This is a genomic window from Pseudomonas sp. ASL3 (genome assembly GCF_056680425.1).
Genome location: NZ_CM155281.1, coordinates 1,587,672 through 1,645,342, shown reverse-complemented (window position 1 = coordinate 1,645,342; position 57,671 = coordinate 1,587,672). Strand labels below are relative to the sequence as shown.

The following is a 57,671-nucleotide window of genomic DNA, read 5'->3' as shown; positions in this document are numbered from 1 at the left end:
GGCGCGAAAAATACTCAACGGGAAGGCGCTTTCAACCCGCAGCCTTGGCGCTCGTAGCCAGCCGCGCGTGACGGCGGGCAGACCGATCTCCAGTTCTACCAGCCCGGCACCCGGCACATCGAACTCCTGCAACTGATTGACATCCCAGCCCAATGCAATCGCCTGATGCGGACGGTCGGCGCTTTCCAGACGCAGACGCAGTAGCAGCGGCTCGCCCACGAACACCGACCGGGCCGAGCCTGAACTGAGGATCAGACCGCTGAGGTTACGATAGGTGTGCAAGATGGCCAGTACTGCCACCGACAGCAGCAGGAAGGTCAAACCGTAGGCCAGGCTGTTCTGGTAATTGATCGCGACCAACAACATCAGGATCAGCACCAGCGCAAAGATCGCCCCGGTGCGGGTGGGCATGATGAAGATTCGACGGTGATTCAATTCAACGCGCGACGCCGGGGGAATCCGCCGCGCCAGCCAGCGCTGCCAAAACGGTTTGAGCTGTTCGATCAAAGCACCGGCACCTCGCGCAATAGCCATTGCACCAACACCCCGCCACCATGCCCGGTGGGATCGGATCGTTCGCGTAAACGATGACCGACCACCGAAGGCAATACCGCTTGAACATCTTCAGGGATCACATAATCCCGCCCCATCAACAAGGCCCAGGCCCGCGCGGCCGCCAAAATCGCCAGGCTCGCCCTGGGCGACAATCCCCAGGCGAACTGTGACTGGCTGCGGGTGGCGTCCACCAGTCGCAACACATAGTCGACCAACGCATCACTGGCACGTACCTGCCGCGCTTCGGCTTGCAACGCTGCCAGTTCAGTATGGTTGAGGATTGCTTGCACGCGCGGCAGTAAATTCCGCCGCGGTTCGCCCTGGAGCAAGGCTTTCTCCGCCGCCTTGGCCGGATAGCCCAACGACAGGCGCATGAGAAAGCGGTCCAGTTGCGATTCGGGCAAGGCGAACGTACCGCCCTGGCTGAAAGGGTTTTGTGTGGCAATGACAAAAAACGGATCGGGTAAGGGCCGCGTCGCGCCTTCGATGGTGACCTGGCCCTCCTCCATGGCTTCGAGCAATGCGCTCTGGCTTTTTGGCGTGGCCCGGTTGATCTCGTCGGCCAGCACCAGTTCGGCGAAGATCGGCCCAGGATGGAAGGTGAACTGCCCTGTTTCCCGATCAAACACCGACGTCCCGAGAATGTCGCCGGGCAACAGGTCGGAGGTGAATTGAATTCGCTGGAAGCTCAGCCCCAGGACCTTGGCCAGGGTGTGACTGAGGGTTGTCTTGCCCATCCCGGGCAAATCCTCGATCAACAAATGGCCGCCGCCCAATAGACAGGTCATGGCCAAACGCACCTGAACTTCCTTGCCCAACACCACTTCATTCACGGCGTTGAGACACGCATCGAGTTTTCTGCCCATTAAAACGCCTCCCCAAACGACTGCCATCAATGCTAGCTGTGCATTCACTGTACGGTCAGCGCAGCGTTTTTAACCAGACCCTAAAACACAAAAGCCACCGAGCGCTGGTTGCGCTCGATGGCCTTGATTAACGGGTCGGCTGCTTGAGAGGCTGTCGCCGGGGTTAGCGACCCGCGCGGGACTCCTTGATGTAGAAGCGCGCCTTCTCGGCTTTGCTGGAGCAGCCTTCGTACGCTTCGAATTGCTGCTGGGTTTTCGCCCCGGTCAACAACGACAGCGCTTTGGAATAGCTGACGGTCCCGGCAAAGCCTTCAGCCTTGGCTAGATCCAGCTCGCGCCAGGCGGCGTCGAGTTGAGTAGCACAGGTGTCGCGATACGCGGTTGTACCGGCACAACCTGTGAGAACCAAAGCAATCAATGGCAGGCAGATCCAGGCTTTCATCGGTGTTCCCTCAAAAAATAAAATTCGACTGTGCGGGCTTTGACGGTGCGGGCGTTGAAAAGTGCCACAGGCCAAGGATTAACAAGGTTAACCCAGTTCCAGCCAGATCGCTTCGCGCGTATGGTGAAGCAACAGCGAGGAAGAAATCACATGAACAAGCGAATAGCGCTGGTGCTGGGTTCTGGGGGCGCGCGCGGCTATGCGCACATCGGGGTGATCGAAGAGCTGGAGCGGCGCGGTTACGACATCGCCTGCATCGCCGGCTGCTCCATGGGCGCGGTGGTCGGCGGCATCTACGCGGCCGGCAAGCTCAAGGAGTATCGTGAGTGGATCGAGAGCCTGGATTACCTCGACGTATTGCGCCTGGTGGACGTCAGTTTCCGCCTTGGGGCGATTCGCGGGGAGAAAGTGTTCGGTAAGATTCGCGAAATCGTCGGTGAAATCAATATCGAAGATCTGCGTATTCCTTACACCGCCGTGGCCACCGACCTGACCAATCAGCAGGAAATCTGGTTTCAGGAAGGCTGTTTGCATCAGGCCATGCGCGCCTCGGGGGCGATCCCGACCCTATTCACCCCCGTGATGCAAGGCAATCGCATGCTGGTCGATGGCGGCCTGCTCAATCCCTTGCCCATTGTGCCGGTGGTGTCCAGTCACTGCGATCTGATCATTGCGGTCAACCTCAACTCGACCAACCAGAAGCACTATCAGTTGCCTGCGATCGAACGGCCACCCGCGGTGAAAAAGCGTTTCGACAACTTGATCAACTCGCTGGGTTCGCACCTGCCGTTCCGGCGCAAGCTCGAACCCACGACTGAACTGGATGTGTTGCGACTCGAGCAGGACAGCCTCAAATCCAGTATCGCGACAATTCCCAATCCCTGGTTGAACGAGCCCGCAAACCCGCAGGCCCAGCAACCGTCTGCCGCCCCGGACCGCGCCGAAGCTACGCCTAAGTCTGCCAGCGGCTCGGTGATCATCGATAACGTCGGCCCTGCGTCTTTACTGGATCTGATCAACCAGAGTTTCGAAGTCATGCAGACCTCGCTGGCGCAGTACAAAATCGCCGGTTATCCACCCGATATCCTGATCAACGTGCCCAAACGCGTGTGTCGCTTCTTCGAGTTCTACAAAGCCCCTGAATTGATCGCCCTGGGCCGCGAGATCGCCCGGGACACGCTGGATCGGTATGAGCAGGAGCAAGAGCGGAATCGCTGAATCAGATGGACCGTGTCGTACCCTCTGTCCTTGTAGGAGCGCGCTTGCCCGCGATCGCTTCGGAGTCGCGCTCGACCGCAGCAGTCGCAAAATCAGCGAACTCGGTTCTGGCAGTAGAATGGTGCTCAGCATTTTCGGGACCGCTTCGCGGTCCATCGCGGGCAAGCGCGCTCCTACAGGGGACCGAGTTTGCTGCGCGACAGCGCGGCGTCGAAAATAGCTCTAACTTTCCAACAACCGATACCCCACCCCCGCCTCAGTCACGATAAACCGCGGATCGGTCGGGTCGTCGGTCAGTTTCTGGCGCAAGTGGCCGACCACGATCCGCAGGTAGTGGCTGTCTTCGGTATGGGTCGGGCCCCAGATGTCCTTGAGCAACTGCTGCTGGGTGATAACCCGCCCCGGATGCCGTGCCAGTTGCGCCAGCACCGCGTATTCCTTGCGTGTCAGCCCCACCTCAACGCCGTCGAGCAACACCCGCCGATAAGCCAGGTCCACCGTCAGCGGGCCGAATACCAGCGCGGCTTCCTGCTGCTCGCCGTTGGGCGCCTGGCGCAATAACGCGCGGACCCGGGCCAGAAACTCCTGAATCCCGAACGGCTTGGTCACGTAATCGTTGGCGCCGTTGTCCAGCGCCAGGACTTTCTGCCCTTCGCTGGCGCGCACCGACAGCACCAGCACCGGCACTTTCGACCATTCACGAAACTCACGCAGCACGTCCTGGCCATCCATGTCCGGAAGGCCCAGGTCAAGCACCAGCAGATCAGGTTTGTTCAACGCCGCCTGGCTCAAGCCTTCGGTACCGGTGCCGGCCTCAAGCACTTTGTAGCCTTGCGAGGCCAGGCTGATGCGCAGGAATTTGCGAATCTGCGGCTCGTCATCGATCACCAGGATGGTCGAGGTCTGACTCATGGTTGCCTTGCCATTTCGAAAGAAGACGTGAGCGTAACGCAATGAGACATCAGAGCGTGTGCTCCATTTCGGCTTCAGGCTGAGTCTGCAGAGGCAAATGCAGGGTGATACAGGTACCTCGTCCGTCGATGCCATCCGCCACGGTGATTCGTCCGCCATGGGCGCCGACCATCCCCTGACAGATCGCCAGCCCCAGCCCCGTGCCCTGCCCGCCACGATCGCCGCGGGCGGCGGTGTAGAACATGTCGAAAATCTTCGCCCGCTCGGCTTCGGGAATCCCCGGCCCTTCATCACTCACGGAGAAAAACAGCTCACTGTCACTGGCGCCAGCCTCCAGTTGCAGACGGCCATGCGGCGGTGAAAAGCGCGCGGCATTTTCCAGCACATTGACCAGCGCCTGCTCGATCAGCGCGGCGTGCACGTAAAGCAGCGGCAATTCCAGCGGCACCTGAGTACTGACCTGCAACGGCGCCAGCACTGCGCGCAAGCGGTTGAGCGCGCTGCCGACGATATCGCCGGGAGACACCCAGTCCCGGGCCAGCTTCAGCGCGCCGTGGCCCAGGCGCGTCATGTCCAGCAAGTTCTGAATATAACGATCCAGACGCTCCGCCTCGTCGCGGGTGCCTTCGAGCAATTCGCGGCGGTCCTCCAGCGGGATCGCCTCGCCCAACGCCAGCAAGCTGTCGATACTGCCGCGCATGGAGGTCAAGGGGGTGCGCAAGTCATGGGACACCGACGCCAGCAAGGCGCTGCGCAGTTGTTCGGTTTCACCGTGCAGACGTGCGGCTTCCAGCTCTTCAGCCAATTGCGCCCGGGCCAGCGCCTGCGCCAGCGGTTGGCTGAGGGCGGTCAGCAGACGCCGACGCTGGTCGGTAAACGGCTGCCCTTCACGGGGGCTGACACCGAGCAACGCCATCGGCCCTTCTTCCGTCGACAACGGCCACCACCACCAGTGCCCGAACGGCAAGGTGCCGGTGCCCATTCCGGCGGCCTGATCGTGTTGCCAGGCCCAGTCCGCCGCTGCGCGTTCGGCTTCGGAGAGCTGCAAGGGACCACCGGCTTCGACTTTCCAGCCGTCCTGCCGGTCACGGTCGAGCAGGCAGATCTGCAGCTCTTTCCAACCACTCAGGTGCTGCTCGGCGGCGCTCAACACCGCCTGACGATCGGTGGCGGCCGTGAGTTTGCGCGACAGGTCGAGCAATTCGCTGGTTTCCTCCTGAGTGTCGCGTAATGCCTGCAACTGCCGGCGCTGACGAGCGGCGAGGTTGCCAGTCAAGGCCGCCATCAACAGAAAGAACAACAGCGTCAACACGTCTTCTTCGCGCTGGATCCTGAAGGAGAACGTCGGCGGAATGAACAGAAAGTCATAGGTCAGAAACGACAGCGCCGCACAGGCCAGCGCCGGGCCGAGACTGCTGCGCACCGCCACCAGCAACACGGCCGCGAGGAACACCAGGGAGATGTTCGGCAGCGCCAATACGCTCGACACCGCCCAGGCCAAGGCGGTGGCCAAAATAGTGGCAACCAGAGCCAGACCATAATCGAACCAGACCACGGCGCGTGCCGAACGCGAGCGCGGCTGATCGTGCTGCGTTTCGCTGTCGAGTACGTTGATTTCCAGGCCATGGGCGTCGCGCAGCAAGCGCGCTGCCAGCCCACCGCCAAACAGCCGTCTGCGTAAACGCGGGCGCGACTGCCCCACCAGCACCAGACTGGCACGTCGCTCGGCCGCATGTTGAATCAGGGTTTTTGCCACTTCGCCCGCGCGCAGCAGCACCACTTCGCCGCCCAGCCGCTCGGCCAGTTGTTGCGCGCTTTGCAGGCGCATCCGCGCATGTTCGTCGGTGACCCGGCCATTGTCGACATGCACCAGGCTCCACGGCAGATGCCGACGCTGCGCCACCCGGCTGGCATGCCGCACCAGGCGTTCAGCCTGGGCATCGCCGTCGATCCCCACCAGCAAGCGGCCGCGCACCGCTGGCGCGGATTGACCCAACTGGCGATAACCTAGCGCCAGATCATCATCGACCTGGGCCGCTGCGGTTTGCATCGCCAGTTCGCGCAACGCTGTCAGGTTGGTCTGGCTAAAGTACGCATCAATGGCTGCTCGGGCTTGCTCCGGCACATAGACCTTGCCGTCACGCAGACGCTCCAACAGTTCCCGTGGTGGCAGGTCGATCAATACCAGTTCATAGGCTTCCTGCAACACCCAGTCGGGCAAGGTTTCGCGGACCTGCACCCCGGTGATGCCGCGCACCTTATCGTTGAGGCTTTCCAGGTGCTGGACGTTGACGGTGGTGTAAACATTGATGCCCGCCGCCAGCAATTCCTGAATGTCTTGCCAGCGCTTGGTGTGTCGGCTGCCGGGCGCGTTGCTGTGGGCCAGTTCGTCGACCAGCACCAGTTTCGGAGCGGACTTGAGCAGGCCATCCAGGTCCATTTCTTCCAGCGTGACGCCGCGATATTCCGAACGCAGCAACGGCTGCTGTGGCAAACCGCTGAGCAAGGCTTCGGTTTCGGCGCGACCATGGGTTTCCACCACCCCGGCCACCACCTGCGACCCTTGGCGCAACTGCGCGTGAGCGGCCTGGAGCATGGCGTAGGTCTTGCCCACCCCCGGTGCGGCGCCGAGAAACACCTTGAGCCGCCCACGACCATCCTTGGGTAGATCAGCTAACAGGGCATCGGCACGGCGGGTGTCACTCATGGTTTTCTCTCATGGTTTGCGATAGCCCCTGTAGGAGCTGACTTGTCTGCGAAGGGCGCAACGCGGTGTATCTGACAGACCGCGCCGCTTGGTTCGCAGACAAGTCAGCTCCTACGCCCTTTGGGCAGAATCAAGATCAAAGTTGCGCTGACGGTAACTCATTCAGGGTTTGATTCAAGATCAAAACGTTGACCACTGGCGGCCCGATCAGCGGCCGGTAGGTATTTTCGTTCACCAACCGTTGCACCGCTTCCACCGGCAAGTTGCGTGCAGCGGCTACCCGCGCCACTTGATAAGTCACCGCTTCCGGTGGCAAGTGTGGATCAAGACCACTGCCCGAGGTGGTCAGCAAGGCCAATGGCACCACGCCTTGGCCGGGGACCACTTCCTTGGCCACGTCCGCCGTGACCCGCGCGGCCAGCGCCGGGTTGCTCGGGGCCAGGTTGCTGGCGCTGCTGGATACCGTGGCAAACGCACCGGCCGACGGACGCGAATGGAACCAGCCGTCACCGGTGAAGTTCTGGGAAATCAGGGACGAGCCGCGCACCTTGCCGCTGGCGTCATACACCAGGCTGCCATTGGCTTGCGAGGGGAACGCCACCTGGGCGATTCCGGTGACTACCAGTGGATAGGCCACGCCGGTAATCACGGTCATTAACACAAGAAGGCTCAGGGCCGGACGCAATACAGTCGACATCATCTAATCCTCAATCAGGGTGAACACCGCGCCCTTTCGAGCGCGACGAAAGTAGCGTGTTTAGACCAGATGCAGACCGGTCAGCAGCATATCGATCAGCTTGATCCCCACGAACGGCACCACAATCCCGCCCAGGCCATAGATCAACAGATTGCGACGCAGCAGGTGGGCCGCACTGGCCGCCTGTACGCGCACGCCTCGCAATGCCAGCGGGATCAGCACCACGATGATCAAGGCGTTGAACACAATGGCGGAGAGAATCGCGCTCTGCGGACTGGCCAGGTGCATGACGTTGAGCACCCCCAACTGCGGGTAGATCGACGCGAACAACGCCGGCAGAATCGCAAAGTACTTGGCCACGTCGTTGGCGATGGAGAACGTGGTCAAGGCGCCGCGAGTGACCAGTAATTCTTTGCCGATCTGCACCACATCCAACAGCTTGGTCGGGTCGCTGTCGAGGTCGACCATGTTCGCCGCTTCACGCGCCGCCTGGGTGCCATCATTCATCGCCATGCCGACGTCAGCCTGGGCCAGTGCCGGGGCGTCATTGGCACCGTCGCCACACATCGCTACCAGGCGACCGTCGTTCTGCTCCAGACGAATCCGTTCCAGTTTCTTCTCTGGGGTGGCTTCAGCCAGCACGTCATCGACCCCGGCTTCAGCAGCAATCGCAGCGGCGGTCAGCGGGTTGTCGCCGGTCACCATGACCGTGCGAATCCCCAGTTTGCGCAGCTCGGCGAAACGCTCGCGGATACCTGGTTTGACCACGTCCTTGAGGTGAATCGCACCCAGCAGCTTGCCGTTCACACAAACCAGCAGCGGTGTGCCGCCGGTCTTGGCAATCTTGTCGACTTCGCGGGCCAGCGCTGGCATCAAGTCGGCGCGCGTCATGTCGACAAAGGCCAACACCGAATCCACCGCACCTTTACGGTACACCCGGCCTTGATAATCAACGCCAGACAAGCGGGTCTCAGCGCTGAACGCGACCGGGGTCAGCGCCGCGGCATTGGGCTCGGTGATCGGGTGCAGCGCACGCAGGTACTCGACAATCGACTTGCCTTCAGCAGTGTCATCGGCCAGTGAGGCCAGCAACGCGCCCTCACCCAGCTCCTTGGGGCTGACACCCGGTGCGGTATAGGTTGCAGTGCAACGACGGTTGCCGAAGGTGATGGTGCCGGTCTTGTCCAGCAGCAACACATGCACGTCACCGGCGGCTTCTACCGCGCGGCCGGACTTGGCGATCACGTTCAGTCGCACCAGACGGTCCATGCCGGCGATACCGATGGCCGACAACAGACCGCCGATGGTAGTTGGAATCAAGGTCACCAGCAGCGCCACCAGGAACACCAGCGGCAGACTGCCGCCGGAGAAGTGGGCGAAGGGTTGCAGGGTCACCACCACCAGCAAGAAGATCAGGGTCAGGCCGATCAGCAGAATATCCAGCGCGATTTCGTTGGGGGTTTTCTGCCGTTTGGCGCCTTCCACCAGGGCGATCATGCGGTCCAGGGTCGATTCACCCGGGTTGGCAGTGATGCGCACCAACAGCCAGTCGGACACCAGTCGGGTATTGCCGGTGACCGCCGAACGGTCGCCACCTGACTCACGGATCACCGGCGCGGACTCACCGGTAATCGCCGCTTCGTTGACCGCCGCGATGCCTTCGATGACCTCGCCGTCACCGGGGATCATCTCCCCCACTTCGACACGCACCACATCGCCTTTGCGCAAGCGGCTGGCATCAACCATGCGAAAGGTCCCGGTTTCATCCTTGCGCCGTGCCTTGAGGCCTTCGCTGCCAGCCTTGAGGCTGTCGGCACGGGCCTTGCCGCGCCCCTCGGCCAAGGCTTCGGCAAAGTTGGCGAACAGCACGGTGAACCACAACCAGATGGCGATCTGCACGGCCACCGAGGTCGGCACTGCCGGGTCAGGGACCAGGCACAGAATGCTGGTCAGGATGGCGGTCAGCTCGACCACCAGCATCACTGGCGCACGTTGCAACTGACGTGGATCAAGCTTGACGAAGGCTTGCACCACCGCCGGACGCCACAGCGCCGAGATAGCCACGCTGCTGGAAGGAAGAGCAGCGCGCTCAGCCGTTGGCTGTGTATCCGCACGCTTTGCGACAGGAATTGGCATATTCATGATTCGTTCCTCAGAAACCCATGCTCAAGTGTTCGGCAATCGGCCCCAGCGCCAATGTCGGCAAGAAGTTCAAACCGCCCACCAGCAAGATGGTCACCGCCAGCAGCGTGACAAACAGCCGGCCATGGGTCGGGAAGCTATTCAGGCCTTGGGGGGCGGTCTTTTTCATCGCCAGGCTGCCTGCCAGTGCCAGCACCGGAAGGATGTAACCGAAGCGACCGAGGAACATCGACAGACTGAGCATCAGGTTATGGAACATCGTGTTCGCGCTGAACCCACCGAACGCCGAACCGTTGTTGGCGGTGGCCGAGGTGTAGGTGTAGAGCAGCTGACTGAAACCATGGGCGCCAGGGTTGCTGATTGCGCCCGCCGGACCCGGCAAGCTCGCCGCCAGGGCACCGAACACCAGCACGCCAATCGGCATCACCAGCAAGGTCGCGACCAACAACTTGACCTCTTTGGCTTGCAGCTTCTTGCCCAGGTATTCCGGGGTGCGGCCGATCATCAGCCCGGCGAGGAACACCGCAATCAACACGTTGAGCAGCATGCCGTACATCCCGGCACCGACCCCGCCGAAGATCACTTCGCCGACCATCATGTTGGCCATCCCGACCATGCCGGTCAGCGGATTGAGGCTGTCGTGCATGGCGTTCACCGAACCGTTGGACGCCGCAGTGGTGGCCGTCGCCCAGAGCACGGTGCCGGTGGTGCCGAAACGGGCTTCCTTGCCTTCCAGCGGCGCGGTCTGCTCGACCGAGGCGATGTTCAGGGTCGGGTTGGGCTGGTACTCGGCCCACATCGCCGTGACACCGCCGATCAGGAACAGGCTCAGCATGCAGGCCAGGATCGCCTTGCTTTGACGCATGTCCTTGACGTAATGGCCGAAGGTGAAGACCAGCGCGACCGGGATCAGGATGATCGACACCAGCTCGAACAGGTTGCTCCAGGCTGTCGGGTTCTCGAAGGGATGCGCCGAGTTGGCACCGAAGAAACCACCGCCGTTGGTGCCCAGTTGCTTGATTGCGATCTGGCTGGCCGCTGGCCCCAGTGGCACGCTTTGATCGGCGCCTTGCAGGGTCACGGCATCAATGTAGTGGGCGAAGGTTTGCGGAACGCCCTGCCAGACCAGGAACAAAGCCAGCACCAGACACAATGGCAGCAACCCATAAAGGGTGGCGCGGGTCATGTCGGCCCAGAAGTTGCCCAGGTTCTGTGTCGAGCGACGGCTGATACCACGACAAAACGCGATCAACACCGCGATACCGGTGGCGGCACTGACGAAGTTTTGTACGGTCAGGCCGACCATCTGGCTCAAGTAGCTGAGCGACGCTTCACCGCTGTAACTCTGCCAGTTGGTGTTGGTGACGAAACTCATCGCCGTGTTAAACGCCAGCGACCACTCCATCCCCGGCATATTCTGCGGGTTGAGTGGTAGCGAACCCTGAAACAGCAGAATCGCGAACAACAGGAGAAAACCCGCCAGGTTGAAGGCGAGCAAGGCCAGCGCGTAGGTTTTCCAGCTCTGTTCGACCTGGGGATCGACCCCGGAGAGGCGATAACAGACGCGCTCGACCGGCCCTAATACCGGGGTCAAAAAGGTTCGCTCGCCTTCCATGATCCGATAATAAAAACGTCCCAGCCACGGCGCGGGCAGCAGCACCAGCGCGAAGAACGCCACGATCAATAAATAGTCATAACTGTGCATGGCTGCTCCTAGTTCTGGTCGGCGCGTAACAACGCAACCAGTAAGTAAATGAACAGCCCTGCTGCCAACAGCAGTGACACCCCGTCCAGAACGCTCATGGAAATTCTCCGTCGTACGGCAACTGCCGCGTGTCAGCCATTGTCCGCACGCAAGCCGTAAAGGAACGAGATCGACAGACCTTGCTGGGCATAAAGAAAGCGTAAAGAGTGGTGTAAAGCGGGGGGTTACAGGTCGGAGGCGCTTTTGTATCAACACCGACACACTCCCGACAACCGCCCGACACTCAGACAGAACAACCTTTCGCCCCGACTGTCAGCGAAGTAGCATGGCGGCACTTTCAGGCGGTAATCGCACCATGCAAGCAGTCCCCACTCTCAGTATCGATAACGCCCCGACAGAGGAGCGTCGCTGGAACACCCGCGCCCTGATCGTCGACGACGATGTGCCGATTCGCGAACTTCTCTGCGATTACCTGGCCCGCTTCAACATCCAGTGCCGAGGCGTTACCGATGGCAGTGCCATGCGTCAGGCGCTGGCGGAAGAAACCTTCGACGTGGTGGTGCTGGACCTGATGCTGCCCGGCGAGGACGGCCTGTCATTGTGCCGCTGGCTGCGCGGTACCTCGGACATCCCGATCCTGATGCTCACCGCCCGCTGCGAACCCACCGACCGCATCATTGGCCTGGAACTGGGCGCCGATGACTACATGGCCAAGCCGTTCGAGCCCCGTGAATTGGTGGCACGGATCCAGACCGTGTTGCGCCGGGTACGGGATGACCGCAGCGAGCAGCGCACCAACATCCGTTTCGACGCCTGGCGCCTGAACAGCGTCATGCGCCAATTGACCGCGCCCAATGGCCTGGTGGTGCCGTTGTCCAATGCAGAATTCCGTCTGCTGCGCGTGTTCCTGGAACGCCCGCGGCGCGTACTCAATCGTGAGCAATTGCTGGACGCAGCACGTGGCCGCACGATCGAAGCCTTCGACCGCAGCATCGATTTACTGGTGTCACGTCTGCGACAGAAACTCGGCGACGACCCGAGAGCCCCCCAACTGATTAAAACGGTGCGCGGCGAGGGTTATCTGTTCGACGCCAAGGACATCGGTTGATCCGTTCGGCCGACACACTGTTCGCCCGACTGTTCGGCGGGGCGTTGCTCGCCATCCTGTTGGCGCATTTGCTGGCCTTCATGTGGTTCATGCATTACGGACCGCCCCCACCCCCTCCACCACCGCCCCTGTCCGAAAGTTTCATCCCGCCGCCACACGGCTTCGATCCTTCAAGACCGCCGCCGCACCCGCCGGGAAGGCCGCCGCTGTTCGGTGGACCTGTCGTGCCGCTGGTATTTCAACTGATCACGTTGGTGATCGCCGCCTGGTATGGCGCCAAGGCACTTAGTCGACCGATCCGGCGTATGAGCGAGGCCGCCGAACGCTTGAGCGAAAACCTCGACAGCCCGCCACTGGAAGTCAGCGGTCCACACGAGGCGCGTCAGGCGGCGCAGACGTTCAACTTGATGCAACAGCGCATCCGCGAGCAGGTCCAGCAACGCGGGCGGATGCTCGCGGCCATGTCTCATGATCTACGGACACCGCTTTCACGCCTGAAACTGCGGGTCGAACAGATCGACGAACCGAAGCTGCATGGGCAGATGACCCAAGATCTGGATGACATGATCGGCATGCTCGATGCCACGCTGACCTACCTGCACGAGCAACGTACCAGCGAGGCGTTGCAACTGTTCGATTTGCAGGCGCTGATCGAGTCTCTCACCGAAAACGCCCAGGACCACGACGATGACGTACAGAGCAGTGGTCAGTGCAAACCGCTCAAGGCGCAGCCGATGGCGTTGCGTTCATGCGTGAGCAACCTGATCGATAACGCCTTGCGCTATGCCGGGCACGCACATATCGAGATTCAGGATCACCCGCAACGGGTGCAACTGCTGATCATCGATCACGGGCCGGGGATTGCGCCGGATCAGCACGAGGCGGTGTTCGAGCCCTTCTATCGCGTCGAAGGCTCACGCAATCGCAATTCCGGTGGTGTCGGCATGGGCATGACCATCGCCCGCGAAGCCGCCCGGCGCATGGGTGGCGACCTACAGCTGGAAGAAACGCCGGGCGGCGGCCTGACTGTCGTCTTCGACCTCCCACGCCCGTGAAATTCGACGCGCTGACTGAGCGTACCAGCCTCGATACAAAGCCCACATATCCAGGACACCTGACGCCCTGAGGCTGCATAAGCCGGTGCACCCTCTCACCGGACCAATCAACCTGATGGGAGTCAAACCCGATGATCAGTGGCGTCAGTAATAGCAGTTATTCGAGCTATACCAGCTCAAGCTCAAGCACCAGTACAACCGCCAGCGCGGCCAGCAAAAAATTCCTCGAGGAATTGCTGGCCAAACTTGAATCTAATAACAGCAGCACTTCGTCGAACAGCAGCCCCAGCGTTGTGGTCAGTCTGAGCAACGCGTCCAGTAGCACCGACAGCAGCGCCAACAGTAGCACCGACAGCTCAAAAATATTTTCGGCACTGGACACCAACAAGGACGGCACGATCAGCCTTGACGAGCTGACCAGCGCCATGCAGGCCGCAACCGGTTCCAGCAGCGGCACCACGGGCGCAGCCAGCAGCACAGGAAGCACTGACACCGCTTGCGCCGCTGGCGCGGCGAACACTGGTACCACGAGCACTAGCTCCAGCACCACTGGCTCCAGCGCAAGTGACGCCAGCACCCTGCTCAGCTATCTCGATACCGACAGCAGTGGCGGTGTCAGCCTCGGCGAACTAACCTCGGCACTGAGCAGTGGTACCAGCAGTTCGGACCAGAGCACCACCAGCACTAGCGCCAAAGCTGCTGCCGAAGCCCTGAGCAAGATGGTCGCAGCGTTGAGCCAACGCTACGACACCAGCGGCACCCAGTCGGTCGGCAGCAATCTGAACGTCGCCGCCTGATAAACGAAGCCGCCGCGAAACACAGGCTTCGCGGCGGCTTCGCACAGCACGGGATCAAGGGCTGTCTAGAGTGTCCGGGCGTTTGATTTTTGAAGCGGTCCAGTCGATCAACAAACTGTAGGCCACTGCCAACAGCGTCGGACCGATGAACAGGCCGATAAAGCCAAACGCCAGTAAACCGCCGAACACCCCAAGCAGGACGATCACCAACGGCAGGTTGCCGCCGCGACTGATCAGGTAGGGTTTGAGTACGTTGTCGACGCCACTGATGATAAACGTCCCCCAGATGCCGAGAAAAACCGCCATGCCGTATTCACCCTTCCACGCCAGCCAGGCGGTGGCGGGAATCCACACCAGCGGCGGCCCCATGGGCAGCAGGCTGAGCAGAAAGGTGACGACCCCCAGCACCAGCGCGCCCGGAATCCCCGCGATCCAGAAGCCGATCAAGGCCAATACGGCCTGCGCCGCTGCCGTACCGATCACCCCGTTGACCACCCGTTGTACGGTACCCGCCACCAGTTCCAGGTAATAGCCAGCGCGGTCGCCGATCAGGCGTTCCAGCAGGCTCAGGACGAATGCCGCCAGCCTCGGACCATCGCGGTAAAAGAAAAATACGAAGACGATACTCAAGGTCAATTCGAGAATCCCGCCACCAATCTGTGCGCTGCGCGCCAGCAGCCAGTTGCCGACCTGACCCAGGTACGGCTTGATGCTGGCCAGCGCCACTGCACCCTGCTGATCGATGGTGTGCCAGAACGCTACCAGTCGCGCGCCCACGATCGGCACTCCCGCCAACCATACGGGCGGCTCGGGCAGGCCATCGACCTGCGCGTCCTTGATGAAGATCGCCGCGTCACGAATATGGTCCGCCAGATTGACGCCCAGCCACACCAGGGGCGCCGCCACCAGCAACATCCAGATTAACGTCAGCAGCCCCGCCGCCAACGATTCGCGACCCTTGAGCCAACGAGTCAACAGGCGCATCAGCGGCCAACTGGCAAAGGCCAGCACCGCCCCCCAGAACAGCGCTGACCAGAACGGTGCCATCACCCAGAGACAGGCACCGAGTAGCGCCAGGAGCAGGATCTGCACCAACAGGCGATCATTATTGAGCATGGGTTATCTCGTAAAAAGAAGAGCGAATGGTGTGAGCATAACGGCGAACACTGACAACGCCAGTGCTCGCGGGATCAGAGCAAGGTGTCAGCGGATAAGTTCGACGGCCAACCCCGGCTTGTCGCTGCGGCCCGCCTCCAGCCGTGCCGCGCGCACACCCTTGGCAATCAACGCCTGGCGCCAGGCCTCGGCATCCACCCCGGACACGCTGACGCGCAAGGTACTGTCCAGGTTGAGCCCGCGCGAGAGCAAGGTGGTCCAGACGTCTTGCGGCTCGCCAGTCAGCATCGGCAAATCCAGAACGCCCGTGCTTTTGAGTTGACGCAACAAGGTGGCCGAGGTCGGCAGCAAATCGCCTAAAGGGGCAGCCGCATCGAACTGCTCGACATGCAGGTACGCTCGACGATTGCCACGCGTGATGCTGTACAACGCCACCAGTGTGTCGTTTTTCGGCGCAGCCAGACGCAACAGCAAATAGGCCTGCTGCTCATCGGCGCCATACAGTTTGGAGTTGCCGAACACTTCGTTGGCCCACAGGCTGCTTTCGCCACAATCACGCGCCTGGCACCAGAACAACAGTTCCGCGCCCTGTTTCTGCAAGGCTTCGCGAGCCGCGGTAAAGGCCTCGTCAGAGGTGTGTTCGGGGGGTAATTGGTAGGTCACGGAGGTCACATTGCCTCGCGCACTGACCTGACCGTCGAAACGCAGCTGGCCGCTGATTTTGCGAATCGAACCCAGCGGGTAGATTCGCTCCAGTTCCACCAGCGGACGAAAGTCGACGATTGCAGCATCGAGCACACGCGGTACCACGTCCAGATCATGACTGTCGGGTACATCGGCGGCGTAGAGCATGGCGCTGAGCAGCGAACTGCAGACCGACACGCCAAGAACACTGAATAAACGCATGCGTGTTCTCATCGGGTCGCCTGGATGGGGGCAGCGTTAGTCGTCTTGCAGGTTCCGGCAATACAGTGGTCCATCAAAGTTGTCTCCCATTTCAATCCGCCCAGCCTCGACAGTTGCCCGCTGCAAGTCAAGGAACGGCATAAAAGCGATTGAAACAGTCTGCAACAGCGCGCGCGCCTGCCTCGTCATTCAAGTGCAAATGATGGCCGCCGGGCAAGGTCGTGATGTGAAAAGGCAGCTGTGAAAGCAGCTCGGGATGCTGGGCCAGCATGCCCTGTCCCGCCACCACCAATTGGGTCGGACAACTGACGCGGTTGACGAACGCCATGGCCTGATCGCGGGTCAGGCGCATCGGTGACGCCAGCGTCAGTCGACTGTCGCTGCGCCAGGTATAACCGCCGGGTACCGGCATCAGTCCACGCTGGGCCAGCAATTCGGCTGCTTCCCGGCTGACCGCGACCACGCCTTTCATGCGCGCCTCGACAGCCCGGTCCAAATCGCTATAGACCGGCTTGCGTTTGTTCGACAGGTTCAGTTGCGCTTGCAACGCCATACCCAGCCGCTCAGCGGCGCTGCTCGCCTCGCCGGTCGGCGGAATGACCCCGTCAATCAGCGCCAGACGCGTGACGCGCTCGGGCAGCGCGCCGGCCAACGCCACCGAAATAATCGCGCCCAAGGAATGCCCAAGCAGGGAAAAACGCTGCCAGCCCAGTTGCTCGGCCACTTGCAGCACGTCATGCACGTAATCCCACAGGGTATAACCGGCCCCCAGCGGGCGGTGGTCGGAGTGGCCGTGCCCGGCCAGGTCCAGGGCGACGATGCGCAAGCCTTTGAGCTGCGGCGCCAGGCGCGCGAAGCTGTTGGCGTTATCCAGCCAGCCATGCAGGGCAATCACCGGCTGGCCGTCTTCAGGCCCGAACAGGTGCGCGGCCAACTCGATATGCGGCAGGCTCAGGCGGACTTCTTCAACAGGTATGCTCATGCGCAGGCCCTCTCGACGCGACGCGCTTCCCAACGGGCGAACAGGGTTTTGAGCAGCGCGGCGGTCTCCTGCGGGCGCTCGAGCGGGAACATATGACCGCCCGGCATGGACAGGTATTCGCCTTGTGGTATGCGTTTCACGGAACTGGCGTGGTGACGCATGACCACTCGGCTGTGCTGCCCGCGCACCATGGCCAGCGGCACTTTCAATTGCTGCACCCGACCGGGGCTGGTATGCGGCACGCTGCGGTAAATACTGATTTCAGTGGCCGGGTCGAAGCGCAGGCGCAACTGCTCGCCGTCCTGCTGCAAGCCATGTAGCAGGTAAGCGTCGAAGCACTCGGGATCGAAGCGGCGAAACAGGGTCTTGCCAGCGAAATACTGGCGGGCGGCATCCATATCCGCGAAGGCTTCCCGGCGTCCCAGGGTGCGCCCGGCCGGGGTGATCCGATCGATGAAACCGAAGCGTTTGGCTGCGCGGATCATCCACTGATCGACACGCGTCAACACAGGTGAGTCGAGCATCACCACGCCGCGATACAGTTCAGGACAACGCAGTGCTGCGTGGAAATGCAACAGCCCTCCCAGCGAATGCCCCACGCCCCAGACGGGTTCCGGCTGCTGGCGCAGGTGATGAATCAGCTCATCGACCAGATTCAGCCAGTTGTCATCCACCGGAAAGCGCGGATCGTGCGCATGCTGCTGCAGATGCGCCACGGTATAGTCCGGCGCCAGTGCGGCGAACAATTTGCCGTAGGTGGCCGACGGAAAGCCGTTGGCGTGAGCGAAAAACACCTGTTGCGACATGCGCGCGCGTCCATAACAAAAACCAGTGGCGATTGTGCGTATACGCCGACCACGCGGCAATGACTGTAACTGACATGAATGATGACACTTGGGAAATCAGGCTATTCGTGGCGGCCTATTCGCAGGCAAGCCTGCTCCCACATTAGAGTTGGGGCCAGCCGCAGATCCTGAGCAAAGCCAAACTCTCTCAGCGCAGCGGCGGTTGTTCACCCAGTGGCACCACGGCCATGGTCAAGCGGGAGATACAGCTGGCCTTGCCCTCATCGCTGCTCAGGCGGATGTCCCAGACGTGGGTGGTACGGCCGATATGTACCGGGCGCGCGACGGCGGTGACTCGACCGCTGCGCAAGCCGCGCAGATGGTTGGCGTTGACTTCAAGACCCACGCAGAAGAATTTGCTCGCATCGATACACAGGTAACTGGCGGTGGAACCGACGGTTTCGGCCAATACCACCGACGCGCCACCATGCAACAGACCGTAGGGCTGATGGGTACGATGGTCGACGACCATGCTGGCGGTGATGGAGTTGTCATCGAAGGTTTCGAAACGAATGTCCAGCAGCTCACCGATGGTGTTTTTCTGGGCCGCATTGAGTTGTTCGATATCGGGAGTTCTCAGCCACAAGCTCATGTTCAATCCTTCTCTGAAAAATAAAATATAAATTTTAAGTCCGGCACCGATCCAATGCAGGAGATCGCGCAGCAAACACGGTCCCTGTAGGAGCTGCCGAAGGCTGCGATAAGGTCGGTACGACCTTCAGCGGTATCAAGAACGCGACCGGTTCCCGGTCGATCGCAGCCTTCGGCAGCTCCTACATTGGATAGGTGCCTGTCAAGTGATCATCTACAGGGGTTATGGATGCCGAACGCTGCGCAATTCCATCAGCCCCGCCAGCGGAAAGTCGCCTTCCAGCTCAGCCAGGCTGGCCGTGTTCATGGGCTGTGCCTCGCGGTGATGACCGTGAACCAGCACGCCTACCAGCGAACCAACCAGCGGTTGGTGGCTGACTAGCAACACATCCTCTGTCGAGTACAGGTCCAGCTGACTCAGTGCCACCCGCGGGTCGCTGTCTGGAGTCAACCAGGGGACCGTTATGATCGGCTCGTTGAATCCCAGGACTTGATGGACCAGTTCAGCCGTCTGCTGCGCACGCACATAAGGACTGGCGATGATCCGGTGCAGGGGTTTGCCGAGCAAATGCGCAGCGCTATTGAGCACTTCTTTGCGCCCATGGTCAGTCAGTTCTCTCTCGGCATCACTGCGTGCCTGAGAGTGGGCTTCGCCATGGCGCAAAATCCACACCTTCATAACTTCGGTTCCTCATCGCGAACCGGATGCGGCGCAGGGGGGACGCTGTGCGCGGCTTCGCCTTCGGGCGCCCGAGGCGCGGGCCAATCGGCGAAAGGCCAGGGTTTCTGCTCGCTGTGGAAGGTCCCGAAGCGACCGATCTGCGCCAGGTACTGACTCACGCTATCGCCGAAGTTCATCAGGCTGCCACTCGGCGCGCCGTAGATCATTCGGTAAGCCAGCTGCACCAGGACCACACAGCCCAGGACAACTTCCGCGAGTTGCCAGATCAACACGAATACCAGCATCCACAGAATGCGCAGCAGGATCGATTCATGCTGCTTGAGTTTTGATTCGTTCATGACTTTCACCTGCTCGAGTAATTCAGTTAAAAACCGCTGGGGAAATAAAATCGACGTCGGTTTTCGGTTCTGCTCGCATCAGCAATTCGATGACTTGATTGAGCGTACGACCTTCGAAAAGAATCGCATGCAGGCCTGCGACCAGCGGCATATACACCTGAAGCTCATCCGCCTTGACCTTGAGTACCTTAAGAGTGTTCACCCCTTCCGCCACTTCGCCCAGACGGGTGACCGCCTCTTCCAGGCTCAAACCCTGACCGAGGGCAAAACCCACCTGATAGTTACGACTTTTGGGTGACGAGCAGGTGACGATCAAATCCCCGACCCCGGCCAGCCCCAAAAAGGTCATCGGATTGGCGCCCTGGCTCACCGCAAAGCGGGTCATCTCGGCCAAGGCGCGGGTGATCAGCATGCTCTTGGTGTTTTCGCCCATACCCAGCGCGACGGCCATGCCCGAAATGATCGCATACACGTTCTTGAGCGCGCCCCCCAGCTCGACACCAAACCGATCCGAGCTGGCGTACACGCGAAACGTGCGGCCATGCAACGCCTCCTGCACCTGTAGACAGAGGTCTTCATCTTCACTGGCCACCACTGTGGCCGTCAGCGCGTGCTCAGCGATTTCACGGGCCAGGTTGGGTCCGGACAACACGCCGATGCGCGCGTCCGGGGCGATTTCCTCGAGGATTTCGCTCATCAGCTTGAAGGTGTGTGCTTCGATGCCTTTGGTCAGGCTCACCAACATTTTGCCGGTCAAGCGCCCGGCATGAGGCGCCAGCACCGAACGCAAGGCACTGGACGGCAAGGCGACGAAAATCAATTCGCTACCCTCCAGCGTGGTCAGCAAGTCGGTCAGGGGCTCCACCGTCGGGTGGACCTTGATGCCTTTGAGATAACGGGGGTTCTCGCGGTTCACACGGATCGCCTCGGCCTGAGCCGGGTCGCGCATCCATTGCCTGACCGGATAGCCGTTCTCTGCCAGCAGGTTCGCCACAGCAGTACCGAAGCTGCCGCCTCCAAGAACCGCGATAGGTCGCTGTTGAGTCATAACCAATCCATCTAGAGCCATCTATCTGGCGATGGGGCATTATACGGGGCCACGCCTGCGCGACCAGTCTTGACGACAGCTCAATTCAGGCCCGATCAGTACCCTGTAAGTTCCATGGAAATTGCCCCCGCGTCGGTTACCATGCCCAGCTGACACTTTCGATCAAGGCTAAGTTGTGCATTGTGGCCCTCCTACCGCCCGCTCTTCCCTGTCAGATCGCTGGATCAGCAGGCTGTGCGCGTTATTCGCTTGCCTGATGCTATCGCCGAGTGTCTGGGCCGCCCAAGTGCTGCTCAGCGGTGCCGAGGACAGCCCGACAGTGCAAGCTTTCACCGCAGCGCTGGCGCAACGCCGGCCCGAGGATGTGGTGCGCTTTGTCACCCTAGACCAATTGCCGACCCCCAGCGAGCTGCCAGCCGACACTCGCCTGATCCTGCTCGACCTCGGCAGCCTGAACTGGCGCCTCAAGGACAATCAAGGCCCACCGACCCTAGTGCTGCGCATCAGCAGGGTTCAGGCCCACCAGCGACTCGGCGAAACCCGCCCGCCTCACCTCAGCCTGCTATGGAGTGACCCTCCGCTGCTGCGACAACTGCGTCTGGCCCAGCGTCTTTTACCTCAGGCCAAGCGGATCGGGGTGCTGTATGACCACCACAGCCAGTTCCTCTTCGACGAACTGTTCGACACCGCCAAAACGCTGGGGCTGCAGGTCATCGGTCAACCGTGGCCCCACACCGACGACAGTCGCCCCCTGCAAACACTGCTCAAACACAGCGACATGCTGCTGGGACTGGATGATCCAGACCTGTACAACCCCAAAACCGTGAAAAACCTGCTGCTCAGCAGTTATGCCCAACAACAGCCGTTGCTCGGCCCTACGGCCGGCTTCGTCAAGGTCGGGAGCCTGGCCAGCACCTACAGCGACCAGAACGATTGGCTGGCGATTCTCGACGATTTGCTCGATCAGCCCCCTGCCCGCTGGCCAAGGGCTGTTTATCCGAAGCGCTTCAAAGTCCTGAGCAACCGGCAAGTCGCACACTCACTGGGGATCGAGCAGATCGATGACGCCGCTATCGCGGCACAACTGGCCGAAGGAGAGAGTACCCAATGACTTTCCGTCGAAGCTGGGGCATCAACACCCGCACACAAATCATCAGCCTGGGCCCGGCACTGCTGCTGACCTTGTTGCTGATCGGTTTTTTCACCTTCGTGCGGCTTCAGGATTTGCGTCAGGAACTGAATCACACCGGCCAGTTGATCGCTAATCAGTTGGCCCCGGCTTCGGAATATGGCGTTATCGTTGGTAACAATGACGTCCTCGAAGGCCTGATGCGCGCCACATTGGCCACGCCCAACGTGCGTTTTCTCGAGGTTCAGGACAACGCCAACAATGTGCTGGTGTACGTCGAGCAGCCGAACGAAAGTGACGTGCGACCGACGCAGACGGAGATCTTCCAGGCGCCGATCCGCTTACAGCGCATCAAGTTGGGCACCGACTTTCTGCAGGACTCGACACCATCGACTGCCGTACAACCCGAGGATTATCTAGGCCGGGTACGGGTGGGCATGTCCAGCGATGCGTTCAGTCAGCGCCAGCAGGAGATTCTGTTCAAAGCCGGAATTCTGGCGCTTTTCGCCCTGCTCTTTACCTACATCCTGGCCCGGCGTCTGGCGCTGAGCCTGTCGCAACCGATCAGCGACATGGTTGAAGCCGTCAAGGCGATCCAGCAAGGTGACTACAACACCCCGCTGCCGGTGGCCGACGACGGTGAGCTGGGCGATCTGGCGCGGCACATCAACAAACTCGCCTACGGGTTGGAGCAAGCCAGCCGCGAACAGCAACAGACCATCGACCAGTTGATCCAGACCCGCGAAGAAGCGGAGCGCGCGAACAGCGCCAAATCCGACTTTCTGGCAATGATGAGCCATGAGCTGCGCACCCCCATGAATGGTGTACTCGGGATGTTGCAGTTGATGGAAACCACCCGAATGACCGAAGAACAGGCCGAATACTCAACGTTGGCGACCGAATCCACCGAGCATTTGCTGCGGGTGATCAACGATATTCTCGACTTCTCGCGCATTGAGCGCGATGCCCTGGAGCTGGAGCATATACCGTTCAACCTGGCGGAGCTGATCAACACCTCGGCCCAGGCTTTCCAGCATAACGCCCAGCAACGCGGTCTTTCACTGGAGCTGAAAATCCCTCCGGGGCTGGACGTACTGGAGGTTCAGGGCGATCCGACCCGTATTCGGCAAATCCTGGTCAATCTGATTGGCAATGCGCTGAAGTTCACTGAATTGGGCTGCGTCCAGGTCGAAACTTCCTGGCAATCCATGGACCATGAGTTGCTTTGGTTCACCTGCACCGTACGTGACAGCGGCATTGGTATTTCCGCCGAGCGTCTTGAGCTGATGTTCAATGCCTTTCAGCAGGCAGACAGCTCGATCTCCCGACGTTATGGCGGTACCGGGTTGGGCTTGCCGATCGCCCGGACCCTGGCCGAGCGCATGGGCGGTACGCTGCGGGCCCAGAGCGAAGAAGGCAGGGGATCGGTCTTCACGCTGGAGATTCCGCTGGCGCTGTATCAGCAAAAAGGCCCTGAAAAGGTCCAGATCGTCCACGCGGGCAACAACGATGGCAAGAACCAGCACGTGCTGTTGGTCGAGGACAACCCGGTCAATCAGACCGTGATCGAGGCGATGCTACGCAGCCTCGGCTTCCAGGTCAGCGTGGTCGGCGATGGCGCTCAGGCAGTGAGCGCGGCCCGGGCTGGCGATTTCGCCGCGATTCTTATGGACTGCCGTCTGCCGGTGATCGATGGCTACGAAGCAACGCGACAGATTCGTCATCTACCGAACGGTGTAGAGGTACCCATCATTGCCTTGACCGCCAATGCGCTGCATGGCGATCGGGAAGCGTGTTTGCAGGCCGGAATGAACGATTACCTGGCCAAACCCTTTAAACGTGCTGAATTACAGCGAATTCTTCAGCGCTGGCTACCCTTTCAAGCATCTGCGACTGGCGATAAATGCTAAATTACGGCAGTCTTGGTTGACCAAACGGCTAGTAAAAGCCGATTGAATAATAATTTCAGTGCACAAGTGTGCTTTCATTTATCTTGTGCTGTGACTTTCACTACAACGCAATAGTCTATGAGTAGGCTGACGGCTGATACTTGGCGCGTCATCCGGCCAGGACTGGTTATTCGGGCCAAGTATGGCCCCACCCTGCCGCACAAGATTATTGAGGAGCTCGCATGACCCAACAAAACGCCTATACCCGGGAAGATCTGCTGCGCTGCAGTCGTGGCGAGCTGTTCGGCCCAGGTAACGCGCAACTGCCCGCCCCGAACATGCTGATGGTGGATCGCATCACCCAAATCAGTGCCGAGGGTGGCAAGTACGGCAAAGGTGAATTGGTCGCCGAGCTGGATATCAATCCGGACCTGTGGTTCTTCGCCTGTCACTTCGAAGGTGACCCGGTGATGCCAGGTTGCCTGGGTCTCGATGCCATGTGGCAGCTCGTCGGTTTCTATCTCGGCTGGCAGGGTAACCCCGGCCGTGGCCGTGCGCTGGGATCAGGCGAAGTGAAATTTTACGGCCAGGTTCTGCCGACCGCGAAGAAGATCACTTACAAGATCAATATCAAACGCACCATGAAAGGCAAACTGGTCCTGGCAATTGCCGACGGCACCGTGAGCGTTGATGGTCGCGAAATTTACAGCGCCGAAGGCCTTCGGGTCGGCCTGTTCACTTCCACTGAAAATTTCTAAGGGTATCCGCATGCGCCGCGTCGTTATCACTGGTCTGGGCATTGTTTCCTGCTTGGGCAATGACAAAGACACCGTTTCCGCCAACCTGCGTGCAAGCCGCCCTGGCATCCGTTTCAATCCGGAATATGCCGAAATGGGTCTGCGTAGCCAGGTTTCCGGCTCCATTGACCTCAACCTCGAAGAGCTGATCGATCGCAAGGTCTATCGCTTCGTCGGCCACGCAGCGGCTTACGCCTACCTGGCCATGAAGGACGCCATCGTCGACTCGGGCCTGAGCGAAGATCAGGTATCCAACCCCCGCACCGGCCTGATTGCCGGCAGTGGCGGCGCGTCGACGCTGAACCAGATGGAAGCGCTGGATATCCTGCGCGAAAAAGGCGTCAAGCGCGTTGGCCCATACCGCGTCACGCGGACCATGAGCAGCACCGTCTCTGCCTGTCTGGCCACCCCGTTCAAGATCAAAGGCCTGAACTACTCCATCGCTTCTGCCTGTGCGACCAGTGCTCACTGCATCGGTACTGCCATGGAACAGATCCAGATGGGCAAGCAGGACATCGTGTTCGCCGGTGGCGGTGAAGAAGAGCATTGGAGCCAGTCGTTCCTGTTCGACGCCATGGGCGCGCTGTCCAGCCAGTACAACGAAACCCCGGAAAAAGCCTCCCGCGCCTACGATGCCAAGCGTGACGGTTTCGTCATTGCCGGCGGCGGCGGCATGGTCGTGGTCGAAGAGCTGGAGCACGCTTTGGCTCGCGGCGCCAGGATCTACGCGGAAATCGTCGGTTACGGTGCAACCTCCGACGGCTACGACATGGTCGCACCGAGCGGCGAAGGCGCTATCCGCTGCATGCAGATGGCACTGTCCACCGTCGAAGGCCCGATCGATTACATCAACACCCACGGCACCTCGACGCCGGTCGGCGATGCGAAAGAGATGGAAGGCGTGCGTGAAGTCTTCGGTACCAACGCGCCTGCCATCAGCTCGACCAAAAGCCTGTCCGGTCACTCCCTGGGCGCCGCCGGCGTTCACGAAGCGATCTACTGCATGCTGATGATGGAAGGCAACTTCATTGCAGGTTCCGCCAACATCGAAGAGCTGGACCCGGTTGTGGCTGATATGCCGATCCTGCTCAAGACCCGTGAGAACGCCAAAATCGATCAGGTCATGAGCAACAGCTTCGGCTTCGGTGGCACCAACGCTACCCTCGTGCTGAAACGCTGGCAGGGTAAGTAAGCAATTAAGTAAATAGCCGCTGTATAAGAACGGCACCTGCGGGTGCCGTTTTTTTTTGCTTCGCTTTTGTGCACACGCACAGCCTTGTAAAAGCGCTCAATGTAGTCAAGGATGTGATTTGGCCATCGTCCCTTGTTTTGCGCCCTGGACCCTGCCCCTTTCCTGAACGTTCAGGACTAAAGTTCGCGCACTTCACCCCTACAGGGCCTGATGACAGCACACACCCAAGCGTGTTCTGCCGGAGTATCAAAGGTGCCGCACGCTCATGGAAAAGGGACGTAATGGAAGAATATGATCGCGATGCCAGCCCAACGTCCGTCATCACATGCGGTAACAGCCCCGAACGATTGAGGAGGCCGTATTTGCTCGGGATCTGTTCAATTACCGCCTTTTATCTTTTCGCTGCGGCCCCCGGATACGGCCAGGTTTTGCCCGATCTTCCAGTCAGAACGGGTATCGAAAGCTCCACGATTTCCGTGATCCAGGCCCAGCAGATCGTTGCCAAAGCGACCGAAGCCGTTCGCTGGAGCGGCCCCGAATCAGGTCCACCTGCCCTGCGGGACAAGAACATCGCCTTTGTGGCAGAGGATTTGCGCAACGGCGGGATTATCGGTGTCGCACAGGGCACGCGCGAGGCTGCTACGGTGATGGGCTGGACGCTGAAGATATTCGATGGCGGTGGATCGTCAGCCGGACGTGCGAAAGCCTTTGCCGATGCGCTGGCAGCAAAACCCGACGGCCTCATCCTGTGCGGCTCCGATGCACTTGAAAACAATGCGGCGCTGGCCCCCTTCGTCCACCGGGGTGTGCCTGTGATTGGCTGGCACGCGGGTGCACAGCCAGGGCCCATTGCGGGCACGCCTGTCGCCATGAACGTCACGACTGACCCACTGGAGGTCGCTCACCTCACTGCCATGGCCGCAGTGGCACAATCAAAGGGCCACGCTGGCGTGGTCATCCTGACCGACTCCAAATACAGCATCGCCACGGCCAAAGCCAAGGCCATGGAGGACGTCATCCGGGCCTGTAAGGAATGCACGCTACTGGAAGTGCGCGATGTCGCCATCTCGGACAGTGGCGAGCAGATGCCCGTGATTGCCAAGGAACTCCTCCTGCGATATGGCAAGCGCTGGACCTATACCCTGGCGATCAACGATATTTACTTTGACTACGCCATTGCAGCGTTGACCAGTGCAGGGATACCGAGCGACGGACTCAATTTATTGTCTGCCGGTGATGGCAGTGCTTCCGCATTTCTACGCATCCAGGCAAAGACTTATCAGACCGCCACGGTGGCCGAACCGCTCAACCTGCAAGGTTGGCAAGTGATGGACGAACTGAACCGGCTCTTTGCCGGGCAGCCAGTGAGCGGCTTCGTAGCACCGATTCACCTGGTGAATGCGAACAACATCGCCCTCGACGGCGGGAAGAAATTTCAGTACGACCCTGACAATGGTTACCGAGACCAGTACCGCCGCATATGGAACCCCTGACATTGGACGTGACTTCCAGGCTCTCAGCCCTGTATCACCGGCTATTGCCGCAATCATTGCGCGCACAGTTCACACTCGCTTTTTTGGCGCTGGCCCTATTGAATCTGGCGGGCGGCGCCACGGCGGTCTATGCCTTGCGCACCTCAAACACCGCCACCCGCCAACTGGAGGAAGAGCGGCTGGTCCGCATGCAGGCTGGACAGGACATGATTCAGGATACGTTGCTGATCGAACGACAGACCGATCAACTGCTCACGACCACCTCTTTCGACACCCTGCGCTCAAGCTATGCCGCAATGATCAAACAGCTCGAGGCGCTTGATCACCTGGTGATTGAGCTGACCACCGCCAACAACGGTGTCGCGATACTTGACCTGCATCAGTCGAGTCAATTGTTCCGCAATACCGCCAACATCGTGGCGCAACTGCGAGAGGGCATGCTGCAAACCGAAGTCACGTTCGAACAGACCCTGAAGGATCGTACCGCCGGATTAAAACGGGACCAAACAGAGGGCAGCCTGGAACTGGCGGTTTTACTGTACGACCTGCCCACTGCGAGTGACAGCAACGCGGTCCAACTGTTGCGTACCCGGTTCGAGCTCAAGGCCAATGCGGCAGGCGGGCTACCAGACTCAGTGCGAAGCGATCTCGCGGCCCTGCGATCACAGCAATCGGACGCCATTGACCCCGATGCGCAAGATCTGTTCTCCCTGCGCCAGAAACTCATCAATCAGCACGAGGTCCTTCAGCGCTTCCATGAAGAACTGAAGCATCAGGCCAAGGCACTCGTGGCGACGGCACGAGCGCAATCCAGCGTTTACACACAAGACTATCAGGAAGCCGTGCAGCACTTGGTCGAGGCCTCCAATCGCAGCCAGCAATGGGTCCTGCTCATGCTGGGCGGCAGCCTGGTGTTTGCATGGTTTGTGACGCGCGTATTCATGGGGCACCATGTGCTTGTGCGCTTGAATGAGATAAGCCGCCAACTACGTCAGGAGCACATCGACGATACGCAATTGCTGATGGAGATGGATGAGAAGGACGAGATCGGCGATATGGCTCGCGCCGTGAATCAGTTTCTGAAAGATCGCCATCAGCTTGAAAAAAGAACGGCCGAATTGAGCGCCGTCAAAGAGCGGCTCGCGGTGCAAAACTCGAGATTGCAGCAGGAAGCTGTGATACGCGCCGGGCAAGGTCACGTCCTTGAGCTGATAGCGAGGAGCACGGAGCTGGAGGAAGTCCTTGAAAGTCTGGCGTACCTGGTTGAATCCCAGCTAGAAGGGATGATGGTATCCATCCTGCTGCTGGACGAGGAAGGAACGCATCTTCTGCATGGAGCAGCGCCCAGCGTGCCGAAGGCCTATACCCAAGCCATCGACGGGGTTGCGATCGGCCCAAACGTCGGCTCGTGCGGCACCGCCGTGTATCGACGGGAACCGGTCATCGTCACTGATATCGAGCAAGACCCGCTGTGGGCCGATTACCGTGCGGTCGCCGCACCCTTTGGCTTTCGGTCATGCTGGTCGACCCCGATCCTGTCCCATGAGCGAAAGGTTTTGGGAACCTTTGCCTTGTATTCCCGCACGGTGCGCAGTCCCCTTGCGAGCGAGACGCAACTGATTGACATGGCGACGCCACTTGCCGGCATCGCGATTGAACGCAAACACACGGAAAATCGCATCCGCTACATGGGAGACCATGACGCGTTGACCGGACTGCCGAATCGCACACTGCTGGAGGACCGTCTCAAGCAAGCCATCCTTTACGCCCAGCGCTACGGGCGTCTGGTGACGGTGGTGTTCATCGACCTGGATAAATTCAAACTGGTCAATGACAGCCTGGGCCACAGTGCCGGAGACGAACTGCTGAAAACAGTCGCCAAACGCATGGTGGAGTGCGTGCGACGCACCGACACGGTCGTTCGGCTGGGCGGCGACGAGTTCGTGATCATCCTGTTTGACCAGCCCTCCGACCTTGACGGCGTTGCTCCGGTTCTGCAGAAGATCCAGGAAGCCATCCTGCAGCCGATCCAGCTCGGCGGGCACAAACTCCATGTCACCTGCAGCATGGGATTGGCCTCCTACCCCGCCGACGGCGCCGACACCGACACCTTGCTCAGAAACGCGGACGCCGCCATGTACCGCTCCAAGGAACTGGGCCGCAACAGTTACCAGTTCTATACCAGCGAGATGAACAGCAAGAATCAGGGCAAGCTCGCCATGCAGGACGGGCTTCGCAATGCAATCGACCACAATGAGTTCCTGCTGCTGTACCAGCCGCAGGTGGATCTGCATTCGGGTCGGATTATCGGCGTGGAAGCACTGATTCGCTGGCAGCACCCCGAACTCGGCATCGTTTCCCCGATCAAGTTCATTCCACAGGCCGAAGAGACCGGATTGATCGTCCCCATCGGTGACTGGGTAACCCACACCGCCTGCAAACAGAACAAGGCCTGGCAGGATGCGGGCATGCCCCCGATCACCATGTCGGTCAATATTTCAGCGCGCCAATTCACCGAAAGGGATCTGGTCAGTCGGGTCAAGCATGCATTGCAAGAAAGCGGACTGGCCCCCATGTACCTTGAGCTGGAACTGACCGAAAGCCTGATCATGCAAGACCTTCAGCAAGCCATTATCAAGATGAAGGAACTGCAAGCGATGGGGATACGACTCTCGATCGATGACTTCGGCACCGGCTACTCCAGCCTTGCCGCACTGAAAAGCTTTCCAATCGCTCGATTGAAGATCGATCAGTCTTTCGTGCGTGACCTTCCTGATAACGAGAATGACAAGGCCATCGCCACGGCGGTGATCTCATTGGGGCACAAACTGAATCTCAAGGTTATCGCCGAAGGTGTCGAAACCGAAGAACAGCGAGCGTTTCTACGTGATAACGGCTGTGATGAAATGCAAGGCTATCTGTTCAGTCAGCCTGTCTCCGCGCAGGAAATAGAACAACTGCTCCCACGCGCTATATCGTTAAACGCCCACTCAACCGCCCATGAGGTTTTCCATGACCGTAACCGTCAACACCCTGTCCAGGACCGGCTACCGCCACGCCATTGAGATCGATGAAAAACATGAGCTGTTCGCTGACCTGCCTGTAGACCTTGGCGGCGAAGGATCCGCGCCCGACCCTCATGATTATTTCGATACGGCACTGGGCGCGTGCAAAGCGCTGACGGTCAGGCTATACGCCAAACAACACGACATCCCGCTGACCGGCGTCACCGTCGAGGTCAAACACGACGACAGCCAGGAACGAGAAGGCAAGTATCGCTTGAGCGTCAAACTGACCCTCCTGGGCGTGCTGAGCGATGACCAGCGCACTCTGCTGCATCGCGTCGCCGATCGTTGCCCGGTACACAAACTGATGACCACCACTGAAATCACCATCGAAACGCATCTGGTCGAAGGCGCCTTTAGCCAATAACACCACGTACGCCAAGGCGGGTTATGCTCTGCGCATCGACCCACCCAGCCTGCCGAGATGACGCTCATGATCGTAATCAAGCCCCGCGCCGAAGATGTCGAAGGTCAGCCGATTCTGCGCCCACTGCCTTCGGCCAAATGCCGCAGCGTTGGCCCTTTCGTGTTTTTTGACCACATGCTGGAAACGGACTACCCGGCCGGCAGCGGCCTGAATATCCGCCAACATCCGCATATCGGTTTATCGACCCTCACCTACCTGTTCGACGGCCAGATCCAGCACAAGGACAGCCTGGGCAGCGACCAGTTGGTCCTGCCCGGCGACGTCAGCTGGATGACTGCCGGCAGTGCCGTTGCGCACCTCGAGCGTACACCGGAGGACTTGCGCAGCAGCGGCTCACGCCTGCATGGCCTGCAGATCTGGCTGGCCACGCCCAAAGAGCACGAGCAAGGCCCGGGGCACTATAGCCATCACCCGGCCCATACGCTGCCCATAAGCGACAACCTCGGGATACGCATTCGCATGATCGCAGGCAGCGGTTTTTGCCTGACGTCGCCGGTACCGGTGCTGTCACCGACCTTGTATGCCGAAGTGAACCTGCAAACCGCCACCACACTGCTGATTCCCGCTGAACACGAGGAGCGCGCGCTGTATGTGCTCACAGGAGAGGCGCAGCTGGATGGCGAGCCCGTAGAGCTACGGAGCCTGGTTGTGTTGCCGATTGGCGAAGAGATGACGCTGAGCGCCGACAGCGAGTGCCATGCCGTACTGATCGGCGGCACCGCACTGGACGGCCCACGACGGATGAACTGGAACTTCGTGGCCAGCGACCCGGCCTTGATAGAACAGGCACGCGCCCGCTGGGCTGCGGGTGATTGGCCGACGGTGCCGGGTGAGACGGAACGGATTGAGTTGCCTTAATAGGTGCCTGACATTCCGCCATCGCGGCGGGACGCGTAGTTGCAAGCCCGCTCCTACATGGGGCCAACGTCAACCTGTAGGAGCGGGCTTGCCCGCGATGGGCCCGACAGGGCCCCAGCTATCAGCCCGTGAACACTTCATCCAGCAAGTCATGCATCGACGCAAACGCGCGTTTTGCGGTTTTCGCGTCGTACATCATCATGCCCGGCTTGTCCGCGTGCGGATCGGTGAACGAGTGCACCGCGCCGCCGTAGCTCAGCAATTGCCAATCCACGCCCGCTGCATTCATCTCCGCTTCGAACACCGGCAGTTGTTCTTTAGGCACCAGGGGATCGGACGCACCGTGCAGGACCAACACCGAACCCTTGATATTTTTCGCGTCCGCCGGATGAGGCGTGTCCAACGAGCCATGGAACGACACCGTGGCTTTCAAGTCGGCGCCGCTACGGGCCAACTCCAAAGCGCAGCAACCACCGAAACAGAAACCGAAAGTCGCCAGTTTGCTGGTATCTACAGGCGCGTCGGTCTGAGATTTCAAGGCGTCGAGTGCCGCCTGCATGCGCTTGCGTACCAATGCCCGATCATTCTTCAGCGGCATCATCGCAGCGCCCGCCTCGTCGGCATTCTGCGGACGCGTGGCCTGGCCATATAAGTCAGCCAGTAGCACCACATAACCCTGCTCGGCCACCGACTGGGCGATTTTTTCTGCGCTGGCACTGACGCCCATCCAGTTCGGTGCCATCAACAGGCCCGGACGCGACGAGGCGTCGCCAGCGTCGAACACCAGACGGCTCTCGTAAGATTGGCCATCGATCTGATAAATCACGGAACGAACAGAAACGTTGCTCATTACTGACCTCCAAAGAAAATGACGCTAAAAAAAATCCCGCCGAGGCGGGATTTTCATACCAAGTGTTTAAACCGACAGCTCTACCAACAGCTTGTTCAGCCGGCGCACATAGGCGGCCGGGTCTTTCAGGCTATCGCCCGCAGCCAGGGCAGCCTGGTCGAACAAGATATGCGACAGATCAGCGAAACGCTCTTCGCTCTGCTCGGCATCAAGCTTGGCGACCAGCGGGTGGACCGGGTTGAATTCAAAGATCGGCTTGGAGTCCGGAACCTTCTGGCCGCTGGCCTCGAGGATCTGACGCATTTGCAGACCGAGGTCTTGCTCGCCGATGGCCAGAATCGCTGGGGAGTCGGTCAGGCGGTGGGAAACCCGCACTTCACTGACAGCGTCGCCGAGGGCGATTTTCAGGCGCTCGATCAAGCCTTCCTTATCCTTGGCGAATTCTTCCTGAGCCTTCTTGTCCTCATCGGAATCAAGCTTGCCCAGATCCAGATCGCCACGGGCCACGTCGACAAAACCTTTGCCGTCGAAGTCGCTGAGGTAGCTCATCAGCCACTCATCGATGCGGTCGGTCAACAGCAGCACTTCGATGCCTTTCTTGCGGAAGACTTCCAGGTGCGGGCTATTCTTGACCTGAGCGTAGGTTTCGCCGGTCAGGTAATAGATCTTGTCCTGACCTTCCTTGGCGCGTGCCAGGTATTCCGCCAGAGCGACAACCTGCTCGCCGCCGTCTTCGTGAGTCGATGCAAAACGCAGCAAGCCGGCGATTTTTTCCTTGTTGGCGAAATCTTCTGCCGGGCCTTCTTTCATGACCTGACCGAAGTTCTTCCAGAAGCCTTTGTATTGCTCAGGCTCGTTCTTCGACAGTTTTTCCAGCATCTCCAGCACGCGCTTGGTCAGCGCCGACTTCATCGAATCGATGATCGGGTCTTTCTGCAGGATTTCACGGGAAACGTTCAGCGACAGGTCATTGGAATCGACCACGCCCTTGATGAAACGCAGATACAGCGGCAGGAACGACTCGGCTTGATCCATCACGAACACGCGCTGCACGTAGAGCTTCAGACCGCGCGGTGCTTCACGCTGATACAGGTCGAAAGGCGCACGGCCCGGAACGAACAGCAGCGAGCTGTATTCCAGCTTGCCTTCGACTTTGTTGTGGCTCCAGCTCAGCGGGTCTTCAAAGTCATGAGCGACGTGCTTGTAGAACTCCTGGTATTCCTCGTCCTTCACCTCAGTGCGTGGACGGGTCCAGAGCGCGCTGGCGCGGTTGACGGTTTCCCATTCCTGCTCAGGCGCGGCTTCACCTTCGGCAGCGGCCTGTTCTTTAGGCAGCTCGATCGGCAAAGCGATGTGATCGGAGTATTTCTTGACGATGTTGCGCAGACGATAACCGTCAGCGAACTCGTTTTCAGCGCTTTTCAGGTGCAGAACGATACGGGTACCGCGATCGGCTTTCTCAAGGGTCGCGACTTCGAACTCGCCTTCGCCTTTGGAGGACCAATGCACACCTTCGCTGGCTGGCAAGCCGGCACGACGGCTGAACACTTGAACCTGATCGGCAACGATGAACGCCGAATAGAAGCCCACACCGAACTGGCCGATCAGGTGCGAATCTTTTTTCTGATCCCCCGACAGGTGCTTCATGAAGTCGGCAGTGCCCGACTTGGCGATGGTGCCCAAGTGAGTAATAGCGTCTTCACGGCTCATGCCGATGCCGTTGTCTTCGAGGGTGACGGTTTTCGCGTCCTTGTCGAAGCTCACACGGATTTTCAGCTCGGCGCCGCCTTCGAGCAGGTCCGGTTTGGACAAGGCTTCGTAGCGCAATTTGTCGACAGCGTCAGAGGCGTTCGAGATCAATTCGCGAAGGAAAATTTCCTTGTTGGAATACAGCGAATGGATCATGAGGTGCAGCAGCTGCTTTACCTCGGTCTGGAAGCCCAGGGTTTCCTTTTGAGTTTCCACACTCATGGTCATCAAACTCCAATCAGATGGCACAAGCCGCATACAAAGCGGCGGGGTGTCATCAAAGTGGGGGCAGGGTCAGATATTTCAAGGGCGTGGGGACACCGATCTACGATTCTTCGATTTTGAAATGCGCCCGCGCCGTGGCAATCGGCTCGGCCGGGGTGCTTTGCCAGGCAGTGATGGCGACGTTGGCCACCCTCCGCCCCTGGCGCCAGACCTGACACTTCGCATAGGTGTCGCGGAAATGACCGGCGCGCAGGTAATCGACCGAGATGTCGATAATCTTCGGCACCGAGCCCGAACCGGTGGAAATCAGCAAGTGCATGGCCGCCGCCAACTCCATGAAACCAGCGATTACACCGCCGTGGATGGCCGGCAGCAACGGGTTGCCAATGTTGTCCTTGTTGGCCGGCAGGCGAAATATCAGCTCGTCATCCGGACGCGAACATTCGATGCCTATCAGCCTCGCGTAGGGGATCAGCTCAAACAGTGCTTCGTAGCTGTTTTGCTCATGAGCCAGGCGAACCCTATCCTTGAAATCGATCGTCATCACGCACCGCCTTTGATCGAGCCACCGAAGCCCTGGCTGACTTTGATGCCCTTGCCCATACGCATGAACGTCCCGACCACGTGAGCGATGGGCTGCTGCGGATCATCCTGATAGGCGAAACCCCGGGTGAAGATGATGTCAGTGGTGACCCGATAACACTGGGCAAAACCATAGACGTTCTTGTGCGGCTCGGCCGGGTTCATGTAGTCGATGCGCAGATCGAGGGTCGGGCAGACTTCGAACTCCGGCAGCACGCAGAGCGTGGCGGCCCCACAGGCGCTGTCCATCAACGACGTCAGCGCCCCGCCATGGATAACGCCGGTCTGTGGATTGCCAACGATTTGCGGGCTGTAGGGGAGGATCAGGGTCATGCCGCCGGCATCCGCGCTGTGGACCCGCAAACCCAGAACCTGACAATGCCTGAGCGCAGAAACGAAACGCACCGCGCGCTCAAAAATGGGGTTTTCGCTCATTGACCGTCGACTCGACTTATTCTTGATTGAAGCCAGCATAGCTGGAGCGTAAAGCAGCTGAGACAGCAACCTTTATATATCTGGAGGAAAGGCGGAACTTAATTTGTGAGCCGACGCTCGAAAGGCGTAGATATCTTCATTAGGAGAAACACCCCATGCGTAAATCTTTAGCCATTGCCCTGATGCTTTCTGCCACTCTGGGTCTCGCCGCCTGCAATAAAGGCAGTGACGATAAACAGAAAGAAGCCGATAAGGCCGCTCAACAGTCTCAGGACTCGATGAGCAAGGCCCAGGACAAAGTCAACGACGCAGCCAAAGAGAGCCAGGAAGCGGCCCAAAAGAACGCTGAAGCCGCTCAAGCCCGTGCAAAAGAAGCCAACCAACAGGCGCCCGCTCCTACCACTACCAAATAAGCCGGGACGCTTTCAGACCCTAAAGCCCGCTATTAGCGGGCTTTACCCGTTAGTGCAAGTTAGACCCCTCGCAACAAAGGGCTGAGCATCAATACCAACGAGCAGACCAGCCCGACAAACCAGGCCGGACTGCGCACGTTGGGAATGTCCGCCAGATACGCCCCCAGATAAATCAACCGCGCAATCACGAAAATCACGGCAATCCAGTCGATCAAAAAGCCTTGAGTCTGCGTGGTATGGGCGACAAACACCCCCGCCGAAAACAACACGAACGCTTCAAAACTGTTTTGATGTGCAGCCAGGGCCCGGGCGCCATAACCGGTCAACTGTGATTGTTGGCTGCGCGGTAGATGGTTGTTGTAACCACCCTGCTCTTTCATCGCTTTGGCGACCGGAATCCGCGCGATATAAATCAGTAAGGCACTGATAAACAAACACCAGAAAGGAATACTCATCGCGCCGTTATCTCCTTGATGGGCACCGCTGCGGGAGCCTCGATTCGGGTAGGGATCATTACTTGCCATACGCCAGAATGCATCAACTTTATTAAGATTAAGGACGGGGCATCGCGCATCGAAAAGCCCTGCATCCATGGATGCAGGGCTTTTGGGTGTTACAGCAAACTGCCAGAAAGTGACTCAGGCCAGGGCTTCGCTGCGCTTGCCCAGCAGGCGGTCGCAGATGAATGCGCCCATCAGGGTGATCACCGTCGGCACCAGCCACGCCAGGCCCTGCTCACTCAAAGGCAGATGCGCCAGCTGCGTCGGCAGCCAATCGGCGAACCCTGCACCTTTGCAGGCGTCGATGATCCCGAACAGCAGCGACACCAACATCACCGGCGCCACGATGCGACCCTGTGAGTGCCAGAAGTCCTTGCAGAAGCTCAGCGCCACCAGAACGATGCATGGCGGGTAGATCGCGGTCAGCACCGGAATGGAGAACAAAATCAGCTTGGTCAGACCCAGGTTGGACACCAGCAACGAGAAACCGGCCAACAGAATCACTAGCGCTTTGTAAGACAGCGGCAGGACCCGGCTGAAATACTCGGCACAGGCGCAGGTCAGGCCGACAGCGGTGACCAGACAGGCCAACGAGATCAGCACAGCGAGAAAACCGCTGCCCAACGAGCCGAAGGTGTGCTGCACATAGGCGTGCAGGACCGCAGCACCGTTACTCGCCCCCGCCGCTACGGCATGGCTGCCCGCGCCAAGACGGAACAGACTGATATAGACCAGCGCCAGTCCGAGACCTGCAATCAGGCCGGCAATGATCGCGTAGCGAGTGATCAGTTGTGGCGAAGTCACTCCTCGCGAGCGGATGGCGTTGACGATGACAATGCCGAAGACCAGCGCGCCAAGGGTATCCATGGTCAGGTAGCCATTGATAAAGCCTTGGGAGAACGGCGCCGCGACGTAGGCCGGCTCTGCCACGCCGATATCTCCGGCAGGCAAAGCGAACGCGGCGATGCCCAGCACGGTCAGCGCGAAGATTTTCAAGGGTGCGAGGAAACGGCCCACGGTATCGAGCAGGCGGCCCGGATACAGCGAAACCCAGAACACCACCATAAAATACACAAGGCTATACAGAAACAACGCCAGCGGGCTGTCCCCGGTCAGCGGCGCCAGACCCACTTCGAACGACACCGTTGCCGTACGTGGCGTAGCAAACAATGGTCCCACTGCCAGGTAACAAACCGCCGCGAGAATACCGCCTGCAACTTTACCAATCGGGCTGCTCAATGCGTCCATCGCGCCGCCGACTTTGGCCAGTGCAATGACCGTGACCACAGGAAGACCCACCGCAGTGACCAGAAAACCCAGCGCTGCCATCCAGACATGCGGTCCGGCCTGTAAACCGACGATGGGTGGGAAGATGATGTTGCCAGCCCCGACAAACAGGGCAAACGTCATAAAACCAAGTGCCAGGATGTCCTGGCCTTTCAACACTTTCATTAAGGAAATACCACACTGCTCAATCGGAATTTAGAGAGGGATCTCCCCTGGGATTAGGGAAATGCAGCCGGTCCGGGTAAGACAGGCTCGTCATGCAACACAGCCCCTTATGGGGGCCGGCAGGCAAAATGGTGAGTAGCCTAACGAATTGAGCCTGGGAGCGCACTGCTATGGGGCGGACTGTCTCATTAGCGACTGGAAGTGTCGCAAATGAGACAGCTGCTGATCTGTCGGGGGGACAAAAATCACCTGTAGGAGTGCGCTTGCCCGCGATAAGGTCCGAAGGGCCTTCCAACGATATCTGGGCGAACCCATTTGCGACTGCTTCGCAGTCGATCGCGGGCAAGCGCGCTCCTACATGGGCAGGTCAACATCAAACCCCAGAATGCACAAAGGCCACCCGAAGGTGGCCTTTGCTGATTGCGATGTCAGTTAAGCAGAAGCTTACTTGGCAGCCCAACCGGTCAGCTCAGCCAAAGCTTTGCCGATGTCTGCCAGCGAACGCACGGTTTTCACGCCTGCGTCTTGCAGTGCAGCGAATTTCTCGTCTGCAGTGCCTTTGCCGCCGGAGATGATTGCGCCAGCATGGCCCATGCGCTTGCCCGCAGGGGCAGTCACACCAGCGATGTAGGAAACAACCGGCTTGGTCACGTGTGCCTTGATGTAGGCAGCCGCTTCTTCTTCAGCCGAACCGCCGATTTCACCGATCATGACGATCGCTTCAGTCTTCGGGTCTTCCTGGAACAATTTCAGGATGTCGATGAAGCTTGCGCCTGGAATCGGGTCACCGCCGATGCCTACACACGTGGACTGGCCGAAACCAGCATCAGTGGTCTGCTTCACGGCTTCGTAAGTCAGGGTGCCGGAACGCGACACGATACCGACTTTACCTGGCAAGTGAATGTGACCTGGCATGATGCCGATCTTGCATTCGCCCGGAGTGATCACGCCTGGGCAGTTAGGCCCGATCAGGATCACGCCCAGCTCGTCGCACTTGACTTTAGCGTCAAGCATGTCGAGGGTCGGGATGCCTTCGGTGATGCAAACGATCAGCTTGATGCCGCCGAACGCTGCTTCAAGGATGGAGTCCTTGCAGAACGGAGCTGGAACGTAGATCACGCTGGCGGTAGCGCCAGTGGCTTCTACTGCTTCGCGCACAGTGTTGAACACTGGCAGGTCCAGGTGAACGGTACCGCCTTTGCCCGGGGTCACGCCGCCAACCATTTTGGTGCCGTAGGCAATGGCTTGCTCGGAGTGGAAAGTACCTTGCGAGCCAGTGAAACCCTGGCAGATAACTTTGGTGTCTTTATTGATCAGGACGCTCATTACTTGCCCTCCGCAGCTTTGACAACTTGTTGAGCAGCGTCGGTCAGGCTGGTAGCAGCGATGATGTTCAAACCGCTTTCTGCCAGTACTTTAGCGCCCAGCTCAGCGTTGTTACCTTCAAGGCGAACAACAACCGGGATTTTTACGCCAACTTCTTTCACTGCACCGATGATGCCTTCGGCAATCATGTCGCAACGAACGATGCCGCCGAAGATGTTGACCAATACTGCTGCAACATTGCTGTCGGACAGAATGATCTTGAACGCTTCAGTGACGCGTTCTTTGGTAGCGCCGCCGCCAACGTCGAGGAAGTTGGCTGGTTTGCCGCCATGCAGATTGACGATGTCCATGGTACCCATGGCCAGGCCAGCACCGTTGACCATGCAACCGATGTTGCCTTCCAGTGCCACGTAGTTCAGTTCGAACTTGGCAGCGTGAGCTTCGCGCGGGTCATCTTGCGATGGGTCGTGGAAAGCTTTCAGCTTTGGCTGGCGATAGACAGCGTTGGCGTCGATGTTGATCTTGGCATCGAGGCAGTGCAGGTTGCCGTCAGCCTTGATAACCAGTGGGTTCACTTCCAGCAGAGCCAGGTCGTAGTCCTGGAACAGCTTGGCCAAGCCAACGAAGATGTTGGTGAACTGCTTGATCTGGTCGCCTTTGAGGCCCAGTTGGAAAGCCAGGTCACGACCCTGGAAAGGCTGAGCGCCTACCAGTGGATCGATAGTGGCCTTGAGAATCTTCTCAGGAGTGTCGTGAGCGATCTTCTCGATGTCCACGCCACCTTCGGTGGACGCCATGAACACGATACGACGGCTCGAACGATCCACTACAGCGCCGAGATACAGCTCTTTAGCGATGTCGGTGCAGGATTCAACCAGGATCTTGGTGACTGGCTGGCCGTTGGCGTCGGTCTGGTAAGTTACCAGACGCTTGCCCAACCACTGTTGAGCGAACGCTGCTGCGTCTTCTTTGCTGCGAACCAGCTTTACGCCGCCCGCTTTACCGCGGCCACCAGCGTGAACCTGGGCTTTGACGACCCATTCGGTACCGCCAATTTTTTCGCAAGCTTCTGCTGCAGCTTCCGGGGTGTCTACTGCGTAGCCTTTGGATACTGGCAGGCCGTATTCAGCGAACAGCTGCTTACCCTGATACTCATGAAGATTCATGCTTATTACCGTCTTCGTTAGGTGCTGCGCATTCGGTGCTGCACTTGGGTAAGTGCCGCACCACCTGTGACTCCGCCCTCGGATGATCTCAGGAATGTGCCGAAACCTTGGAGGTCGCCTGAAAACTACTGCGCTACGTTTTCACACGACCTGCTGGCTCTGTACGTTCCTGAAGGCGCCCTCGAGATCGAGTCCGGCGGACATTCCGCGGTGAGTCTTGCTCGCAAGGCTCACGACGGGCAGTCCGTCGTGGTTTCTTATTGTCTTAGCGTTTTTTCTTGTTCTGGATGTGGATGGCGCCGCCATTCACTGCCAGTGCCGCTTCGTGCAACGCTTCGGACAACGTCGGGTGAGAGAAGACCATCATCCCGATATCTTCGGCACTGGTGCCGAACTCCATAGCGATAGCGCCCTGCTGTACCAGCTCGGCAGCGCTCGGGCCAATCACGTGGACGCCCAAAACGCGGTCTGTCTTGGCATCAGCGATGACCTTGACGAAACCACCCGTGTCGTTGGCAGCCATGGCACGGCCACTGGCAGCGAACGGGAAGGTGCCGACATTAACTTCAACGCCTTCAGCCTTCAAGGTTTGCTCGGTTTTACCGACCCATGCGATTTCCGGGTGGGTGTAGATAACCGAAGGAATCAGGTCGTAGTTGATCTGGGCTTTGTGGCCCTTGATGCGCTCGACGACCATGATGCCCTCTTCCGAGGCTTTGTGCGCCAGCATCAGACCACGAACCACGTCGCCGATGGCGTAGACGCCCGGAACGCTGGTTTCGCACTGGTCATTGACGAAGATGAAGCCACGTTCGTCGAGGTTCACGCCGCTGTCGGAAGCCAACAGTTCAGTGGTCACCGGACGACGGCCCACGGAAACGATCAGGCGGTCAAAGGTAATGTGCTGCTCGCCAGTCGCGTCAGTGTAAGTCACCACGACTTCTTCGCCGTTGACCTTGGAACCGGTCACGCGTGCGCCGAGCTTGATGTCCAGACCTTGTTTGGTGAAGGTCTTCAGCGCTTCTTTGGAAACGGCTTCGTCAGCGGCTGGAATGAATTTTTCCAGTGCTTCGAGAACGGTCACCTGTGCACCCAGACGAGCCCAGACGGAACCCAGTTCCAGACCGATGACGCCAGCGCCGATCACGCCCAGGCGCTTCGGAACTTGCTGGAATTCAAGGGCGCCGGTGGAGTCGACGATAACGTTGTTATCAACTGGAGCCGGTGGAATGTCGATCGGACGCGAACCGGAAGCCAGGATCACGTGCTCGGCTTCGATCACTTCAACCGAGCCATCAGGCTTGGTCAATTCAACCTTCTTGCCAGCCAGCAGCTTGCCATGGCCTTGCAGGGAGGTGACGCCGTTGGCTTTGAACAGGCTGGCTACGCCGCCGGTCAGACCTTTGACGATGGTGGATTTACGGCCAACCATCGCTGGCACATCCATGGTCACGTCGGAAGTCGAGATGCCGTGGATTTTGAAGCCATTCTTGGCTTCATAGAATTTCCAGGAGCTGTCCAGCAGCGCCTTGGATGGAATGCAGCCGACGTTCAGGCAAGTACCGCCGAGAGCCAGTTTGCCCTCCTTATCCTGATATTTCTCGATGCAGGCAGTCTTGAGACCAAGTTGCGCAGCCTTGATAGCGGCAACATAACCGCCAGGGCCCGCGCCAATCACTACTACGTCAAATTTTTGCGACATTCAAAAAATCCTCTTTTAGCGGCAAGCTCCAAGCAACAAGCTACAAGCCAAAGCCCCAACGCAACCCTCTTGCGGCTTTCAGCTTGCAGCTTGCAGCTGTTTTATCAGATATCCAGCAGCAGACGAGCCGGATCTTCCAGCAGGTCTTTGATGGTAACCAGGAAGGTCACTGCTTCTTTGCCGTCGATCAAACGGTGGTCGTACGAGAGTGCCAGGTACATCATCGGCAGGATCACGACTTCACCCTTGACCGCCATTGGACGCTCCTGGATTTTGTGCATGCCCAGGATAGCGGCTTGTGGTGGGTTGACGATCGGGGTCGACAGCAGCGAGCCAAAGGTACCACCGTTGGAGATGGTGAAGGTACCGCCGGTCATGTCATCCATGGTCAGCTTGCCGTCTTTGGCTTTTTTGCCGAAGTTGGCGATGCCGCCTTCGATTTCAGCCAGGCTCATCAGTTCGGCGTTACGCAGAACCGGTACTACCAGGCCACGGTCGCTGGAAACAGCAACACCGACGTCGGAGTAACCGTGGTAAACGATGTCGGCGCCGTCGATCGAGGCATTGACCGCGGGGAAGCGCTTCAGGGCTTCGGTGGCCGCTTTCACGAAGAAGGACATGAAGCCCAGGCGTACGCCGTTGTGGGACTTCTCGAACAGGTCCTTGTACTTCGAACGCAGGTCCATGACCGGCTTCATGTTGACTTCGTTGAACGTGGTCAGCATCGCCATGTTCGACTGAGCGTCAACCAGACGCTCGGCAACCTTGGCACGCAGGCGGGTCATCGGAACACGCTTTTCAACGCGATCACCGGCAGAGAACACAGGGGAAGCAGCGGCAGCCTTGGCAGGCGCTGGAGCAACGGCCGGAGCGGATTTCTTCGCTTCGACAGCAGCAACCACGTCTTCCTTGGTGACGCGACCGTCTTTACCGGTGCCCTTCACGTTGGCCAGGTTGATGCCGTTCTCTTCAGCCAGCTTGCGAGCAGCTGGAGCAGCGATTGCATCTTCGTCAGCAGCGGCTGGAGCAGCAGCGGCCTGAGCCGGTGCAGCAGCAGGGGCCGCGGCAGCAGGAGCAGAAGCAGCAGCGCCGCCCGCTTCGATAGAGCCCAGCAATTCGTCGGAAAGAACGGTGTCGCCTTCGTTCTTGACGATAGCGCCCAATACGCCGTCAGCAGTAGCCAGAACTTCAAGCACAACCTTATCGGTTTCGATGTCAACGATCAGGTCGTCGCGCTTGACAGCTTCGCCTGGCTTTTTGTGCCAGGTGGCAACGGTACCGTCGGCAACCGATTCCGGGAAAGTGGGGGCTTTGATTTCGATAGCCATTATCTGTGGTTCCTTAAATTCGGTTTCTGATGCGCGAAGGCATTAAACAGTGAAGGCATCTTGCAGCAGTTTTTCCTGCTGCTCAGCGTGCATCGATGCATAGCCACAAGCCGGAGCGGCAGACGCTTCACGACCAGCGTACTCAAGGAACAATGCCTTGTCGTGACCGCTGATAATGCGACGCATGTGATGCTGGCTGCAGTACCAGGCGCCCTGGTTCATCGGCTCTTCCTGACACCAGACGATGTGCTTGACGTTCTTGTACGGGCCCAGGACTTCGATCAAGTCGTCTTCCGGGAACGGGTACAGTTGCTCAAGACGCACGATGGCGATGTCATCACGACCTTCGGCACGGCGTTTTTCCAGGAGATCGTAGTAGACCTTGCCGCTACACAACACAACACGACCGACCTTGGCCGGATCCTGCGCATCGACTTCCGGAATAACTGTCTGGAACGAGCCTTCGGCCAGATCTTCCAGGGTCGAAATCGCCAGCTTGTGACGCAACAGAGACTTCGGCGTCAGCACAATCAATGGCTTACGCAGAGGACGAATCACCTGACGGCGCAACAAGTGGTAGATCTGAGCCGGTGTCGTCGGTACGCAGACCTGAATGTTGTGCTCGGCGCACAGCTGCAGGTAACGCTCCAGACGCGCAGAGGAGTGCTCCGGACCCTGACCTTCATAACCGTGAGGCAGCAGCATGGTAAGACCGCACAGACGGCCCCACTTGTGCTCGCCACTGGTGATGAACTGGTCGATAACCACCTGGGCACCGTTGGCGAAGTCGCCGAACTGAGCTTCCCAGATAACCAGTGCATTCGGCTCGGTGGTCGAGTAACCGTACTCGAACGCCAATACCGCTTCTTCCGACAGCAGGGAGTCGTACAGGTCGAAACGCGGCTGACCTTTGTACAGATTCTGCAGAGGAATGTAGGTAGCAGCATCTTTCTGGTTGTGCAGCACCGCATGACGGTGCGAGAACGTACCGCGACCAACGTCCTGACCGGTGATGCGTATTGGGTGACCTTCGAACGCCAGGGTTGCGTACGCCATGGTTTCGGCGTAACCCCAGTTGATCGGCAGGCCGCCGGCTTGCATTTTCTGACGGTCTTCGTAGATCTTCGAAACCTGACGCTGAACCACGAAGCCTTCTGGCAGCTCCATCAGTTTGGCGGACAGTTCCTGCAAGGTCTTCAAGTCGAAACGGGTGTCGTGACGAGCGGTCCAGGCGTGGCCCAGATACGGACGCCAATCGACGAACAACTCTTTGTTCGGCTCTTTGACCAGGCTTTTTACAACGTGCAGACCGTTGTCCAGCGCATTGCGATAGTCATCGATTTTTGCCTGAACACGGGCGTCATCGAGAATGCCGGCCTTGGTCAGACGTTCGGCATACAGCTCGCGAGTGGTGCGCTGTTTGGCAATCTGCTGGTACATCAACGGTTGAGTACCGCTTGGTTCATCAGCCTCGTTGTGACCGCGACGACGGTAGCAGACCAGATCGATTACCACGTCACGCTTGAACTGCATGCGGTAGTCGATGGCCAGCTGGGTCACGAACACGACGGCTTCAGGGTCATCGCCATTCACGTGGAGAATCGGCGCCTGAATCATCTTGGCAACGTCGGTGGCGTACTCGGTGGAGCGCGAGTCTTCCGGGTTGCTGATGGTGAAACCAACCTGGTTGTTGATGACGATATGGATCGTGCCGCCCGTCTTGAAGCCGCGAGTCTGCGACATCTGGAAGGTTTCCAGGACCACGCCCTGACCTGCGAACGCAGCGTCACCGTGGATGGAAATTGGCAGAACCTTGTCACCGGTCGGATCGTTACGACGATCCTGACGTGCACGCACCGACCCTTCCACCACAGGAGAAACGATCTCCAGGTGAGACGGATTGAATGCCATCGCCAGGTGGACTTCGCCACCGGTGGTCATCACGTTGGACGAGAAGCCCTGGTGATACTTGACGTCACCGGAACCGAGCTCGACCTTTTTCTTGCCTTCGAACTCGTCGAACAAGTCGCGCGGGTTCTTGCCGAAGGTGTTGACCAGGACGTTCAGACGACCACGGTGGGCCATGCCGATCACGATTTCCTTGGTGCCGTAAGAGCCTGAACGCTGAATCAGTTCATCCAGCATCGGAATCAGGCTTTCGCCGCCTTCCAGACCAAAACGCTTGGTGCCGGGGTATTTGGTACCCAGGTATTTTTCCAGGCCTTCGGCCGCAGTCACGCGCTCGAGCAAGTGGCTTTGGATGTCAGCGGAGAACGCTGGACGCCCGCGCACGCTTTCGAGGCGCTGCATGAACCAGTTACGCTGCTCGGAATCGACGATGTGGGTAAATTCCGAGCCGATGGTGCGGCAATATGTCTGCTGCAACGCATCGAGAATTTCGCGTAGGCTGGTTTCCTCTTTGCCGATGAACAAATCGCCGGCACGGAAAGTTGTATCAAGATCAGCGTTAGTCAGACCGTAATGATTGATCGACAAGTCGGCTGGCGCAGGACGTTGCCACAGGCCCAGCGGATCGAGCTGGGCTGCCTGATGGCCACGCATACGGTAAGCCTGGATCATTCGCAGGACTTCAACCTGCTTCTTCTCGTGCTCGCTGCTCACGCTGCCGGCGGAAACCGGTTGAGCGCGGCGCTGGTTTTTGGCCAGCAAGACGAAATGATCGCGGATTGTAGAATGCGAAACATCGGTGGCAGTGCTGCCGTCAGCAGGCAACTTCTGAAAGTAGGTGCGCCACTCTTCTGGCACAGCGTTAGGGTCGTGCAGGTAGAGCTCGTAGAGCTCTTCCACATAGGCAGCGTTACCACCGGAAAGGTGGGCACTGTTCCACATGCGCTGCATCACGCTTTCTTGCATGCTTGGTCACCCTCGGTAAGGGGACACCACCGGCGAAGACACCATAGCAAACCTGAAAAAGTCCATGTACAGCGACTAAGACAAGCCACCAAGGATCACGCAGATAGTCCGGGTACCAGCCCGGATGCCCCTGCTGGTCTCATTTCTTCAAAATAAGAGCCGCAGCTTTGTGAGCTACTGCTCAAGTTAAAACTACGGCGCCGGTTGAAGCCTGCGCCGCAGTTAGTACGGGTACATCAGTTACAGGTGCAACGGTTCTACGAGTACAACAGTCAAATCAGATGCCGCTTTGCAGCAGCATGCTGCGAACGTGACCGATAGCCTTGGTAGGGTTCAGGCCCTTCGGACACACGCTCACGCAGTTCATGATCCCGCGGCAGCGGAATACGCTGAACGGGTCATCCAGCGAAGCCAGACGTTCCTGGGTCTGGTTGTCACGGCTGTCAGCCAGGAAACGGTAGGCTTGCAGCAGTGCAGCTGGACCAAGGAACTTGTCAGGGTTCCACCAGAAGGACGGGCAGGAAGTCGAGCAGCAAGCGCACAGGATGCACTCGTACAGACCGTCCAGCTTCTCGCGCTCTTCAGGCGACTGCAGACGCTCGATGGCCGGAGCCGGCGTATCGTTCAGCAGGTATGGCTTCACCTTCTCGTACTGCTTGTAGAAGATGCTCATATCGACGACCAAGTCACGAATAACTGGCAAACCAGGCAATGGACGTACCACCAGCTTGTTGCCCTTGACCACGGCAGACAGCGGCGTGATGCACGCCAGGCCATTCTTGCCGTTGATGTTCATGCCGTCGGAACCGCAGACGCCTTCACGGCAAGAGCGACGATAGGAGAAGCCTTCGTCCTGCTCTTTGATCAGGGCCAGCACATCCAGGACCATGATGTCTTTACCATTGGTATTGACCTGGAATTCCTGCATGAACGGCGCGGCGTCCTGATCCGGGTTGTAGCGATAAACACTGACTTGCAACATATCGGCCACCCTTAATAAGTCCGAATCATGGGTTCGAAAGTCGGAACAGTCTTCGGCGAGAAGTTCACGGCACGCTTGGCTACACGCTTTTCACCCGGGAAGTACAGGGTGTGGCACAGCCAGTTCTGGTCGTCGCGATCTTCAAAGTCTTCACGGGCGTGAGCGCCGCGGGACTCTTTACGAACTTCCGCAGCAATCGCCGTAGCTTCGGCAACTTCGAGCAGGTTTTGCAGTTCCAGCGCTTCGATACGGGCCGTGTTGAACGCCTGGCTCTTATCGTTGATCTTGACGTTGGCGATCCGCTCACGCAGACCTGCCAGCTGAGCAATACCCTTCTGCATGTATTCGCCAGTACGGAACACACCGAAGTAGTTCTGCATGCAGCTTTGCAGTTCTTTACGCAGGGAAGCGACATCTTCACCGGTGGTCCGCGAGTTCAAGCCAGCAAGGCGCTCGAGGGCAAAGTCAACATCGGTTTCAGTGGCGCGACGGTACTCAACACCTTCACGCAGGCTTTGCTCCAAATGGATGCCGGCAGCACGACCGAACACCACCAGGTCGAGCAACGAGTTGCCGCCCAGACGGTTGGCACCATGGACCGATACGCAAGCTACTTCGCCAACAGCGAACAGGCCTGGAATGATGGTGTCCACCCCGGCAGCATCCTGGGTGATCGCCTGACCATGAATATTGGTGGCAACGCCGCCCATCATGTAGTGGCAGGTTGGAACCACGGGAATCGGAGCAACCGCTGGATCGACGTGAGCGAAGGTCTTGGACAGTTCCATGATCCCTGGCAGACGGCTGTGCAGTACTTCTTCGCCCAGGTGATCGAGCTTGAGCATTACGTGGTCGCCATCCGGACCACAACCGTTACCGGCGATGATCTCTTTGACCATGGAACGCGCGACCACGTCACGACCGGCAAGGTCCTTGGCATTCGGAGCATAACGCTCCATGAAACGCTCGCCGTGCTTGTTGATCAGGTAACCACCTTCACCACGGCAGCCTTCGGTGACCAGTACACCTGCGCCGGCGATGCCGGTCGGGTGGAACTGCCACATCTCGATGTCCTGGACCGGCACGCCTGCACGCAGCGCCATGCCGATACCGTCACCGGTATTGATCAGGGCGTTGGTGGTCGACGAGTAGATACGACCAGCGCCGCCCGTTGCCAGTACAGTCGCGTTGGCGCGGATGTAGGAGGTCTCGCCGGTTTCGATGCAGATCGCGATGATGCCGACGAACACGCCATCCTGGTTCTTCACCAGATCCACTGCATAGTATTCGTTGAGGAATACAGTGCCGGCTTTCAGGTTGGCCTGGTAAAGGGTGTGCAGCAGTGCGTGACCGGTACGGTCGGCAGCAGCGCAAGTACGTGCAGCCTGACCGCCCTTGCCAAAGTCTTTCGACTGACCGCCGAATGGACGCTGATAGATGCGACCCTGTTCGGTACGGGAGAACGGCAGACCCATGTGCTCGAGTTCAAAGACCGCTTCCGGGCCTACGGAACACATGTATTCGATAGCGTCCTGGTCACCGATGTAGTCGGAGCCCTTGACGGTATCGTACATGTGCCAGCGCCAGTCATCGTTCGGATCGGCCGAAGCGATGGCGCAGGTGATGCCACCCTGAGCGGAAACGGTGTGGGAGCGAGTCGGGAATACCTTTGTGACTACAGCGGTCTTGTGACCACCCTGGGCCAGCTGCAATGCTGCGCGCATGCCGGCACCGCCGCCGCCAATGATGATGGCGTCGAAAGAAAGCGTATTAATGTTAGCCATGAATCAGATACCCCAAAGAATCTGCACACCCCAGACGAAGTAAGCGAACATGGCAATGCCGCATACTGACTGGAAAAGGAAGCGTACTGCAGTCGCGGACTTGCCCAGCGCCATCGGCGTCAGGTAGTCGGTCGCGATGGTCCACATGCCGACCCAGGCGTGAGCGCCCAGAGCAACGAAGGCCAGCAGACTGAAGATACGCATCCAGTTGTTCGCAAACAGCTCATGCCATTGGGCGTAGCCCAGGCCTGGGTGTGCGATGAGGTATCCGATCAGGAAGATGAAATAAGCCGCGAGCACGACCGCAGATACGCGCTGCGCCATCCAGTCATAGAGGCCCGAACGCGACAGGTTTGTGACGTTGGTTACCATATCCATACTCCCGCCAGAACGATCAGCACCGCGGATACGGCGAGAACGATTTGCGAGCCCAGTTTGCCGCCTTCCAGCGTTTCACCGATGCCCATGTCCATGATCAAGTGGCGAATACCTGCCACCAGGTGATACAGCAAGGCGGACAGCAGGCCCCAAATCACTAGCTTGGCTAGCACACTGGTCAAACACGCCTTCACTTCGCCGAAACCTTCCTCGGAGCCGAGCGATTTACCCAATGCATAAAGCATGATGGCAAGGCCGACAAAGAGAATAATCCCGGAGATACGATGAAGAATGGACGTGTAAGCAGTGACTGGGAGTTTGATGGTCCTTAGGTCGAGGTTTACAGGTCGTTGGCTATTCACGGCTTTTTTTCACACTGAAGAGCCCCTAACAATCAGGGCAAAGTTGTTGGGAAGTGCACTGGTCAGGTACCCACCACCCAGGGAGTGACGACCCCCATGAAAACAGGGCCAAAAGCCCCTGGCGGTCGGACGCCGAGTATAGACAGTTAGGTCACTAATGACAACGCGCAGACCTCACCCAAATAGGCAATTGCGCCAGCGAATCAAAAGGCGTAAACGGCGGGGATTTTCGAGGAAAAGTCGCGCCAAGAGCCTTCCTGTGCATGACTTTACGCAAATTGACTTTAGAATTTATCTCACTATAGTGGTGCGGGCCCTGCGTGGGGGGTCTGTCTGATGATTTGAAGCATAAATAGGAGGCCACATGGCTGACAAAAAAGCGCAGTTGATCATCGAGGGCGCAGCCCCCGTCGAGCTGCCCATTCTGACCGGCACCGTTGGTCCCGATGTAATCGACGTCCGCGGTCTCACCGCCACCGGCCGCTTCACATTTGACCCTGGTTTCATGTCGACCGCCTCTTGCGAGTCGAAGATCACCTATATCGATGGTGATAACGGCATTCTGCTGCACCGCGGCTATCCGATCGAGCAACTGGCCGACCAGTCGGATTACCTGGAAACGTGCTACCTGCTGCTCAACGGCGAACTGCCGACTGCCGAGCAAAAAGCCCAATTCGTCATCGTCGTGAAAAACCACACGATGGTGCACGAACAGTTGAAGACGTTCTTCAACGGCTTCCGTCGCGACGCTCACCCGATGGCCGTCATGTGCGGCGTGGTGGGTGCCCTGTCGGCGTTCTATCACGACTCCCTGGACATCAAGAACCCGCAGCATCGCGAAATTTCGGCGATCCGCCTGATTGCCAAGATGCCGACCCTGGCAGCGATGGTTTACAAATACTCCATGGGGCAACCCATGATGTACCCGCGTAACGACCTGAACTACGCCGAAAACTTCCTGCACATGATGTTCAACACCCCCTGCGAGATCAAACCGATCAGCCCGGTGTTGGCCCAGGCCATGGATAAGATCTTTATCCTGCACGCCGATCACGAACAGAATGCGTCGACCTCTACCGTGCGCATGGCGGGCTCCTCGGGCGCCAACCCGTTTGCCTGTATCGCTGCAGGCATCGCCGCCCTTTGGGGTCCGGCACATGGCGGCGCCAACGAAGCCGTGTTGTCCATGCTCGATGAAATTGGTGATATCTCGAATATCGACAAATTCATTGCCAAGGCCAAGGACAAAGACGATCCGTTCAAACTGATGGGCTTCGGTCACCGCGTTTACAAAAACCGTGACCCACGCGCCACAGTGATGAAGCAGACCTGCGACGAAGTACTCAAAGAGCTGGGCATCACCAACGATCCACAGTTGGAACTGGCCATGCGCCTGGAAGAGATCGCCCTGACCGACCCGTACTTCATCGAACGCTCGCTGTACCCGAACGTAGACTTCTACTCAGGCATCATCCTCAAAGCTATCGGCATTCCAACCAGCATGTTCACCGTGATCTTCGCCCTGGCGCGGACCGTCGGCTGGATCTCGCATTGGAAAGAAATGCTCTCGAGCCCGTACAAGATTGGCCGTCCTCGCCAGCTGTACACCGGTTACGTGTCCCGCGACATCGTCCCCCTCGAAGATCGCAAGTAAGTTCTCGGCCGAAACGCCGAAAACTAAAAAGGGCTGCCATTGGCAGCCCTTTTTTATTGGTGCGCCAGGCATGGCGCGTTGCGCGTCAGCGCAACCAGTTTGGCTGTGGTGGCCTCACTGGTGACTTGGAGGTGAAAGTCCTCTACACACCCGGCAAGGGGAAGTGTTAGCCAGAGGCAAGGGTGTCGTGGGTGACTGCGAATCCGAAGGAAGCCCGAGGCAAAATGCTGGCCTGACGAACAGGAAGCGGATTAGGCGGCGCAGCGGGGTGAGACGGCCATAATCGTCAAAGCCCGATACTTGCACGGAACGCTGTGACGTAGATCCGACAGGCATAAGCAGGAAGGTCGCGCGAATTACCCTGGGAGATCTGCACGTTTGCCACTGTGCTACCGAGCGTCGAGAGGCGACGGGATGAGCGTGCAGAAGTCAGCCGAGGCCGTAGTAAGTGGCGAATAACCCCGTCACCAAGGGCCGAACAGGTTATGCCGCCAGTAGGCGACAGAGTCTCGTTGAATACCGAAATGCAGAAATTTCTCCAAGAGAAGACTGTTACTCCGAGTCCCGGACAGAATCCGAGGATGACGGCTGACAGCGCAAAGGTGTCGGCGGCGTCTGTGACGTGGACGAAAGCGGAGCCGGAAACGCTGCTGGAGCGGGTGCTTGCACCGGCCAACCTTCGGCGTGCGTACCAACGCGTGGTCAGCAACAAGGGCGCGCCGGGTGCCGATGGCATGACGGTCGACGAATTGGCAGGCTACGTGAATCAGTATTGGCCGACCCTCAAGGCACGGCTGCTGGCCGGCGAGTATCACCCGCAAGGTGTACGCGCCGTCGATATCCCCAAGCCCAAAGGCGGCACAAGACAGCTGGGTATTCCCTGCGTCGTGGATCGCCTGATCCAACAGGCATTGCTGCAACAGCTCACCCCGATCTTCGACCCGCTGTTCTCGGACTACAGCTTTGGCTTCCGTCCGGACAGACGCGCCCACCAAGCCGTCGAAACCGCCCGCGCCCATGTGGCGGCGGGGCACCGTTGGTGCGTGGAGCTCGATCTGGAAAAGTTCTTTGATCGAGTTAATCACGACATCTTGATGGCCTATGTGCAGCGCCACGTCGAAGATAAGCGGGTACTCAAGCTGATCCGCCGTTACCTCGAAGCCGGAGTGATGTCGGGTGGGATCGCCAGCCAGCGGCAGGAAGGGACGCCGCAAGGCGGCCCGCTCTCGCCGTTACTGTCGAATATCCTGCTCAACGAGTTCGACCGCGAGCTGGAACGGCGGGGGCATCGCTTCGTGCGCTATGCCGATGATGCGAACATTTATGTGAGCAGCTGTCGTGCTGGCGAGCGTGTGCTGAACAGCGTCGAGCGCTTCCTGAATCGGCGTCTGAAACTGACGTTGAATCGGGAAAAGAGCCGAGTAGCAAGACCGTGGAAGTGTGACTATCTGGGTTATGGGATGAGTTTGCATCGACAGCCGAGACTAAGAGTAGCGACGATGAGTCTGGGTCGCTTGTGCGACCGGCTCAAAGAGCTGCTGCGCGGTGCTCGGGGCCACAAGATGGCGAGCGTCATCGAACGAATCAACCCTGTGCTAAGGGGGTGGGCGGGCTATTTCAAGTTGAGCCAGAGTAAGCGGCCACTTGAAGAGCTTGATGGCTGGGTGCGACGCAAACTTCGCTGTGTCTTCTGGCGTCAATGGAAGCAACCCTCGACGAGGGCCCGCAACCTGAAGCGTCTGGGGCTCGACGAGGCTCGCGCTTGGAAGTCAGCAGTCAATGGTCGAGGCCCTTGGTGGAACTCGGGAGCGTCACATATGAATCAAGTGTTGCCGAAGAAACTGTGGGATCAACTCGGGCTAGTCTCGATACTGGATACGATAAACCGGCTTAGCCGCATAACCTGAACCGCCGTATACGGAACCGTACGTACGGTGGTGTGAGAGGACGGCGGATGTAAATCCGCCTCCTACTCGATCATCAGGGATATCGCGCCGAACCCTTCTACTGTGCAGGCTGTGTGAAAACCTCCGCGACCGATTAACTGATTAAAAACTGACCTGAAAATCGCGTTCCTACGTGAAATTCAGGTCTGTCCAACAGCCGATCTATTTCAGAATTGACGTACGAACATGCAGTTCAGTTTTCTGTTGGGGTTTTCACACAGCCTGTGTGGGAGCAGGCTTGCAACTACGCGTCCCGCTGCGAATTCTCCCGATCAATTCTCGGCTTTTGCCTTCAACGCCTTAAGTGTATCGAACGGAGCATCCACGACAAACTTGTTGGCGAGCCACGACGGCACGCTGCCACCCGGCTCGGTGTGAACCTGATAAGTCACTTCAGTTTGATTGACGCCCTTGGGAACGAACTTCCAGAACCCCTCCACCTGCGCGACCCGGACAAAGCCTTTTTCTTCAGGAATGTAAGTGGGCTGCCCCTTGAGCGTGCGCGTCAGGCTGCCATCGGCGCCCTCCTCGGTGGTCACCATCAACACCGAGTCGCGCGGGGTTACAGGCCACGGGGTATTGAACTGGGTATAGGTCCAGCTCATCGCACCATCATGCTTGAGTAACTTCTGCGATTTGCATTCATGAATCCAGGCGCAGGCACCGACTACATCCTCCTGCAGGCCGCGCAGTTTGGCCACGCTCGCCTTGATCGTGGTGACACCGCGATACGCCTTGTATTGGGAACCCGCCACTTCGCTCAAGGACACCTTGATGCCGCCTTCATCCTTGGCAACTTGCCAATCTTCGGCCTGGGCGGCAGCAGCCATCAACACAGTCAAACCACACACAACAGCTATCCGATGCAGCGAACCCATTGTTTTATTCCTTGTTGTCAAAGTTCTGGTAAATCGGTTGGCGGTAAATTCAGCTCTACCCCGGCTATTCAGATCACCCTGCACCCATCAAGCCACAGCCGTCGCCTGCTCCCACCAGCCAATCAGGCGAATAGCCTCGGACTGGCTCGAGCCACAGACCTCTTCGTCCGCCGCGAATGCGCTACAGACCGCCGGCCGCTCTGACCTGCCGAACAGACCACAAAGCGATTCGACAGAAAGATGCAGGCAACGCTCTCCAGCAGCTTTGCCATTTGGCATGCCAGGAATGGGCGAACTGATGGAGGGTGCAATACAGCAGGCCCCGCAATCCGGACGACAGTCCATGACGAATATCCTCGCTACAGGCAATGGTTGATTTACCGGGAGATAGTACCCGCTAAAACGGCCGTTTGAAATCAGGTCGTCCGCGGACAACGCAATAGCGTCATTGCTTGAATTCGAAATCAAGGGCAGCGCCATCGATTTGCTGTCGGCTCTCGTTACGCAGCTGCAACTGCATTTCGTTGTTCAGCAAGCGACCATTGAGCTGGAAAGGCGTTTTCGGGGCAGTCTTTTTCTCACCGAGCAGCGGCGGCAGCAGCGCCTTAGGGGTGATGGGCGCCACCGTGCCAACGGGCTCCATCTCCTTGACCATATTCGTCGGCAGGCTCAGATCCAGAGCTGGCTTGGCGAGACTGGTCTGCTCTACAACCTCACTCGCTGGCTTGCTCTTGCTGGCGATGGGCGCACGCGACTTGTCAGAAGTCGATTCGTGCCTGGCGTCGCCGGGTGCAACCTTGGAGGCCTGCGCTTTGACGACAACCGGCTTTTTCAACGGAGAAGGTGGCTCCCGGGTAATCATCACAGGTACAACCGGCACCTTGGGTACCGGCTCATGTACCGACCCTGTAACGGGTGCAGATGGCGCGACGGGTGGCTTGGCTGAAACCGAATCTGCCTGCGCAGCAGCCTTCACTTCAGCGGCAACTTTAGGCTTGGGCGCAGGTGCGTTCTGAGCGTCGCAAGCACTGAGCAGCAGAATCAGCAACAACCCAATACAACGAAAAGAGTTCATAGATACAACGGCAGAAAGGCAGAGAGCTATATGCTCACCTGTTGTACCGTCCGTGACAAGCTGGCAAATCAAGACCCGATCATAAACGCCTGACGCGGGCTCCGCGGCCCGGACAAACAGGCTAATACGCTTGCGCCGTCTCCTGACACAGTTGTTTGGCGAGCATCCCCAGCGTCATAAGTGCGCGCTCGGCTTCACGGTTCCACGGGATACCACAGTTGAGACGTATGCAGTGATTGAACTGCTCTGTATTACTGAAAATCAGTCCTGGCGCGATGCTGATCCCTTGTTCCAGCGCTCGAACATGCAATTCCTGCGTATTGACACGCCCCGGCAAGCTCACCCACAGGATAAATCCTCCCATAGGACGACTCATTTGTGTGCCTTCAGGGAAGTACTGCTGCACCGCCAACTGGAAGGCACTCAAATTCTTCCGGTATTCGAGACGAATAAAGCGTAAATGCCGGTCATAACCGCCGTTTTCCAGATAAGCGGCCACCCCCATTTGCGTGACGCTGCACGCCGAATGGGTGCTGAACGTCTGCAAACGCTGGATTTCAGCCTGGTATTTACCGGCAATCATCCAGCCGATACGAACACCGGGAGACAACGTCTTGGAAAAGCTCGAGCAATAAATCACCCGCCCCAGCCGATCAAAGGCCTTCAGCGCCTTGGTTCGCCCGAGCTCAAACATCAGTTCGCCATAAATATCGTCTTCAACGATCTGAATATCGAAATCCGAGGCGAGGCGCAGCAGGTGCTTCTGTCGCTCTTCGGGAACGGTCCCACCCAAGGGGTTACTCAGGCGCGACGTCATCACCAGTGCCTTGATCGACCACTGGTTAGCCGCCAGTTGCAACGCTTCGAGGCTGATGCCGGTGGCAGGATCGCTGGGGATCTCGATGACCTTAAGCCCCAGAAGATCGGCCATTTGCAGCAAGCCGTAATAGGTCGGCGACTCGGTCGCGATCAGATCGCCGGGCTGGGTCAAGACCCGCAAGGACATTTGCAGCGCATCGACACAGCCGTGGGTAATCACCACCTCGGACGGATCGACCACCACACCGGCGTCACGCATCCGAATGGCAACCTGACGGCGCAACGGCTCAAAACCGGGGCTGAACATATAACTGAAGGCCCTTGGGCTTTGAAAGCGCGTCACTTTTGCCAACTGCTGATGCAGTGCACGCACCGGCAGATAGTCGACGTGAGGTACTGCCGCGCCCAACGGAAACACGCCTTCACGGCGCGACTCGACCAAAACCTGCTGGATAATGCTGCTGCGAGTAACCAGACCGGGGCGCTCTACGCGAGCGATATCCGGGGTCTGCGCAGTCAGGGCCGGCGTCTGGTGCACGTAATAACCCGACTGCGGCCGCGCACGAATCAAACCCTGATCTTCAAGGTTCGCATACGCCTGCAACACCGTCGCATGACTGACGTTGAGCTGCGAACTCATCTTGCGAACAGACGGTACTCGCTCACCGGGCTGATAAACGCCGCGACGAATATCCTCAGCCAACTGCTGAGCAATACGTTGATAAAGCAAAAGATTGGTCATGACCCGGCCCTCGGTGCTGCTGACAACTTATTTTTATATGGCTTTTAATACGGACGCCTACCGTAACAGTTAAGAAGTGTACTGGGACAGTTTCTATAAATGATAGCCCTACTGTGCATTGATGATAAAAATTGTAGGGCAAACGAGCCGAGGTTCAGCAGTTTATGCGCGCAAAAAAGCCCGGCACCTCTCGGCCACCGGGCTTTTTACCAAACACCTAACGCGTCGCGCCCAAACGACCCTTGTCGTCCGAGAAAACGATTTCAACACGACGATTCTTTGCCCTGCCCCGCTCGGAAGCATTCACTTCAATCGGAAATTCATCGCCGTAACCTTCGACCTGAATACGCGCGTCATCAATACCCAGATCCGCCAGCACATCAGCCACCGACTGCGCTCGCGCCTTGGAAAGCGTAAGGTTTTCCTGCTTGTCACCAGTACTGTCGGTATACCCTTCGATCCGCACAATGCGCTTGGGATTGAATTGGAGAAACTGCACCAGCTTGAGCAACGCGCGGTTAGCCGAGCTGTTGAGCTCCGTTTCCCCAGTGTCGAACAGAGCGTCACCCAAGGTCATGACCAGCCCGCGATCGGTCTGGGTGGCCAAGGCAACCATCTGCTCTTCCAGCCATTTACCCTGCTGCTGAACGCTGGACAATTTGGCTTCACGCAGCGCCAGTTGCAAACGCTGGCGCTCCAGCTCGGACTTGGCCAACTGCTCCTGATTGAGCATCAGGTTGCTGTGCTCGCGGGCGATTTCGCTGTAACGACGACTAAGGTAAGCGTAATGCCTGACATCCTCGCCGCTGCCCCAATAATTGGACAGACGCTCGGCACGCCCCAACGACTCGCCGGCGCGAATAACGTCCCTGGGTGCACTGCGCAGG

At 58.8% G+C, this 57,671-nt stretch carries 52 protein-coding genes (2 of these 52 cut by a window edge); 15 read left to right on the top strand and 37 right to left on the bottom strand.

Annotation, left to right across the window (positions count from 1 at the left end; translation table 11 throughout):
- The 3 genes from AC1MEE_RS07435 to AC1MEE_RS07425 form a co-directional block, all read right to left on the bottom strand.
- Positions 1-534: the 5' portion of a DUF58 domain-containing protein gene (locus AC1MEE_RS07435; RefSeq protein WP_480414678.1), read on the bottom strand. 450 nt of this gene lie to the left of the window's left edge; 534 of the gene's 984 nt are visible here — the first part of the coding sequence; the start codon lies at positions 532-534; the stop codon falls past the left edge of the window.
- Positions 504-1,421, bottom strand: coding sequence for an AAA family ATPase (locus AC1MEE_RS07430; RefSeq protein WP_480414676.1), 918 nt, complete (start codon positions 1,419-1,421; stop codon positions 504-506). The genes AC1MEE_RS07435 and AC1MEE_RS07430 overlap by 31 nt, the downstream gene beginning before the upstream one ends.
- Positions 1,422-1,584: 163 nt before the next feature.
- The gene (locus AC1MEE_RS07425; RefSeq protein ID WP_480414675.1) at positions 1,585-1,863 is read right to left on the bottom strand and encodes a hypothetical protein; all 279 of its coding nucleotides are present in this window, start codon (positions 1,861-1,863) and stop codon (positions 1,585-1,587) included.
- 150 nt (positions 1,864-2,013) lie between these two features.
- Here AC1MEE_RS07425 and AC1MEE_RS07420 point away from each other — a divergent pair, with 150 nt between their 5' ends.
- On the top strand, positions 2,014-3,081 hold the full coding sequence (locus tag AC1MEE_RS07420) for a patatin-like phospholipase family protein (protein ID WP_480414674.1): 1,068 nt from the start codon (positions 2,014-2,016) through the stop codon (positions 3,079-3,081).
- 222 nt (positions 3,082-3,303) lie between these two features.
- Here AC1MEE_RS07420 and AC1MEE_RS07415 read toward each other — a convergent pair whose 3' ends face one another.
- The 6 genes from AC1MEE_RS07415 to kdpF form a co-directional block, all read right to left on the bottom strand.
- On the bottom strand, positions 3,304-3,993 hold the full coding sequence (locus tag AC1MEE_RS07415) for a response regulator (RefSeq protein ID WP_480414673.1): 690 nt from the start codon (positions 3,991-3,993) through the stop codon (positions 3,304-3,306).
- A gap of 49 nt (positions 3,994-4,042) precedes the next feature.
- Complete coding sequence (locus AC1MEE_RS07410) at positions 4,043-6,700, bottom strand: DUF4118 domain-containing protein (protein ID WP_480414672.1); 2,658 nt, start codon at positions 6,698-6,700, stop codon at positions 4,043-4,045.
- A 136-nt stretch (positions 6,701-6,836) separates the two neighbouring features.
- Positions 6,837-7,397 carry a potassium-transporting ATPase subunit KdpC gene (gene kdpC, locus AC1MEE_RS07405; protein ID WP_480414670.1) on the bottom strand — a complete coding sequence of 187 codons (561 nt, stop codon included), beginning with the start codon at positions 7,395-7,397 and terminating at the stop codon, positions 6,837-6,839.
- A gap of 60 nt (positions 7,398-7,457) precedes the next feature.
- Positions 7,458-9,539, bottom strand: a complete 2,082-nt coding sequence (gene kdpB, locus AC1MEE_RS07400) for a potassium-transporting ATPase subunit KdpB (RefSeq protein WP_480414669.1) — start codon at positions 9,537-9,539, stop codon at positions 7,458-7,460.
- 10 nt (positions 9,540-9,549) lie between these two features.
- A complete protein-coding gene (gene kdpA, locus AC1MEE_RS07395; RefSeq protein ID WP_480414668.1) occupies positions 9,550-11,244 on the bottom strand; it encodes a potassium-transporting ATPase subunit KdpA in 1,695 nt (564 codons plus the stop codon).
- Positions 11,245-11,252: 8 nt separating this feature from the next.
- Positions 11,253-11,342 (bottom strand): K(+)-transporting ATPase subunit F, encoded by a 90-nt coding sequence (gene kdpF / locus AC1MEE_RS07390; protein WP_480414667.1) that lies wholly within the window; start codon positions 11,340-11,342, stop codon positions 11,253-11,255.
- A gap of 257 nt (positions 11,343-11,599) precedes the next feature.
- On the opposite strand from kdpF, the gene AC1MEE_RS07385 reads away from it, so the two are divergent.
- The 3 genes from AC1MEE_RS07385 to AC1MEE_RS07375 all read left to right on the top strand — a co-directional run bounded on the left by AC1MEE_RS07385 (position 11,600) and on the right by AC1MEE_RS07375 (position 14,204).
- Entirely contained in the window at positions 11,600-12,352 is a 753-nt protein-coding gene (locus AC1MEE_RS07385; RefSeq protein WP_480416175.1) for a response regulator, read from the top strand.
- Entirely contained in the window at positions 12,349-13,407 is a 1,059-nt protein-coding gene (locus AC1MEE_RS07380) for a sensor histidine kinase (RefSeq protein ID WP_480414666.1), read from the top strand. The genes AC1MEE_RS07385 and AC1MEE_RS07380 overlap by 4 nt, the downstream gene beginning before the upstream one ends.
- Positions 13,408-13,538: 131 nt before the next feature.
- Positions 13,539-14,204 carry an EF-hand domain-containing protein gene (locus AC1MEE_RS07375; RefSeq protein WP_480414665.1) on the top strand — a complete coding sequence of 222 codons (666 nt, stop codon included), beginning with the start codon at positions 13,539-13,541 and terminating at the stop codon, positions 14,202-14,204.
- 54 nt (positions 14,205-14,258) lie between these two features.
- Here AC1MEE_RS07375 and AC1MEE_RS07370 read toward each other — a convergent pair whose 3' ends face one another.
- From AC1MEE_RS07370 to AC1MEE_RS07335, 8 genes are all read right to left on the bottom strand, one after another.
- Positions 14,259-15,320 carry an AI-2E family transporter gene (locus AC1MEE_RS07370; protein ID WP_480414663.1) on the bottom strand — a complete coding sequence of 354 codons (1,062 nt, stop codon included), beginning with the start codon at positions 15,318-15,320 and terminating at the stop codon, positions 14,259-14,261.
- A gap of 87 nt (positions 15,321-15,407) precedes the next feature.
- On the bottom strand, positions 15,408-16,226 hold the full coding sequence (locus AC1MEE_RS07365) for a DUF4892 domain-containing protein (protein ID WP_480414662.1): 819 nt from the start codon (positions 16,224-16,226) through the stop codon (positions 15,408-15,410).
- Between the two features lie 127 nt (positions 16,227-16,353).
- Entirely contained in the window at positions 16,354-17,208 is an 855-nt protein-coding gene (locus AC1MEE_RS07360) for an alpha/beta hydrolase (RefSeq protein ID WP_480414661.1), read from the bottom strand.
- The gene (locus tag AC1MEE_RS07355; RefSeq protein WP_480414660.1) at positions 17,205-18,014 is read right to left on the bottom strand and encodes an alpha/beta fold hydrolase; all 810 of its coding nucleotides are present in this window, start codon (positions 18,012-18,014) and stop codon (positions 17,205-17,207) included. Before AC1MEE_RS07355 ends, AC1MEE_RS07360 begins: the two co-directional genes overlap by 4 nt.
- A gap of 187 nt (positions 18,015-18,201) precedes the next feature.
- Positions 18,202-18,645 (bottom strand): hotdog fold thioesterase, encoded by a 444-nt coding sequence (locus tag AC1MEE_RS07350; protein WP_480414659.1) that lies wholly within the window; start codon positions 18,643-18,645, stop codon positions 18,202-18,204.
- Positions 18,646-18,867: 222 nt separating this feature from the next.
- Positions 18,868-19,323, bottom strand: a complete 456-nt coding sequence (gene sixA, locus AC1MEE_RS07345) for a phosphohistidine phosphatase SixA (RefSeq protein WP_480414658.1) — start codon at positions 19,321-19,323, stop codon at positions 18,868-18,870.
- On the bottom strand, positions 19,320-19,664 hold the full coding sequence (locus AC1MEE_RS07340) for a DUF4389 domain-containing protein (protein WP_480414657.1): 345 nt from the start codon (positions 19,662-19,664) through the stop codon (positions 19,320-19,322). Before AC1MEE_RS07340 ends, sixA begins: the two co-directional genes overlap by 4 nt.
- Positions 19,665-19,686: 22 nt before the next feature.
- The gene (locus tag AC1MEE_RS07335; protein ID WP_480414656.1) at positions 19,687-20,712 is read right to left on the bottom strand and encodes an NAD(P)H-dependent glycerol-3-phosphate dehydrogenase; all 1,026 of its coding nucleotides are present in this window, start codon (positions 20,710-20,712) and stop codon (positions 19,687-19,689) included.
- Positions 20,713-20,968: 256 nt separating this feature from the next.
- Between AC1MEE_RS07335 and AC1MEE_RS07330 the strand changes: the two genes are divergently transcribed.
- The 8 genes from AC1MEE_RS07330 to AC1MEE_RS07295 all read left to right on the top strand — a co-directional run bounded on the left by AC1MEE_RS07330 (position 20,969) and on the right by AC1MEE_RS07295 (position 31,562).
- Positions 20,969-21,823: an ABC transporter substrate-binding protein gene (locus tag AC1MEE_RS07330; RefSeq protein WP_480414655.1), complete on the top strand. Its 855-nt coding sequence runs from the start codon at positions 20,969-20,971 to the stop codon at positions 21,821-21,823.
- On the top strand, positions 21,820-23,751 hold the full coding sequence (locus AC1MEE_RS07325) for an ATP-binding protein (RefSeq protein ID WP_480414654.1): 1,932 nt from the start codon (positions 21,820-21,822) through the stop codon (positions 23,749-23,751). The genes AC1MEE_RS07330 and AC1MEE_RS07325 overlap by 4 nt, the downstream gene beginning before the upstream one ends.
- Positions 23,752-23,972: 221 nt before the next feature.
- Complete coding sequence (gene fabA / locus AC1MEE_RS07320; RefSeq protein WP_480414653.1) at positions 23,973-24,488, top strand: 3-hydroxyacyl-[acyl-carrier-protein] dehydratase FabA; 516 nt, start codon at positions 23,973-23,975, stop codon at positions 24,486-24,488.
- A 10-nt stretch (positions 24,489-24,498) separates the two neighbouring features.
- Positions 24,499-25,719: a beta-ketoacyl-ACP synthase I gene (gene fabB / locus AC1MEE_RS07315; protein ID WP_480414652.1), complete on the top strand. Its 1,221-nt coding sequence runs from the start codon at positions 24,499-24,501 to the stop codon at positions 25,717-25,719.
- A 476-nt stretch (positions 25,720-26,195) separates the two neighbouring features.
- Positions 26,196-27,212: a substrate-binding domain-containing protein gene (locus AC1MEE_RS07310; RefSeq protein ID WP_480416174.1), complete on the top strand. Its 1,017-nt coding sequence runs from the start codon at positions 26,196-26,198 to the stop codon at positions 27,210-27,212.
- Positions 27,200-30,277: an EAL domain-containing protein gene (locus AC1MEE_RS07305; RefSeq protein ID WP_480414651.1), complete on the top strand. Its 3,078-nt coding sequence runs from the start codon at positions 27,200-27,202 to the stop codon at positions 30,275-30,277. The genes AC1MEE_RS07310 and AC1MEE_RS07305 overlap by 13 nt, the downstream gene beginning before the upstream one ends.
- Positions 30,225-30,644 carry an OsmC family protein gene (locus AC1MEE_RS07300; protein WP_480414650.1) on the top strand — a complete coding sequence of 140 codons (420 nt, stop codon included), beginning with the start codon at positions 30,225-30,227 and terminating at the stop codon, positions 30,642-30,644. Before AC1MEE_RS07305 ends, AC1MEE_RS07300 begins: the two co-directional genes overlap by 53 nt.
- Positions 30,645-30,701: 57 nt before the next feature.
- Entirely contained in the window at positions 30,702-31,562 is an 861-nt protein-coding gene (locus AC1MEE_RS07295) for a pirin family protein (RefSeq protein ID WP_480414649.1), read from the top strand.
- Positions 31,563-31,683: 121 nt separating this feature from the next.
- On the opposite strand, the gene AC1MEE_RS07290 is transcribed toward AC1MEE_RS07295, so the two are convergent.
- From AC1MEE_RS07290 to AC1MEE_RS07275, 4 genes are all read right to left on the bottom strand, one after another.
- Positions 31,684-32,412, bottom strand: a complete 729-nt coding sequence (locus tag AC1MEE_RS07290) for a dienelactone hydrolase family protein (protein WP_480414648.1) — start codon at positions 32,410-32,412, stop codon at positions 31,684-31,686.
- Between the two features lie 66 nt (positions 32,413-32,478).
- The gene (htpG, locus tag AC1MEE_RS07285) at positions 32,479-34,383 is read right to left on the bottom strand and encodes a molecular chaperone HtpG (protein WP_480414647.1); all 1,905 of its coding nucleotides are present in this window, start codon (positions 34,381-34,383) and stop codon (positions 32,479-32,481) included.
- Positions 34,384-34,486: 103 nt separating this feature from the next.
- A complete protein-coding gene (locus AC1MEE_RS07280; RefSeq protein ID WP_480414646.1) occupies positions 34,487-34,930 on the bottom strand; it encodes a PaaI family thioesterase in 444 nt (147 codons plus the stop codon).
- A complete protein-coding gene (locus tag AC1MEE_RS07275) occupies positions 34,930-35,403 on the bottom strand; it encodes a PaaI family thioesterase (RefSeq protein WP_480414645.1) in 474 nt (157 codons plus the stop codon). Before AC1MEE_RS07275 ends, AC1MEE_RS07280 begins: the two co-directional genes overlap by 1 nt.
- 155 nt (positions 35,404-35,558) lie before the next feature.
- Here AC1MEE_RS07275 and AC1MEE_RS07270 point away from each other — a divergent pair, with 155 nt between their 5' ends.
- Complete coding sequence (locus AC1MEE_RS07270; protein WP_480414644.1) at positions 35,559-35,816, top strand: hypothetical protein; 258 nt, start codon at positions 35,559-35,561, stop codon at positions 35,814-35,816.
- A 59-nt stretch (positions 35,817-35,875) separates the two neighbouring features.
- Here AC1MEE_RS07270 and AC1MEE_RS07265 read toward each other — a convergent pair whose 3' ends face one another.
- The 11 genes from AC1MEE_RS07265 to sdhC form a co-directional block, all read right to left on the bottom strand.
- Positions 35,876-36,271 (bottom strand): MAPEG family protein, encoded by a 396-nt coding sequence (locus AC1MEE_RS07265; protein ID WP_480414643.1) that lies wholly within the window; start codon positions 36,269-36,271, stop codon positions 35,876-35,878.
- Positions 36,272-36,454: 183 nt separating this feature from the next.
- Complete coding sequence (brnQ, locus tag AC1MEE_RS07260) at positions 36,455-37,768, bottom strand: branched-chain amino acid transport system II carrier protein (protein ID WP_480414641.1); 1,314 nt, start codon at positions 37,766-37,768, stop codon at positions 36,455-36,457.
- Between the two features lie 444 nt (positions 37,769-38,212).
- Positions 38,213-39,094 carry a succinate--CoA ligase subunit alpha gene (gene sucD, locus AC1MEE_RS07255; RefSeq protein ID WP_480414640.1) on the bottom strand — a complete coding sequence of 294 codons (882 nt, stop codon included), beginning with the start codon at positions 39,092-39,094 and terminating at the stop codon, positions 38,213-38,215.
- Entirely contained in the window at positions 39,094-40,260 is a 1,167-nt protein-coding gene (gene sucC / locus AC1MEE_RS07250; RefSeq protein WP_480414639.1) for an ADP-forming succinate--CoA ligase subunit beta, read from the bottom strand. Before sucC ends, sucD begins: the two co-directional genes overlap by 1 nt.
- A 265-nt stretch (positions 40,261-40,525) precedes the next feature.
- Positions 40,526-41,962 (bottom strand): dihydrolipoyl dehydrogenase, encoded by a 1,437-nt coding sequence (gene lpdA / locus AC1MEE_RS07245; RefSeq protein ID WP_480414638.1) that lies wholly within the window; start codon positions 41,960-41,962, stop codon positions 40,526-40,528.
- Positions 41,963-42,066: 104 nt separating this feature from the next.
- The gene (gene odhB, locus AC1MEE_RS07240; protein ID WP_480414636.1) at positions 42,067-43,290 is read right to left on the bottom strand and encodes a 2-oxoglutarate dehydrogenase complex dihydrolipoyllysine-residue succinyltransferase; all 1,224 of its coding nucleotides are present in this window, start codon (positions 43,288-43,290) and stop codon (positions 42,067-42,069) included.
- A gap of 42 nt (positions 43,291-43,332) precedes the next feature.
- Positions 43,333-46,164: a 2-oxoglutarate dehydrogenase E1 component gene (locus tag AC1MEE_RS07235; protein ID WP_480414634.1), complete on the bottom strand. Its 2,832-nt coding sequence runs from the start codon at positions 46,162-46,164 to the stop codon at positions 43,333-43,335.
- 277 nt (positions 46,165-46,441) lie between these two features.
- Complete coding sequence (locus AC1MEE_RS07230; RefSeq protein WP_480414633.1) at positions 46,442-47,146, bottom strand: succinate dehydrogenase iron-sulfur subunit; 705 nt, start codon at positions 47,144-47,146, stop codon at positions 46,442-46,444.
- An 11-nt stretch (positions 47,147-47,157) separates the two neighbouring features.
- Positions 47,158-48,930, bottom strand: coding sequence for a succinate dehydrogenase flavoprotein subunit (gene sdhA, locus AC1MEE_RS07225; RefSeq protein ID WP_480414632.1), 1,773 nt, complete (start codon positions 48,928-48,930; stop codon positions 47,158-47,160).
- 3 nt (positions 48,931-48,933) lie between these two features.
- The gene (gene sdhD, locus AC1MEE_RS07220; protein ID WP_480414630.1) at positions 48,934-49,302 is read right to left on the bottom strand and encodes a succinate dehydrogenase, hydrophobic membrane anchor protein; all 369 of its coding nucleotides are present in this window, start codon (positions 49,300-49,302) and stop codon (positions 48,934-48,936) included.
- Positions 49,296-49,670, bottom strand: a complete 375-nt coding sequence (sdhC, locus tag AC1MEE_RS07215; protein WP_480414629.1) for a succinate dehydrogenase, cytochrome b556 subunit — start codon at positions 49,668-49,670, stop codon at positions 49,296-49,298. Before sdhC ends, sdhD begins: the two co-directional genes overlap by 7 nt.
- Before the next feature lie 364 nt (positions 49,671-50,034).
- On the opposite strand from sdhC, the gene gltA reads away from it, so the two are divergent.
- Both gltA and ltrA read left to right on the top strand, forming a co-directional pair.
- A complete protein-coding gene (gene gltA / locus AC1MEE_RS07210; protein ID WP_480414628.1) occupies positions 50,035-51,324 on the top strand; it encodes a citrate synthase in 1,290 nt (429 codons plus the stop codon).
- A 485-nt stretch (positions 51,325-51,809) separates the two neighbouring features.
- Positions 51,810-53,231 (top strand): group II intron reverse transcriptase/maturase, encoded by a 1,422-nt coding sequence (gene ltrA / locus AC1MEE_RS07205; RefSeq protein WP_480413026.1) that lies wholly within the window; start codon positions 51,810-51,812, stop codon positions 53,229-53,231.
- 311 nt (positions 53,232-53,542) lie between these two features.
- Here the strand turns inward: ltrA and AC1MEE_RS07200 are convergent, their stop codons facing one another.
- The 5 genes from AC1MEE_RS07200 to AC1MEE_RS07180 all read right to left on the bottom strand — a co-directional run.
- The gene (locus AC1MEE_RS07200; RefSeq protein ID WP_480414626.1) at positions 53,543-54,148 is read right to left on the bottom strand and encodes an START domain-containing protein; all 606 of its coding nucleotides are present in this window, start codon (positions 54,146-54,148) and stop codon (positions 53,543-53,545) included.
- A gap of 87 nt (positions 54,149-54,235) precedes the next feature.
- Positions 54,236-54,493 (bottom strand): YkgJ family cysteine cluster protein, encoded by a 258-nt coding sequence (locus tag AC1MEE_RS07195; protein ID WP_480416173.1) that lies wholly within the window; start codon positions 54,491-54,493, stop codon positions 54,236-54,238.
- Between the two features lie 100 nt (positions 54,494-54,593).
- Positions 54,594-55,223 carry a translation initiation factor 2 gene (locus AC1MEE_RS07190; protein WP_480414625.1) on the bottom strand — a complete coding sequence of 210 codons (630 nt, stop codon included), beginning with the start codon at positions 55,221-55,223 and terminating at the stop codon, positions 54,594-54,596.
- Positions 55,224-55,344: 121 nt separating this feature from the next.
- Entirely contained in the window at positions 55,345-56,784 is a 1,440-nt protein-coding gene (locus AC1MEE_RS07185) for an aminotransferase-like domain-containing protein (protein ID WP_480414624.1), read from the bottom strand.
- A 217-nt stretch (positions 56,785-57,001) separates the two neighbouring features.
- Positions 57,002-57,671, bottom strand: partial view of an OmpA family protein gene (locus AC1MEE_RS07180; RefSeq protein ID WP_480414623.1) — the 3' portion only. The gene runs 143 nt beyond the window's last position; the window shows 670 of its 813 coding nt (coding positions 144-813); its start codon lies beyond the right edge, outside the window — the gene reads right to left on this strand; it ends in the stop codon at positions 57,002-57,004.

Coding starts and splice junctions, on each gene's coding strand:
- AC1MEE_RS07430 (WP_480414676.1), bottom strand. CDS start 1,421: ATGGGCAGAAAACTCGATGCGTGTCTCAACGCCGTGAATGAAGTGGTG.
- AC1MEE_RS07425 (WP_480414675.1), bottom strand. CDS start 1,863: ATGAAAGCCTGGATCTGCCTGCCATTGATTGCTTTGGTTCTCACAGGT.
- AC1MEE_RS07420 (WP_480414674.1), top strand. CDS start 2,014: ATGAACAAGCGAATAGCGCTGGTGCTGGGTTCTGGGGGCGCGCGCGGC.
- AC1MEE_RS07415 (WP_480414673.1), bottom strand. CDS start 3,993: ATGAGTCAGACCTCGACCATCCTGGTGATCGATGACGAGCCGCAGATT.
- AC1MEE_RS07410 (WP_480414672.1), bottom strand. CDS start 6,700: ATGAGTGACACCCGCCGTGCCGATGCCCTGTTAGCTGATCTACCCAAG.
- kdpC (WP_480414670.1), bottom strand. CDS start 7,397: ATGTCGACTGTATTGCGTCCGGCCCTGAGCCTTCTTGTGTTAATGACC.
- kdpB (WP_480414669.1), bottom strand. CDS start 9,539: ATGAATATGCCAATTCCTGTCGCAAAGCGTGCGGATACACAGCCAACG.
- kdpA (WP_480414668.1), bottom strand. CDS start 11,244: ATGCACAGTTATGACTATTTATTGATCGTGGCGTTCTTCGCGCTGGTG.
- kdpF (WP_480414667.1), bottom strand. CDS start 11,342: ATGAGCGTTCTGGACGGGGTGTCACTGCTGTTGGCAGCAGGGCTGTTC.
- AC1MEE_RS07385 (WP_480416175.1), top strand. CDS start 11,600: ATGCAAGCAGTCCCCACTCTCAGTATCGATAACGCCCCGACAGAGGAG.
- AC1MEE_RS07375 (WP_480414665.1), top strand. CDS start 13,539: ATGATCAGTGGCGTCAGTAATAGCAGTTATTCGAGCTATACCAGCTCA.
- AC1MEE_RS07370 (WP_480414663.1), bottom strand. CDS start 15,320: ATGCTCAATAATGATCGCCTGTTGGTGCAGATCCTGCTCCTGGCGCTA.
- AC1MEE_RS07365 (WP_480414662.1), bottom strand. CDS start 16,226: ATGCGTTTATTCAGTGTTCTTGGCGTGTCGGTCTGCAGTTCGCTGCTC.
- AC1MEE_RS07360 (WP_480414661.1), bottom strand. CDS start 17,208: ATGAGCATACCTGTTGAAGAAGTCCGCCTGAGCCTGCCGCATATCGAG.
- AC1MEE_RS07355 (WP_480414660.1), bottom strand. CDS start 18,014: ATGTCGCAACAGGTGTTTTTCGCTCACGCCAACGGCTTTCCGTCGGCC.
- AC1MEE_RS07350 (WP_480414659.1), bottom strand. CDS start 18,645: ATGAGCTTGTGGCTGAGAACTCCCGATATCGAACAACTCAATGCGGCC.
- sixA (WP_480414658.1), bottom strand. CDS start 19,323: ATGAAGGTGTGGATTTTGCGCCATGGCGAAGCCCACTCTCAGGCACGC.
- AC1MEE_RS07340 (WP_480414657.1), bottom strand. CDS start 19,664: ATGAACGAATCAAAACTCAAGCAGCATGAATCGATCCTGCTGCGCATT.
- AC1MEE_RS07335 (WP_480414656.1), bottom strand. CDS start 20,712: ATGACTCAACAGCGACCTATCGCGGTTCTTGGAGGCGGCAGCTTCGGT.
- AC1MEE_RS07330 (WP_480414655.1), top strand. CDS start 20,969: ATGCTATCGCCGAGTGTCTGGGCCGCCCAAGTGCTGCTCAGCGGTGCC.
- AC1MEE_RS07325 (WP_480414654.1), top strand. CDS start 21,820: ATGACTTTCCGTCGAAGCTGGGGCATCAACACCCGCACACAAATCATC.
- fabA (WP_480414653.1), top strand. CDS start 23,973: ATGACCCAACAAAACGCCTATACCCGGGAAGATCTGCTGCGCTGCAGT.
- fabB (WP_480414652.1), top strand. CDS start 24,499: ATGCGCCGCGTCGTTATCACTGGTCTGGGCATTGTTTCCTGCTTGGGC.
- AC1MEE_RS07305 (WP_480414651.1), top strand. CDS start 27,200: ATGGAACCCCTGACATTGGACGTGACTTCCAGGCTCTCAGCCCTGTAT.
- AC1MEE_RS07300 (WP_480414650.1), top strand. CDS start 30,225: ATGACCGTAACCGTCAACACCCTGTCCAGGACCGGCTACCGCCACGCC.
- AC1MEE_RS07295 (WP_480414649.1), top strand. CDS start 30,702: ATGACGCTCATGATCGTAATCAAGCCCCGCGCCGAAGATGTCGAAGGT.
- AC1MEE_RS07290 (WP_480414648.1), bottom strand. CDS start 32,412: ATGAGCAACGTTTCTGTTCGTTCCGTGATTTATCAGATCGATGGCCAA.
- htpG (WP_480414647.1), bottom strand. CDS start 34,383: ATGAGTGTGGAAACTCAAAAGGAAACCCTGGGCTTCCAGACCGAGGTA.
- AC1MEE_RS07280 (WP_480414646.1), bottom strand. CDS start 34,930: ATGACGATCGATTTCAAGGATAGGGTTCGCCTGGCTCATGAGCAAAAC.
- AC1MEE_RS07275 (WP_480414645.1), bottom strand. CDS start 35,403: ATGAGCGAAAACCCCATTTTTGAGCGCGCGGTGCGTTTCGTTTCTGCG.
- AC1MEE_RS07270 (WP_480414644.1), top strand. CDS start 35,559: ATGCGTAAATCTTTAGCCATTGCCCTGATGCTTTCTGCCACTCTGGGT.
- AC1MEE_RS07265 (WP_480414643.1), bottom strand. CDS start 36,271: ATGAGTATTCCTTTCTGGTGTTTGTTTATCAGTGCCTTACTGATTTAT.
- brnQ (WP_480414641.1), bottom strand. CDS start 37,768: ATGAAAGTGTTGAAAGGCCAGGACATCCTGGCACTTGGTTTTATGACG.
- sucD (WP_480414640.1), bottom strand. CDS start 39,094: ATGAGCGTCCTGATCAATAAAGACACCAAAGTTATCTGCCAGGGTTTC.
- sucC (WP_480414639.1), bottom strand. CDS start 40,260: ATGAATCTTCATGAGTATCAGGGTAAGCAGCTGTTCGCTGAATACGGC.
- lpdA (WP_480414638.1), bottom strand. CDS start 41,962: ATGTCGCAAAAATTTGACGTAGTAGTGATTGGCGCGGGCCCTGGCGGT.
- odhB (WP_480414636.1), bottom strand. CDS start 43,290: ATGGCTATCGAAATCAAAGCCCCCACTTTCCCGGAATCGGTTGCCGAC.
- AC1MEE_RS07235 (WP_480414634.1), bottom strand. CDS start 46,164: ATGCAAGAAAGCGTGATGCAGCGCATGTGGAACAGTGCCCACCTTTCC.
- AC1MEE_RS07230 (WP_480414633.1), bottom strand. CDS start 47,146: ATGTTGCAAGTCAGTGTTTATCGCTACAACCCGGATCAGGACGCCGCG.
- sdhA (WP_480414632.1), bottom strand. CDS start 48,930: ATGGCTAACATTAATACGCTTTCTTTCGACGCCATCATCATTGGCGGC.
- sdhD (WP_480414630.1), bottom strand. CDS start 49,302: ATGGTAACCAACGTCACAAACCTGTCGCGTTCGGGCCTCTATGACTGG.
- gltA (WP_480414628.1), top strand. CDS start 50,035: ATGGCTGACAAAAAAGCGCAGTTGATCATCGAGGGCGCAGCCCCCGTC.
- ltrA (WP_480413026.1), top strand. CDS start 51,810: ATGCCGCCAGTAGGCGACAGAGTCTCGTTGAATACCGAAATGCAGAAA.
- AC1MEE_RS07200 (WP_480414626.1), bottom strand. CDS start 54,148: ATGGGTTCGCTGCATCGGATAGCTGTTGTGTGTGGTTTGACTGTGTTG.
- AC1MEE_RS07195 (WP_480416173.1), bottom strand. CDS start 54,493: ATGGACTGTCGTCCGGATTGCGGGGCCTGCTGTATTGCACCCTCCATC.
- AC1MEE_RS07190 (WP_480414625.1), bottom strand. CDS start 55,223: ATGAACTCTTTTCGTTGTATTGGGTTGTTGCTGATTCTGCTGCTCAGT.
- AC1MEE_RS07185 (WP_480414624.1), bottom strand. CDS start 56,784: ATGACCAATCTTTTGCTTTATCAACGTATTGCTCAGCAGTTGGCTGAG.